54 protein-coding genes and 2 riboswitches (1 of these 56 running past the window's edge) are annotated in these 57191 nt (G+C 64.2%); of the genes, 34 read left to right on the plus strand and 20 right to left on the minus strand.

The genetic code is table 11. The features are described 5' to 3' along the window. Positions 1-291: 291 nt before the first annotated feature. Positions 292-1161 (plus strand): TauD/TfdA dioxygenase family protein, encoded by an 870-nt coding sequence (locus ACYVHH_RS12585; protein ID WP_460565517.1) that lies wholly within the window; start codon positions 292-294, stop codon positions 1159-1161. A 22-nt stretch (positions 1162-1183) separates the two neighbouring features. Then, a complete protein-coding gene (locus ACYVHH_RS12590; RefSeq protein ID WP_460565518.1) occupies positions 1184-2536 on the plus strand; it encodes an LLM class flavin-dependent oxidoreductase in 1353 nt (450 codons plus the stop codon). A gap of 53 nt (positions 2537-2589) precedes the next feature. On the opposite strand, the gene ACYVHH_RS12595 is transcribed toward ACYVHH_RS12590, so the two are convergent. The 8 genes from ACYVHH_RS12595 to trxB all read right to left on the minus strand — a co-directional run bounded on the left by ACYVHH_RS12595 (position 2590) and on the right by trxB (position 7410). Next, positions 2590-3516: a CysB family HTH-type transcriptional regulator gene (locus ACYVHH_RS12595; protein WP_460565519.1), complete on the minus strand. Its 927-nt coding sequence runs from the start codon at positions 3514-3516 to the stop codon at positions 2590-2592. A gap of 63 nt (positions 3517-3579) precedes the next feature. Then, the gene (locus tag ACYVHH_RS12600) at positions 3580-3795 is read right to left on the minus strand and encodes a TOBE domain-containing protein (RefSeq protein WP_460565520.1); all 216 of its coding nucleotides are present in this window, start codon (positions 3793-3795) and stop codon (positions 3580-3582) included. A 32-nt stretch (positions 3796-3827) separates the two neighbouring features. Next, positions 3828-3992, minus strand: coding sequence for a hypothetical protein (locus tag ACYVHH_RS12605; protein ID WP_460565521.1), 165 nt, complete (start codon positions 3990-3992; stop codon positions 3828-3830). A 22-nt stretch (positions 3993-4014) separates the two neighbouring features. Then, entirely contained in the window at positions 4015-4611 is a 597-nt protein-coding gene (gene ssuE / locus ACYVHH_RS12610) for an NADPH-dependent FMN reductase (RefSeq protein ID WP_460565522.1), read from the minus strand. A gap of 26 nt (positions 4612-4637) precedes the next feature. Beyond that, positions 4638-5642 (minus strand): sulfate ABC transporter substrate-binding protein, encoded by a 1005-nt coding sequence (locus tag ACYVHH_RS12615; protein ID WP_460565523.1) that lies wholly within the window; start codon positions 5640-5642, stop codon positions 4638-4640. Positions 5643-5818: 176 nt separating this feature from the next. Next, positions 5819-5989, minus strand: a complete 171-nt coding sequence (gene rpmG, locus ACYVHH_RS12620) for a 50S ribosomal protein L33 (protein ID WP_137894875.1) — start codon at positions 5987-5989, stop codon at positions 5819-5821. Positions 5990-6006: 17 nt separating this feature from the next. Continuing rightward, positions 6007-6240, minus strand: a complete 234-nt coding sequence (gene rpmB, locus ACYVHH_RS12625; RefSeq protein ID WP_101048611.1) for a 50S ribosomal protein L28 — start codon at positions 6238-6240, stop codon at positions 6007-6009. Between the two features lie 222 nt (positions 6241-6462). After that, a complete protein-coding gene (gene trxB, locus ACYVHH_RS12630) occupies positions 6463-7410 on the minus strand; it encodes a thioredoxin-disulfide reductase (protein ID WP_460565524.1) in 948 nt (315 codons plus the stop codon). Between the two features lie 148 nt (positions 7411-7558). Here trxB and ACYVHH_RS12635 point away from each other — a divergent pair, with 148 nt between their 5' ends. Together ACYVHH_RS12635 and lolA are read left to right on the plus strand one after the other, a co-directional pair. Further along, positions 7559-9964 carry a DNA translocase FtsK gene (locus tag ACYVHH_RS12635; protein WP_460565661.1) on the plus strand — a complete coding sequence of 802 codons (2406 nt, stop codon included), beginning with the start codon at positions 7559-7561 and terminating at the stop codon, positions 9962-9964. Between the two features lie 84 nt (positions 9965-10048). Further along, a complete protein-coding gene (gene lolA / locus ACYVHH_RS12640; RefSeq protein ID WP_460565525.1) occupies positions 10049-10699 on the plus strand; it encodes an outer membrane lipoprotein chaperone LolA in 651 nt (216 codons plus the stop codon). A 6-nt stretch (positions 10700-10705) separates the two neighbouring features. Here lolA and ACYVHH_RS12645 read toward each other — a convergent pair whose 3' ends face one another. After that, positions 10706-11008, minus strand: coding sequence for an antibiotic biosynthesis monooxygenase family protein (locus tag ACYVHH_RS12645; RefSeq protein ID WP_460565526.1), 303 nt, complete (start codon positions 11006-11008; stop codon positions 10706-10708). Positions 11009-11115: 107 nt separating this feature from the next. Here ACYVHH_RS12645 and ACYVHH_RS12650 point away from each other — a divergent pair, with 107 nt between their 5' ends. The 6 genes from ACYVHH_RS12650 (at position 11116) to lysS (ending at position 17855) form a co-directional block, all read left to right on the plus strand. Continuing rightward, on the plus strand, positions 11116-12408 hold the full coding sequence (locus ACYVHH_RS12650) for a replication-associated recombination protein A (protein WP_460565527.1): 1293 nt from the start codon (positions 11116-11118) through the stop codon (positions 12406-12408). A 222-nt stretch (positions 12409-12630) separates the two neighbouring features. Further along, positions 12631-13560, plus strand: coding sequence for a branched-chain amino acid ABC transporter permease (locus tag ACYVHH_RS12655; RefSeq protein ID WP_460565528.1), 930 nt, complete (start codon positions 12631-12633; stop codon positions 13558-13560). 19 nt (positions 13561-13579) lie between these two features. Continuing rightward, positions 13580-14677, plus strand: a complete 1098-nt coding sequence (locus ACYVHH_RS12660; protein WP_460565529.1) for a branched-chain amino acid ABC transporter permease — start codon at positions 13580-13582, stop codon at positions 14675-14677. A 13-nt stretch (positions 14678-14690) separates the two neighbouring features. After that, a complete protein-coding gene (locus ACYVHH_RS12665) occupies positions 14691-15461 on the plus strand; it encodes an ABC transporter ATP-binding protein (RefSeq protein ID WP_460565530.1) in 771 nt (256 codons plus the stop codon). Between the two features lies 1 nt (position 15462). Beyond that, entirely contained in the window at positions 15463-16191 is a 729-nt protein-coding gene (locus ACYVHH_RS12670) for an ABC transporter ATP-binding protein (protein ID WP_460565531.1), read from the plus strand. A gap of 107 nt (positions 16192-16298) precedes the next feature. Then, a complete protein-coding gene (lysS, locus tag ACYVHH_RS12675; protein ID WP_460565532.1) occupies positions 16299-17855 on the plus strand; it encodes a lysine--tRNA ligase in 1557 nt (518 codons plus the stop codon). Positions 17856-17924: 69 nt separating this feature from the next. Here lysS and rpoH read toward each other — a convergent pair whose 3' ends face one another. From rpoH to ACYVHH_RS12690, 3 genes are all read right to left on the minus strand, one after another. Continuing rightward, positions 17925-18875, minus strand: coding sequence for an RNA polymerase sigma factor RpoH (gene rpoH / locus ACYVHH_RS12680; protein WP_460565533.1), 951 nt, complete (start codon positions 18873-18875; stop codon positions 17925-17927). A 99-nt stretch (positions 18876-18974) separates the two neighbouring features. Next, positions 18975-20354, minus strand: coding sequence for a heavy metal sensor histidine kinase (locus ACYVHH_RS12685; protein ID WP_460565534.1), 1380 nt, complete (start codon positions 20352-20354; stop codon positions 18975-18977). Then, positions 20351-21034, minus strand: coding sequence for a heavy metal response regulator transcription factor (locus ACYVHH_RS12690; protein WP_460565535.1), 684 nt, complete (start codon positions 21032-21034; stop codon positions 20351-20353). Before ACYVHH_RS12690 ends, ACYVHH_RS12685 begins: the two co-directional genes overlap by 4 nt. Before the next feature lie 166 nt (positions 21035-21200). Here ACYVHH_RS12690 and ACYVHH_RS12695 point away from each other — a divergent pair, with 166 nt between their 5' ends. From ACYVHH_RS12695 to ACYVHH_RS12740, 10 genes are all read left to right on the plus strand, one after another. Further along, positions 21201-22286, plus strand: a complete 1086-nt coding sequence (locus tag ACYVHH_RS12695) for a hypothetical protein (RefSeq protein ID WP_460565536.1) — start codon at positions 21201-21203, stop codon at positions 22284-22286. Between the two features lie 35 nt (positions 22287-22321). Then, complete coding sequence (locus tag ACYVHH_RS12700; RefSeq protein WP_460565537.1) at positions 22322-23710, plus strand: multicopper oxidase family protein; 1389 nt, start codon at positions 22322-22324, stop codon at positions 23708-23710. 54 nt (positions 23711-23764) lie between these two features. Beyond that, positions 23765-24256 carry a cupredoxin domain-containing protein gene (locus tag ACYVHH_RS12705; protein ID WP_460565538.1) on the plus strand — a complete coding sequence of 164 codons (492 nt, stop codon included), beginning with the start codon at positions 23765-23767 and terminating at the stop codon, positions 24254-24256. Between the two features lie 21 nt (positions 24257-24277). Further along, positions 24278-24400: a copper-binding protein gene (locus tag ACYVHH_RS12710; protein WP_460565539.1), complete on the plus strand. Its 123-nt coding sequence runs from the start codon at positions 24278-24280 to the stop codon at positions 24398-24400. A gap of 61 nt (positions 24401-24461) precedes the next feature. After that, complete coding sequence (locus ACYVHH_RS12715; protein WP_460565540.1) at positions 24462-25040, plus strand: SRPBCC family protein; 579 nt, start codon at positions 24462-24464, stop codon at positions 25038-25040. Positions 25041-25337: 297 nt separating this feature from the next. Continuing rightward, positions 25338-25880, plus strand: coding sequence for a hypothetical protein (locus tag ACYVHH_RS12720; RefSeq protein WP_460565541.1), 543 nt, complete (start codon positions 25338-25340; stop codon positions 25878-25880). A gap of 24 nt (positions 25881-25904) precedes the next feature. Next, positions 25905-26141 (plus strand): SHOCT domain-containing protein, encoded by a 237-nt coding sequence (locus ACYVHH_RS12725; protein WP_460565542.1) that lies wholly within the window; start codon positions 25905-25907, stop codon positions 26139-26141. A 24-nt stretch (positions 26142-26165) separates the two neighbouring features. Beyond that, positions 26166-26399, plus strand: coding sequence for a DUF2933 domain-containing protein (locus ACYVHH_RS12730; protein WP_460565543.1), 234 nt, complete (start codon positions 26166-26168; stop codon positions 26397-26399). 3 nt (positions 26400-26402) lie between these two features. Further along, the gene (locus tag ACYVHH_RS12735) at positions 26403-28601 is read left to right on the plus strand and encodes a copper-transporting P-type ATPase (RefSeq protein WP_460565544.1); all 2199 of its coding nucleotides are present in this window, start codon (positions 26403-26405) and stop codon (positions 28599-28601) included. A 358-nt stretch (positions 28602-28959) separates the two neighbouring features. After that, entirely contained in the window at positions 28960-30411 is a 1452-nt protein-coding gene (locus ACYVHH_RS12740; protein WP_460565545.1) for an ATP-binding protein, read from the plus strand. On the opposite strand, the gene ACYVHH_RS12745 is transcribed toward ACYVHH_RS12740, so the two are convergent. Continuing rightward, positions 30405-31145, minus strand: a complete 741-nt coding sequence (locus ACYVHH_RS12745; protein WP_460565546.1) for a response regulator transcription factor — start codon at positions 31143-31145, stop codon at positions 30405-30407. The genes ACYVHH_RS12740 and ACYVHH_RS12745 overlap by 7 nt on opposite strands. A 498-nt stretch (positions 31146-31643) precedes the next feature. Here ACYVHH_RS12745 and ACYVHH_RS12750 point away from each other — a divergent pair, with 498 nt between their 5' ends. From ACYVHH_RS12750 to ACYVHH_RS12765, 4 genes are all read left to right on the plus strand, one after another. Then, complete coding sequence (locus ACYVHH_RS12750) at positions 31644-32141, plus strand: chemotaxis protein CheW (RefSeq protein ID WP_460565547.1); 498 nt, start codon at positions 31644-31646, stop codon at positions 32139-32141. A gap of 30 nt (positions 32142-32171) precedes the next feature. Further along, the gene (locus ACYVHH_RS12755; RefSeq protein WP_460565548.1) at positions 32172-33950 is read left to right on the plus strand and encodes a methyl-accepting chemotaxis protein; all 1779 of its coding nucleotides are present in this window, start codon (positions 32172-32174) and stop codon (positions 33948-33950) included. Positions 33951-34121: 171 nt separating this feature from the next. Beyond that, positions 34122-36680 (plus strand): bifunctional diguanylate cyclase/phosphodiesterase, encoded by a 2559-nt coding sequence (locus ACYVHH_RS12760; RefSeq protein ID WP_460565549.1) that lies wholly within the window; start codon positions 34122-34124, stop codon positions 36678-36680. A gap of 252 nt (positions 36681-36932) precedes the next feature. Continuing rightward, complete coding sequence (locus ACYVHH_RS12765) at positions 36933-37400, plus strand: Lrp/AsnC family transcriptional regulator (RefSeq protein ID WP_460565550.1); 468 nt, start codon at positions 36933-36935, stop codon at positions 37398-37400. 4 nt (positions 37401-37404) lie between these two features. Here the strand turns inward: ACYVHH_RS12765 and hutC are convergent, their stop codons facing one another. After that, positions 37405-38106 carry a histidine utilization repressor gene (hutC, locus tag ACYVHH_RS12770; RefSeq protein ID WP_460565551.1) on the minus strand — a complete coding sequence of 234 codons (702 nt, stop codon included), beginning with the start codon at positions 38104-38106 and terminating at the stop codon, positions 37405-37407. A 129-nt stretch (positions 38107-38235) separates the two neighbouring features. Here hutC and ACYVHH_RS12775 point away from each other — a divergent pair, with 129 nt between their 5' ends. The 9 genes from ACYVHH_RS12775 to ACYVHH_RS12815 all read left to right on the plus strand — a co-directional run bounded on the left by ACYVHH_RS12775 (position 38236) and on the right by ACYVHH_RS12815 (position 49339). Further along, complete coding sequence (locus ACYVHH_RS12775; RefSeq protein ID WP_460565552.1) at positions 38236-39564, plus strand: YjiH family protein; 1329 nt, start codon at positions 38236-38238, stop codon at positions 39562-39564. 25 nt (positions 39565-39589) lie between these two features. After that, positions 39590-41290 carry a urocanate hydratase gene (hutU, locus tag ACYVHH_RS12780; RefSeq protein ID WP_460565553.1) on the plus strand — a complete coding sequence of 567 codons (1701 nt, stop codon included), beginning with the start codon at positions 39590-39592 and terminating at the stop codon, positions 41288-41290. An 8-nt stretch (positions 41291-41298) separates the two neighbouring features. Next, on the plus strand, positions 41299-42840 hold the full coding sequence (hutH, locus tag ACYVHH_RS12785) for a histidine ammonia-lyase (RefSeq protein WP_460565554.1): 1542 nt from the start codon (positions 41299-41301) through the stop codon (positions 42838-42840). Between the two features lie 10 nt (positions 42841-42850). Continuing rightward, positions 42851-43420: a HutD/Ves family protein gene (locus ACYVHH_RS12790; protein ID WP_460565556.1), complete on the plus strand. Its 570-nt coding sequence runs from the start codon at positions 42851-42853 to the stop codon at positions 43418-43420. Next, complete coding sequence (gene hutI / locus ACYVHH_RS12795) at positions 43417-44625, plus strand: imidazolonepropionase (RefSeq protein ID WP_460565557.1); 1209 nt, start codon at positions 43417-43419, stop codon at positions 44623-44625. The genes ACYVHH_RS12790 and hutI overlap by 4 nt, the downstream gene beginning before the upstream one ends. Then, positions 44622-45557 (plus strand): formimidoylglutamase, encoded by a 936-nt coding sequence (gene hutG / locus ACYVHH_RS12800; RefSeq protein WP_460565558.1) that lies wholly within the window; start codon positions 44622-44624, stop codon positions 45555-45557. The genes hutI and hutG overlap by 4 nt, the downstream gene beginning before the upstream one ends. 18 nt (positions 45558-45575) lie before the next feature. Continuing rightward, positions 45576-45755: riboswitch (yybP-ykoY riboswitch) on the plus strand. Further along, entirely contained in the window at positions 45756-46334 is a 579-nt protein-coding gene (locus tag ACYVHH_RS12805; protein WP_460565559.1) for a TMEM165/GDT1 family protein, read from the plus strand. 109 nt (positions 46335-46443) lie between these two features. Beyond that, positions 46444-47211 (plus strand): DUF3750 domain-containing protein, encoded by a 768-nt coding sequence (locus ACYVHH_RS12810; RefSeq protein WP_460565560.1) that lies wholly within the window; start codon positions 46444-46446, stop codon positions 47209-47211. 169 nt (positions 47212-47380) lie between these two features. Continuing rightward, positions 47381-49339, plus strand: coding sequence for a methyl-accepting chemotaxis protein (locus ACYVHH_RS12815; protein ID WP_460565561.1), 1959 nt, complete (start codon positions 47381-47383; stop codon positions 49337-49339). A 29-nt stretch (positions 49340-49368) separates the two neighbouring features. Here ACYVHH_RS12815 and thiC read toward each other — a convergent pair whose 3' ends face one another. Continuing rightward, positions 49369-51297 (minus strand): phosphomethylpyrimidine synthase ThiC, encoded by a 1929-nt coding sequence (gene thiC, locus ACYVHH_RS12820; protein WP_460565562.1) that lies wholly within the window; start codon positions 51295-51297, stop codon positions 49369-49371. Between the two features lie 90 nt (positions 51298-51387). Beyond that, a riboswitch (TPP riboswitch) is annotated at positions 51388-51491 on the minus strand. Between the two features lie 63 nt (positions 51492-51554). On the opposite strand from thiC, the gene ACYVHH_RS12825 reads away from it, so the two are divergent. Then, the gene (locus ACYVHH_RS12825) at positions 51555-52169 is read left to right on the plus strand and encodes a YitT family protein (protein WP_460565563.1); all 615 of its coding nucleotides are present in this window, start codon (positions 51555-51557) and stop codon (positions 52167-52169) included. 15 nt (positions 52170-52184) lie between these two features. Here ACYVHH_RS12825 and nadB read toward each other — a convergent pair whose 3' ends face one another. The 5 genes from nadB to ACYVHH_RS12850 all read right to left on the minus strand — a co-directional run. Next, entirely contained in the window at positions 52185-53807 is a 1623-nt protein-coding gene (gene nadB / locus ACYVHH_RS12830) for an L-aspartate oxidase (protein ID WP_460565564.1), read from the minus strand. Positions 53808-53831: 24 nt separating this feature from the next. Continuing rightward, positions 53832-54716: a segregation and condensation protein A gene (locus ACYVHH_RS12835; protein WP_460565565.1), complete on the minus strand. Its 885-nt coding sequence runs from the start codon at positions 54714-54716 to the stop codon at positions 53832-53834. A gap of 13 nt (positions 54717-54729) precedes the next feature. Continuing rightward, the gene (locus ACYVHH_RS12840; protein WP_460565566.1) at positions 54730-54942 is read right to left on the minus strand and encodes a DUF3460 family protein; all 213 of its coding nucleotides are present in this window, start codon (positions 54940-54942) and stop codon (positions 54730-54732) included. Positions 54943-55016: 74 nt separating this feature from the next. Then, positions 55017-56657 (minus strand): SulP family inorganic anion transporter, encoded by a 1641-nt coding sequence (locus ACYVHH_RS12845; RefSeq protein WP_460565567.1) that lies wholly within the window; start codon positions 56655-56657, stop codon positions 55017-55019. Between the two features lie 103 nt (positions 56658-56760). Next, positions 56761-57191: the 3' portion of a YoaK family protein gene (locus tag ACYVHH_RS12850; protein WP_460565568.1), read on the minus strand. Its footprint extends 313 nt past the window's final position; 431 of the gene's 744 nt are visible here — the last part of the coding sequence; the start codon falls outside the window, past its right edge — the gene reads right to left on this strand; the stop codon is at positions 56761-56763.

Below are 57191 nucleotides of genomic sequence, written 5' to 3' on the forward strand. Positions count from 1 at the left end.
CATGCCCACCGGGCTCAACAACCAGGGGAGCATTGTGAGTGTTGTGTTCCACACGAAATGACGAAGGACCGTGGAGAGTGGGTGACAGCGCTTCACTGTAGAGACGGGGCATCCCTCGGCAAACGAATGAATACCGGTATGCATAGAGCGAAATGTTTTGCGCATGTGCAAATGCGAAACGCTTCTTCCATCCCTTTCTTGCCGACTAAAGACATGCGGATTGCTTCGTTGTAAGCGCGGCACGTGGAACCTAGAGTGAATGGGCATTCATCAACCCACTGGAGTTCACACATGTCCAAACTCAACGACATCGGTTTGCCTTACACACGCTTTGGCGTGGAGCCCTACACGCCCAACATAGGCGCGGTCATTCACGGGCTCGATCTGCGGCAGCCTCTCGACGGTTCCACGCAGGAGGAGCTGCGCCGTGCGCTGGCCGAACACGAGGTCCTCTTCTTTCGCGATCAGCATCTGACACCGCAGCAGCACATCGCCTTCACGCGAACCTTCGGCGGCGTGGCCGAGGTGAAAGCATTCTTTCCACGCGTCGAAGGCCACCCCGAGATCGAGATCGTCGAGAGCACAGCCGAACGGCCCAAGGCATCCAACAACTGGCATGCCGACATCACCTGGCGTGAGCAGCCACCGTTGGGCACCAGCCTGTACGCGCAGGTGATTCCTGCCAGTGGCGGAGACACCTTGTGGGCCAGCCTGACCAAAGCCTACGAGAGCCTGCCGTCGGCCTTGCAGGCCTACCTGGAGACGCTCACCGCCGTGCATACCTGGGAAATCAGCGGCTGGACGGAATACCTGCTCAACAAGGACGCCAGCGGTGAGCAATTGCGCGAGGCGCGCGCCAAATACCCGCCCGTGGAGCACCCCGTGGTTCGTGTGCACCCCGTGACGGGCAAGAAGATCCTTTACGTCAACTCCACCTTCACCAGCCACATCAAGGGCCTGCCTCGTGCGCAGAGCGATGCCGTGCTGACGCAACTGTTCGACCTGGCCAAGGTGCCGGAATTTCAGGCGCGCCTGCGTTGGGCACCGGGCACGCTCGCGGTTTGGGACAACCGTTCAACCCAGCACTACGCCGTGGGCGACTTCTTCCCGCAGCACCGCAAGCTGCACCGCATCACCATCACCACCGACAAGGCCTTTTGATTCAGGCGGGAGCATCAACATCATGACTCAACGCAAACTGCGCCTGGGCGCCTTCATCATGGCCACAGGCCATCACATCGCCGCCTGGCGGCATCCTGGCTCGCAGGCAGACGCCGGGGTCAACATCGACCACTACATTGAACTCGCGCAAACGGCAGAACGCGGCTTGTTCGACCAGGTGTTTGTGGCTGACAGTCCTGGCATCTGGCACCAGGGCACCGAGGAGTCGCTCAGCCGCCAGGGCAGGTTGTCGCACTTCGAGCCGGTCACCCTGTGGGCGGCGCTTTCAGCGGTCACGCGCCATATCGGGTTTGTGGCCACCGCGTCCACCACTTATGAAGACCCGTACCTCTTGGCGCGCAAGTTCGCATCGCTGGACCACATCAGCAAAGGGCGTGCGGCCTGGAACGTCGTCACCACCAGTGCCGAGAACGTTCACGGCAACTTTGGGCTCGACCAGCACCCCGACCCCGCTACCCGTTACCAACGCGCCCACGAGTTTGTGGATGTGGTCAAGGGTTTGTGGGACAGCTTTGACGATGACGCGTTCATCAGGGACCCGGTTTCGGGCCGTTACTTCGATCCGTCCAAGTTGCACGAACTCAATCACATCGGCAAGTTCCTGCGGGTCAAAGGGCCCCTCAACATCGAGCGGCCTCCGCAGGGCTACCCGGTCATCGTGCAAGCAGGCTCTTCCGAGGACGGCAAGGAACTTGCCGCCGCCACCGCTGAAGCGATATTCACCGCTTGGACCAGCCTGCCCGAGGCACAGGCGTTCTACCGTGACGTGAAGGGGCGCCTGGCCAAGTACGGAAGGCGGCCCGACCAGCTTGTGGTCATGCCAGGCATTTCGCCCGTCATCGGCCGCACCGAGGTCGAGGCACAGGCCAAGTGGGCAGAACTGCAGGCGCTGATTCATCCCTCCGTGGGGCTTGCAACGCTGGCGCCCTTCTGGCCGGGTGAGGATCTGACGAAATGGCGGCTCGACGCACCGCCGCCCTACTACCCGGAGCCGCCCAAAGGCGTGAACAGCCGTGCTCACGTCGTGATCGAACTTGCCCGCCGCGAGCGCTACACCGTGCGCCAGCTTTACGAATACCTGGCCGGTGCGCGCGGACACTGGGTGGTCATCGGCACGCCCCAGACGATTGCCGACCGCATGCAGGAGTGGTTCGAAAACGGTGCGGCTGACGGCTTCAACGTCATGCCTCCGGTGTTGCCGCAGTCCTTGAACGAGTTTGTGGATCTGGTGGTGCCGGAGCTGCAGAAGCGAGGGTTGTTCCGCACCGAGTACGAAGGGCGCACCTTGCGCGAAAACCTCGGGCTGGAGCGGCCGCAAAGCCGGCACGCCGCACGGCAGCCCAAGGTGGCTTGATATGAGGGATGGGTGCGGCATGCGCGATGCCGCACCCATTCATTTTCTGGGCATCAGGATTGCAGCAGCGCCTGCTGCACCACATCGTGCGTCAGCGTCGGCACAAAGGTTTCAATGAAACCATAGGCAAACCCGGGCAGCCAATGGCTTTTGGCAATGCCCAGGCGTGTCAGGTTGATGGGGAACAGGTGGCCAGCGTCCAGCATGCCCAGGTGCTGGTCGCGCTCCTCGTCCAGGGCAATGGAAGCGACGATGCCCACGCCCATCTCCAGTTCCACGTAAGTCTTGATGACGTCCGCGTCCATGGCCGTCAGCACCACCTCGGGTTGCAATCCGGCTGTGGCGAAGGCATTGTCAATGTGGGAGCGTCCGGTGTAGCCCACCTCGTAGGTAATGATGGGAAACCGCACCAGGTCGTGCAGCGTCACCTCGCGGCCCAGTTCCAGCAGCGGGTGTGCCTTCGGTACCACGATGCTGTGTGACCAGCGGTAGCAGGGCAGTGTCACCAGCTGTTCGTATTCGGCCAGCGCTTCGGTCGCCACGCCAATGTCTGCTTCGCCAGACAGCAGCATCTCGGCCACCTGCTTGGGCGAGCCTTGGTGCAGGTGCAGGGTCACCTTCGGGTAACGCTTGCGGAAGTCCTTCACCACATGGGGCAGGGCGTACCGTGCCTGCGAGTGTGTGGCGGCAATCGAAAGCCTGCCTTCCTCGCGGCCCTGCAGATCCTGCCCGGCACGGCGCAGGTTTTCGCTCTCCTGCAACACTCGCTCCACGATGGGCAGCAGCGTCTTGCCCGCCGTGGTCAAACCTAGCAGGCGCTTGCCGGAACGCACGAACAGTTCCACACCCAGTTCCTCTTCCAACTCCCGCACCTGACGGCTCACGCCTGGTTGGGATGTGTGAAGGGCCAGGGCTACCTCGGTCAGGTTGAAGCCGCAGCGGACGGCCTCGCGCACGGAGCGCAGTTGCTGAAAGTTCATGAAACGCTCGTGTAAACAGGCATGCGGCCCGCAAGGCCGCATGACCATCAGAAACAGAATTGTTCAGATCTTGGCCAGAGAGACTTCAGTGGATTTCACCAGCGCCACCACGTCTGAGCCGATTTTCAGCTCCAGTGCGTCCACCGAGCGGGTGGTGATGACGGATGTGACGATGCCCCATGGCGTTTCCACGTCGATCTCGGAGACCACATCTCCCCGGATGATTTCCTTGACTTTGCCTTTGAACTGGTTGCGGACATTGATGGCTTGGATGGACATGACAGTTTCCTCGGTTGGGTTGAAAAGAGAATTCAGAACAGGCCTAGCGCCCGCAGCAGCATCAACACCCCGGACACCAGCGCACAGACGCCCACCAGGATGTACACCGCCGTCTCCAGCGGCGCCATCTTTTCCGACTCTGGTGCGTCAAGTCCGTGGCGGCTCAGGTGGTTGGGAATGTCATCGTGCAGGCTCATGGGAGAAGTCCTCGTGACGTGTTCACACGCTGTAGAGGGCGGCGGCAAAAGGCACAGGCTCGAACCCCGTTGCCACTGGCGGACGCAGGCCTTCGGCCAGCAATGCAGTCACGGCATCGTCCAGCCGCTGATCAATGTCGGCGGCTGGCAGGTAGAGACCGTCATCGGTCTTGGGTATCTGCGCGTCGGTGGCGTACACACCAGGCAGGATGTGCCGCGCCCCCAGCGACTGCAGCACCGGCCGAAGTGCATAGTCCAGCGCGAGCATGTGGTGCGGGCTGCCGCCGGTAGCCAGCGGCAGCACCGCCTTGCCTTTGAGCGCGGTCTGGGGCAGCAGGTCGAGAAAGACCTTCAGCACACCACTGTAAGCTGCCTTGTAGACCGGCGTGGCAATGACCAATGCATCGGCGTTTTCAACCTGCGCAATCGCTCGGGTGATGCTTTTGTGGCCCCAGTCTGCCAGCAGCAAGGCCTGCGGCGAGAGGTCGCGTATGTGCAGGCGCCCAACATGCAGACGGCGCGGGTCTGCTTTGCGGCGCAGCCTTTCTGCCACACCATCCAGCAGCGCCGCGGAGCGGGAGTGCTCAGACGGACTGCCTGCGATCAGGAGAATGCTCATGGCTGGCTCCTTGGGGTGACAGATGTTTATTTCTTGGTGTAGATCTGGTCAAACGTGCCGCCATCCACAAAGTGCGCCTTGGCGGCGGCATCCCAGCCGCCGAACGCCTGGTCGATGGTGAACAGGTTGATCTTCGGCAGCTGCTTGGCGTACTTGGCCTGGGCTTTTTCAGAGCGCGGGCGGTAGAAGTTCTTGCCGATGATGTCCTGCGCTTCCTCGCTGTAGAGGAACTTCAGGTATTCCTCGGCCACGGCGCGCGTTCCCTTCTTGTCGACGTTCTTGTCCACCACCGTCACGGCCGGCTCTGCCAGGATGGACAGCGATGGGTAGATGAAATCCACCTTGTTGCCGAACTCCTTTTCCAGCAGGTAGGCCTCGTTCTCCCACGAGATGAACACATCACCTTGTCCACGCTGTGCGAAGGTGATGGACGAGCCGCGTGCCCCGGTGTCCAGCACGGGCACGTTGGCATAGAGCTTGGCCACGAAGTCCTTGGCTTTGGCGTCTCCACCATACTTGCGCTTGGCAAATTCCCAGGCTGCCAGGTAGTTCCAGCGCGCGCCGCCTGAGGTCTTGGGGTTGGGGGTGATCACCTTCACGTCCGCGCGCACCAGGTCGTCCCAGTCCTTGATGTTTTTCGGGTTGCCCTGGCGCACCACCAACACAATGGTGGAGGTGTAGGGCGAGCTGTTCTGCGGCAGGCGCTTCTGCCAATCCTTCGGTATCCAGTTGCCGTTGGCATGCAAGGCGTCGGTGTCACCCGCCAGGGCCAGGGTGGCCACGTCGGCGTCCAGCCCGTCGATGATGGAGCGCGCCTGCTTGCCCGAGCCGCCGTGGGACTGTTTGATGGTCACGTCCTGGCCGGTCTTGGCCTTCCAGTGCTTGGCGAAGGCGGCGTTGTATTCGACGTACAGCTCGCGTGTCGGGTCGTAAGACACGTTCAGCAGGGTCACGCTGTTCTGTGCCCATGCCGATTGGGTGAGGCCGAGCAATGCCACGGCGGAGGACAGGAGAATCTGGCGGCGTTTCATGGTGTTCCTTTCGGTGTGTGGTCAGATGCCACGCATGATGCCGGTCAGTTCTCAGAACGGGAACGAATAAAAATTCAGTTGTAAATTACAAAATCAACGAATTTGAGGGTGTGACATCCCGTTCGGGCACAAAAAAACCGCCGGGTGTGCCGGCGGTTTTCTTTGGAAGGGCTGAATCACTTCAGCTTGATTTCCTTGTACTCGACGTGCTTGCGAGCCTTGGGATCAAACTTCATGATCGCCATTTTCTCGGGCATCGTCTTCTTGTTCTTGGTGGTCGTGTAGAAGTGACCGGTGCCGGCAGTGGATTCCAGCTTGATTTTTTCGCGTCCGCCTTTGGTTGCCATGGTGCAGCTCCTTTAAATCAGGCTTGGCCACGTGCGCGCAGGTCGGCGAGCACAGCGTCGATACCGTTCTTGTCGATCAGGCGCAGGGCGGCGCCGGAGACGCGCAGGCGCACCCAGCGGTTCTCGCTCTCGACCCAGAAACGGCGGGATTGCAGGTTCGGCAGGAACCGGCGCTTGGTTTTGTTGTTGGCGTGGGAAACGTTGTTCCCGACCATGGGCTTCTTGCCCGTGACTTCGCAAACGCGTGCCATGATGGACACTCCAGTAAAAAATTAACGGCTTGCGCCGCACCTCGCCCGTGTCCTGTGTTGTGCCGCCTGCCCCACGGTTTTCGCAAACGGTGTGGACGGCTCCGGCTCGCGGGCGGTGAATTTTCTTGCCCCAAGGCAGGCCCATGAAGAAACCTTGCCCAAAAGCAAAACGCGAATTATAGCTTGCTTATCAAGGGCTTGGCAAGCAAGCCCTTGGGCGCGTCAGCCTGCGTGCTGCTCCAGGAAGCGCTGGGCGTCCAGCGCGGCCATGCAGCCCGTGCCTGCGCTGGTGATGGCCTGGCGGTAGATGTGGTCCTGCACGTCGCCAGCGGCGAACACGCCCGGCACGGTGGTCTGCGTGGCGAAGCCATTCTGGCCGCCCTGGGTGATCAGGTAGCCGTCTTTCATCTCCAGCTGGCCTTTGAAGATTTCGGTATTCGGGCTGTGGCCAATGGCGATGAAGCAGCCCTGCAGCTTGATCTCCTCGGTGGCGCCGGTCTGCACGTTCTTGATGCGGATGCCCGTGACGCCCGTGGCGTCGCCCAGCACCTCGTCCAGCACGTTGAACACCTTCAGTTCGATCTTGCCTTCGGCCACCTTCTCCATCAGCTTGTCGACCAGGATGGCCTCGGCGCGGAAGGTGTCGCGGCGGTGCACCAGGGTTACCTTGCTGGCGATGTTGGACAGGTACAGCGCCTCTTCCACGGCAGTGTTGCCGCCACCGATCACGCAGACCTCCTGGCCCCGGTAGAAAAAGCCGTCGCAGGTGGCGCATGCGCTCACGCCCTTGCCCATGAAGGCTTCCTCGGATGGCAGCCCCAGGTAACGGGCAGACGCGCCGGTGGCGATGATCAGCGAATCACAGGTGTAGGTGCCGCTGTCGCCCGTCAGCGTGAACGGGCGCTTGGACAGGTCCACGGCGTTGATGTGGTCGAAGACGATCTCGGTCTTGAAGCGCTCTGCGTGTTCCAGGAAGCGCTGCATCAGCTCGGGGCCCTGCACGCCATGCACGTCGGCGGGCCAGTTGTCCACCTCGGTGGTGGTCATCAGCTGGCCGCCCTGGGCCATGCCAGTGACGAGCACGGGATTGAGGTTGGCGCGCGCGGCATAGACGGCGGCGGTGTAGCCGGCCGGGCCGGAACCGAGGATCAGGACTTTGGCGTGTTTCATCTTGGCAGGGGGAGGCGTTTCTGGTCAGGCGCTATTGTAGAAAGCCCTTGTCCGCCCCGGTGCAGGCGCGGGTTTGGCGGTTCTGTCAGAGCATGTGCCCGGCATGGCCGTGGCTGGCCGGGGTGGGTTAAGCTTGAGCCTTGCATTTATGACGTATTCGCTCAATACCCTCAACGCCGACACGGCGCGTCCGCCCTCCAGCGGCCTGTCGCGTTTCGCTCAGGAAATCGGCCTGGTCTTCGGTGCGGCACTGCTGCTGTTCTGGCTCGTCGCTCTCCTGAGCCATTCCCCCGCCGACCCGGCATGGTCAACCTCCGGCAGGCCGGCCACCCTGCACAACTGGGGCGGGCAGTTGGGGGCCTGGGTTGCCGACATCAGCTACTACCTGTTCGGTTTTTCCGTCTGGTGGTGCGTGCTGGCTGCCTGGCGCACCTGGCTGGCGGCACTGGCGCGCTGGTTGCGCGGCCCGCTGCCGCAGGAGGCACATGACCCCGATCGCTGGTGGCACCAGCCGAATGCGCAGGGTGTGCTTTATGCGCTGGCGCTGGTGGCGTTGCTGAGCGCCAGCGCCACCCTGGAATGGACCCGGTTGCACCGCTGGGACGCCGTTTTGCCGGGGTCGTCCGGGGGTGTTCTCGGGGCGCTGCTGGGGGAGGTTGCTGTTCGCTGGCTGGGTGCCACGGGCTCGGCGCTGCTGGCCTTGAGCCTGCTGGTGTTCACCGTGGCCCGCGTGTTCCGCTTTTCCTGGGGGCAGGTGGCCGAAGGGCTGGGCGAACGCCTGGACCGCTGGTTCGAATCCCGCAGGGAGCGCCGCGAGGCCGACGAGGACGTGCGCATCGGCCAGCAGGCCGCGCGCGAGCGTGAGCGGGAAGAGGCGGCCGAATTTGCCGAACGGGTGGAGCCCGCTCCGTGGGAGGACGACGTGGCTCCGGCGCCCGAGCGCCCGGTCAAACCGGCCAAGGCGCCCAAGCCGGTGCAGATCATCGAGCCCACCCTGGCCGAAGTGCCACAGAGCACACGCGTGGTCAAGGAGCGCCAGAAGCCCCTGTTCGCAGAAATGCCTGACTCCAAGCTGCCGCAGGTGGATCTGCTCGACGCCCCCGGCAAGCAGCAGGCCAGCGTGGCGCCCGAGACGCTGGAGATGACCAGCCGCCTGATCGAGAAGAAGCTGCGCGACTTTGGCGTGGAGGTGGTGGTGGTGGCGGCACAGCCCGGCCCGGTCATCACCCGTTACGAGATCGAACCCGCCACTGGCGTCAAGGGCTCGCAGATCGTCAACCTCGCCAAGGACCTGGCTCGCTCACTGTCGCTGGTGTCCATCCGCGTGATCGAGACCATTCCCGGCAAGAACCTGATGGCGCTGGAGCTGCCCAATGCCAAGCGCCAGACCATCCGCCTGAGCGAGATTCTGGGTTCGCAGGTGTACAACGACGCCAAGAGCCTGCTCACCATGGGCCTGGGCAAGGACATTGCGGGCGTGCCCGTGGTGGCTGACCTGGCCAAGATGCCGCACTGTCTGGTGGCGGGCACCACCGGTTCGGGCAAGTCGGTGGGTATCAATGCCATGATCCTGAGCCTGCTCTACAAGGCAGACGCCAAGGACGTGCGCCTGCTGCTGATCGACCCCAAGATGCTGGAACTCAGTGTCTACGAGGGCATTCCGCACCTGCTGGCCCCCGTGGTGACTGACATGAAGCAGGCCGCGCACGGCCTCAACTGGTGTGTGGGCGAGATGGAAAAACGCTACCGCCTGATGAGCAAGGTAGGGGTGCGCAACCTGGCGGGCTTCAACGCCAAGATCGACGAGGCCAAGGCGCGAGGTGAATCCGTGCCCAACCCTTTCAGCCTTACACCCGAGCAGCCCGAGCCGCTGGAGCGTCTGCCTTACATCGTGGTGGTCATCGACGAACTGGCCGACCTGATGATGGTGGTGGGCAAGAAGATCGAGGAACTCATTGCTCGCCTGGCGCAGAAGGCCCGGGCGGCAGGTATTCACCTGATTCTGGCCACCCAGCGCCCCAGTGTGGATGTGATCACTGGCCTCATCAAGGCCAACATCCCCACGCGCATCAGCTTCCAGGTGTCCAGCAAGATCGACAGCCGCACCATCCTCGACCAGATGGGCGCCGAGGCCCTGCTGGGCATGGGCGACATGCTCTACATGCCCAGCGGCACGGGCTTTCCCACCCGTGTGCACGGCGCTTTCGTGAGTGACGACGAGGTGCACCGTGTGGTCGCCTACCTGAAGGAACAGGGTGGGGAGCCGGACTACATTGACGGCGTGCTGGAAGGCGGCGCTGGTGACGGCGAGGGCGGCGGCGCCGACCTGTTCGGCGAAGGCGGCGGTGACGGCGAGAAGGACCCGCTTTACGACCAGGCCGTGGCCATCGTGCTGCAGGACCGCAAGGCCAGCATCAGCTACGTGCAGCGCAAGCTCAAGATCGGCTACAACCGCGCAGCGCGGCTGCTGGAGGACATGGAGAACGCGGGCCTGGTCAGCGCGCTCACGTCCAGCGGGCAGCGCGACATCCTGGTAGCGCCGCGCGGTGACTGACGCATGGCCCTGGCGTTTACAGGGCCTTACACCTTGACCCTGGCCGGACGGAACCCGCGCCGCCAGCCTCTGCTCTGACGATCCATGCGCAACCTCAAGACATTTCTGGTTCTGGCCACCGCCGCTTTGTTGGCCTTGTCCGGCCCCGCCCGGGCCGACGGCCTGAGCGACCTGGAGGCCTTCCTGAAGCAGACCCAGCAGGGGCGAACGACGTTCACCCAGGTGGTGACACCACCGAAGAAGGACGGTCAGGCGCAGCCGCGCAGCAAGACCAGTAGCGGCACCTTCGAGTTCCAGCGCCCGGACCGCTTCCGCTTTGAATACACCAAACCTTTTGAGCAGACCATCGTGGCCGATGGGCAGACCCTGTGGCTGTACGACGTGGATCTGAACCAGGCCAGCTCACGCAAGCAGCAGGAGGTGCTGGGCAACACCCCGGCGGCGCTGCTGGCCGCTGCGGCCGACCTGAAGGCACTAAGCAGGGTGTTTGAACTCAGCAGCGTGGCCAGCCAGGACGGCACGAATTGGGTGCAGGCGGTGCCGCGCCAGCGCGACGGCCAGCTGCAGCAGGTGCGCATCGGCTTCAAGGATGGTCAGCTCGCGGCACTGGACATTCTGGACAGCTTCGGCCAGCGCTCACTCATGACGTTTGGCACCATCGATACCCAGACCCCATTCAAGCCCGGGCACTTCCGCTTTACGCCGCCAGCTGGCGCCGAGGTCTTGAAGCAGTAAAGCGATTCAGGCCGACTTGCAGACCAGTTCCAGGTGCTCCACCACGGGCGGCTGCAGGAAGTAGGGGCCGACGATGGCGCGCCACTCGGTGAACGCCTCGGATTGGCGGAATCCGACGGTGTGGTCTTCCAGCGTGGTCCAGTAGATCATCAGCACGTAGCGGCCAGGGGTTTCCTGGCTGCGGTTGACCTTGTAGCCGCAAAAGCCCTTGGCCTTTGCAATCACGGTGGACGCGCCCCGTTCGATGGCGGCTTCGAAGTCGGCGGCGCGGCTGGGGTCGATGCGGATGTCTGCGTGTTCAAGGATCATGGTTTGCGCGGGTTGTGACGAAAACAGCCCTGCATTGTCCGTCAAGCTGGCGGCGCCGGGCTGGGACACAATCGGGGCAAAGCACCTGCATACGATCCCACCATCCCGTGACAGTGAACGTCCCACACATTCCCCTGGCTGAACGCCTGCGTCCCCGCAACCTGTCCGAGGTCATCGGCCAGCAGCATCTGCTGGGTGAGGGCATGCCTCTGCGCATGGCGTTCGAGTCCGGCCGGCCTCACAGCTGCATTCTGTGGGGGCCGCCGGGTGTGGGCAAGACCACGATCGCCCGCCTGATGGCGCAGGCGTTCGATGCCCAGTTCATTGCCATCAGCGCGGTGCTCGGCGGGGTCAAGGACATCCGCGATGCAGTGGAAAAGGCCGAGCACGCGCGCACGGGTTTGCACGCGCAGCCCACCATCGTGTTCGTGGATGAGGTGCACCGCTTCAACAAGAGCCAGCAGGACGCCTTTTTGCCACACGTGGAAAGCGGCCTGTTCACCTTCGTGGGTGCCACGACCGAAAACCCATCGTTCGAGGTGAATTCCGCACTGCTGTCGCGTGCGGCGGTTTACGTGCTGCAGCCCTTGTCTGAAGCCGATCTTGACCAGCTGATCCAGCGCGCGCAGGCCCTGGGGGCGGTGCCCGAACTGGAAGATGCCGCCCGCCACCGCCTGCTGGCGTATGCCGATGGTGATGCACGCCGTTTGCTGAACACCCTTGAGACCCTGGCCGTGACGGCGCAGGCCCAGGGCATCGGCGAAATCAGTGATGCATGGCTTGTGAAGGTGCTGGGCGAGCGCATGCGCCGCTACGACAAAGGGGGCGAGCAGTTCTACGACACCATCAGCGCCTTGCACAAAAGCGTGCGTGGCTCGGACCCCGACGCGTCACTTTACTGGTTCGTGCGCATGCTCGACGGTGGGACCGACCCGCGCTACATGGCGCGCCGCTTCATCCGCATGGCGGCGGAAGACATCGGTCTGGCCGATCCGCGTGCCCTGCGGCTGGCGCTGGACGCCGCCGAGGTGTACGAGCGCCTGGGCAGCCCGGAAGGCGAGCTGGCGTTGGCCGAGTGCGTGGTGTACCTGGCCGTGGCCCCCAAGAGCAATGCGGTCTACAAGGCGTTCAACCAGGCTAAGGCCTTCGTCAAGCAGGATGGCACCCGCCCGGTGCCCATGCACCTGCGCAATGCACCCACCAAGCTGATGAAGGAGCTGGACTACGGCAAGGGCTACCGCTACGCTCACGACGAGCCCGGCGCCTTTGCCGCCGGGGAGCGGTATTTCCCCGACCAGATGGCGCCTCAACGCTTCTACGAACCGGTGCCGCGCGGTCTGGAAATCCGCATTGGCGATAAGCTGAGGGAGCTTCGTGAGCGTAATGATAAGTTAACCTAATGATTTGGTCTTCTTGCTGATGGAGTGAGACTCGGCCCGGAAATTGCAGGGTAAACCCGAACGGGGCTGGGGCAAATACTCAGGCCGTCACTTCGGGGCATGGCTAAAATCCGCGCACCGACCCGCCACCAGCCTGCACGATTAGGCTCAAGAGGCGGGTTTTTTGTAGACCCGTGGGTAAGACGCACGGGTGGACAAGTCCCACACAACGGAGAACTTTGAATGGACATCTTGCTACAGCAGATCATCAACGGTCTGGTGCTGGGCAGCATGTATGCCTTGGTGGCCCTGGGCTACACCATGGTGTACGGCATCATTGGACTCATCAACTTCGCCCACGGCGATGTGTTGATGGTCGGTGCGCTGACCAGCTGGACCATCATCGTGCAGGCGCGCGACGCCATGCCCGGCATGCCTGGGTGGTTGCTGCTCGTCATCTCGGCCGTCATCGCGATGGTCGTTTGCGCGGTGTTGAACTTCAGCATCGAGAAGCTGGCCTACCGGCCGCTGCGCAACTCACCAAGGCTGGCGCCGCTCATCACGGCCATCGGCATGAGCATCTTGCTGCAGACGCTGGCGATGATCATCTGGAAGCCCAACCCCAAGTCCTACCCCACGCTCCTGTCGCAGGACCCCATCCACTTCGGCGGCGCGGTGATCTCCCCCACGCAGCTGACCATCCTGGCCACGACGGCCATCGTGCTGTCGCTGCTGATGTACATCGTGAACAAGACGAACCTGGGCCGCGCCATGCGTGCCACGGCCGAGAACCCGCGTGTCGCGGGTCTGATGGGCATCAAGCCTGACGTCGTCATCTCCGCCACCTTCATCATCGGCGCCATGCTGGCCGCCATCGCCGGCATCATGTGGGCGTCTAACTACGGCACGGTGCAGCACGCCATGGGCTTCATGCCCGGCCTCAAGGCCTTCGTGGCAGCGGTCATGGGCGGCATTGGCAACCTCGCGGGCGCCGTGCTCGGCGGTGTGGCTCTGGGCCTGATCGAGTCTCTGGGTGCAGGCTACCTTGGCCCCCTGACGGGCGGCTTCCTGGGCAGCCAGTACGCCGACATCTTTGCCTTCATCGTGCTGGCACTGGTGCTGACGCTGCGTCCGTCCGGCCTGCTGGGTGAGCGCGTGGCCGACCGTGCCTGAGCGCCAAGGAGAAGACACCATGACGACTTCCAAAACCGCCAAACTGGTCGCTTTCCTGATCGCGGCCGTCGCGCTGGCCGCTCTGCCCATCCTGCTGCAGTCCACCGGCAGCAACTCCTGGGTGCGCATCGTTGACGTGGCCCTGCTGTACGTTCTGCTGGCCTTGGGCCTGAACATCGTGGTGGGCCACGCCGGCCTGCTTGACCTGGGCTTCATCGCCTTCTTCGCCGTGGGTTCGTACATGTACAGCCTGCTGGCGTCGCCGCACCTGACCGAGACCTTCGAGTTCATCCGTGCCTCGTTCCCCAACGGCTTGCACATGAACTTCTGGCTGGTGATGGTGCTGGCCGGTGTGCTGGCGGGCATCACCGGGCTGACGCTGGGTTTCCCGGTGCTCAAGCTGCGTGGCGACTATCTGGCCATCGTGACGCTGGGCTTCGGCGAGATCGTGCGCATCTTCATGCTCAACCTGGACCGCCCTATCAACCTGACCAACGGTCCCAAGGGCATCAGCAACGTCGATGCCGTCAAGGTCTTCGGCCACGACATGAGCCAGCGCCTGACGATCAACCTCGGTGACTGGAGCTACACCTTCCAGTCCGTCACGCTGTACTACTACCTGATCCTCTTCTTCGTGGTGGCGGCCATCGTCATCAGCTACCGCCTGCAGGACTCGCGCATCGGGCGTGCCTGGATGGCCATCCGTGAGGACGAGATCGCCGCCAAGGCCATGGGCCTGAACACCCGCAACCTGAAGCTGGCCGCCTTCGGCATGAGCGCCACCTTCGGCGGTGTCTCTGGCGTGCTGTTCGCGTCCTTCATGCGCGGCGTCTACCCCGAGTCCTTCATCCTGATGGAGTCGGTCATGATCGTCGCCATGGTGGTGCTGGGCGGCCTGGGCCACATCCCCGGTGTGGTGCTGGGTGCTCTGGTGCTGGCCGGCCTGCCCGAACTGCTGCGTCACGTGGCGCACCCGCTGACCGCGATGACCGACGGCCGCCTGGGCCCCGAGATCCTGCGCCAGCTGCTGATCGCCCTGGCCATGATCATCATCATGCTGCTTCGTCCGCGCGGCCTGTGGCCCGCACCGGAGCATGGCAAGTCCCTGAGCAAGTGAGGCGGAGGCACACATGAGCGAAACCATCCTGAAAGTGGCCAACGTCTCCAAACGCTTCGGCGGCCTGCAGGCCCTGAGCGACGTCGGCATCGAAATCAAGCGTGGCCAGGTCTATGGCCTGATCGGCCCCAACGGTGCTGGCAAGACGACGTTCTTCAACGTGCTGACGGGCCTTTACACGCCCGACACCGGCTCCTTTGAGCTGGCTGGTCAGCCTTACACCCCCACGGCCGTGCACGAAGTGGCGCGGGCGGGCATTGCGCGCACCTTCCAGAACATCCGGCTGTTCGCCGAGATGACCGTGCTGGAAAACGTGATGGTGGGGCGCCACGTGCGCACCAAATCGGGGCTGCTGGGCGCCGTGCTGCGCACGCCGGGCTTCAAGGCCGAAGAGAAGGCCATCGCCGAGCGCGCCATGGAGCTGCTGGAGTACGTGGGCATTGCCAAGTACGCCGACTACAAGTCGCGCACGCTGAGCTACGGCGACCAGCGCCGCCTGGAAATTGCGCGTGCACTGGCGACCGACCCCAAGCTGATTGCACTGGACGAACCCGCCGCTGGCATGAACGCCACCGAGAAGGTGCAGCTGCGCGAGCTGATCGACCGCATCCGCAACGACAACCGGACCATCCTGCTCATCGAGCACGACGTGAAGCTGGTGATGGGCCTGTGTGACCGGGTGACGGTGCTCGACTACGGCAAGCAGCTTGCCGAGGGCTCGCCTGCGGAAGTGCAGAAGAACGAAAAAGTGATCGAGGCCTATTTGGGCACCGGAGGACACTGACATGGCACAAACTCTGTTGAAAGTATCTGGCCTGAAGGTGTCGTACGGCGGCATCAAGGCCGTCAAGGGCATCGACCTGGAGGTTCGCGAAGGCGAGCTGGTCACGCTGATCGGCTCGAATGGCGCGGGCAAGACCACCACGATGAAGGCCATCACCGGCATGCTGGCCTACGAGGGCGGTGACATCGAGTACCTGGGCAAGAGCATCAAGGGCAAGGGCTCCTGGGACCTGGTCAAGGAAGGCCTGGCCATGGTGCCGGAAGGCCGGGGTGTGTTCACCCGCATGACCATCACCGAGAACCTGCTGATGGGGGCCTATATCCGGTCCGACAAGGCAGGCATCGAGCGTGACATCGAGCGCATGTTCACCATCTTCCCGCGTCTGAAGGAGCGAAAGGACCAGCTGGCGGGCACCATGTCGGGTGGTGAGCAGCAGATGCTGGCGATGGCGCGCGCGCTGATGAGCCAGCCCAAGGTGCTGCTGCTGGACGAGCCCTCCATGGGACTGTCGCCCATCATGGTGGACAAGATCTTCGAGGTGGTGCGTGACGTGTACGCGCAGGGCGTGACCGTGGTGCTGGTGGAGCAGAACGCCCGCCGCGCGCTGCAGATCGCCGACCGCGGTTACGTGATGGATTCCGGCGAGATCACCATGACCGGTGAGGCCAGCTCCATGCTCGACGACCCGAAGGTGCGCGCCGCGTACCTGGGCGAGGCAGCCGAGGTCTGAAAGGACTGATGACCGGCCGGTGACGCGGTGTTTGTGCCGTGGTGCTGGCGCGAAACTAGAATAGAGGGCTTTGCGGCTTGGCCGCAGCCCTCTTTTTTTGTTGCACCATGACGCAAGAACAGCCCAACAGCCCGCACGCGGACGTGCATGCTGAAGAGAACCACATCATTGCCGAGCGCCGCGAGAAGCTCAAGGCGCTGCGGGACGCGCAACGCGCGGGGCAGGGGCCGGCCTTCCCGAACGATGTCAAGCCACAGCACAAGGCCGAGGCGCTGTTTGCCGAGTACGACGGCATGAGCAAGGAGATGCTGGAGCCGCTGAAGGCGCGTGCCAGCGTGGCCGGCCGCATGATGCTCAAGCGCGTGATGGGCAAGGCCAGCTTTGCCACGCTGCAAGACGCATCCTTTGGCCCCAGCGGCGGCCGCATCCAGATTTACCTGAACCTGGAGAGCGTGGGCGCCGAGGTGCTGGAGGCGTTCAAGCACTGGGACCTGGGCGACATCGTGGCGGCAGAAGGTGTGCTGTTCAAAACCAAGATGGGCGAGCTCACCATCCACGCTGACAAGATCCGCCTGGTGACCAAGAGCCTGCGCCCGCTGCCCGACAAGTTCCACGGTATCCACGACCAGGAAATCAAGTACCGCCAGCGCTACGTGGATCTGATGACCGACGAGCAGGCACGCAAGCGCTTCATGGCGCGCAGCCTGGCGGTGACCAGCATCCGCGAGTTCATGGTGGGCAACGATTTCCTGGAAGTCGAAACCCCCATGCTGCACCCCATTCCCGGCGGTGCCAATGCGCGGCCTTTCGTGACCCACCACAACGCGCTGGAGCAGGACATGTACCTGCGCATTGCGCCGGAGCTGTTCCTCAAGCGGCTGCTGGTGGGCGGCTTCGAGCGGGTGTTCGAGATCAACCGCAACTTCCGCAACGAAGGCATCAGCGTGCGCCACAACCCCGAGTTCACCATGATGGAGTTCTACGCGGGGTACTGGAACTACCTGGACCTGATGGTCTTCACCGAAGAGCTGATCCGCCATGTGGCGCAGCGCGTCTGCGGCACGGCCAAGCTCACCTACCAGGGCCGCGACGTGGACCTGGAGGCCCCGTTCGAGCGTCTGACCATCCGCGAAGCCATCCTGAAGCACACCGACGCCGGTGACAACGTGGACAACCGCGACTGGCTGGTGCAGCAGCTCAAGAAGCTGGGCATGGACCCGGTGAAGGAGCGCATGGACAGCCGCAGCCTGGCGGGCCTGCAGGTGATGTACTTTGAAGAGACGGTGGAAGACAAGCTCTGGAACCCGACCTTCATCTGCAACCACCCGACCGAGATTTCGCCGCTGGCGCGTGCCAACGACAGCGACCCGACGATCACCGAGCGTTTCGAGCTTTACATCACGGGCCGCGAGGTGGGCAACGGCTTCAGCGAGCTGAACGACGCCGAGGACCAGGCGGCACGCTTCCACGCCCAGGTGGCCAGCAAGGACGCGGGCGACGACGAGGCCATGTTCTACGACGCCGACTACGTGCGCGCGCTGGAATATGGCATGCCCCCGGCGGGCGGCTGCGGCATCGGCATCGACCGCCTGATCATGCTGCTGACCGACAGCCCCAGCATCCGTGACGTGATCCTGTTCCCGGCACTGCGCCGCGAAGGCTGAACCCAGCGCCGCCAGTAAAAAGGCCCGGGGTTTCCGGGCCTTTTTGCTTCCAAGGGGGCGGTTTACCGCTCAGGCGTAGGCTTCCAGCGCCTTGCGCATCTTCTTCATGGCTGCCACCTCGATCTGGCGGATGCGCTCGGCGCTCACACCGTACTCGGCGGCGAGTTCGTGCAGCGTCATGCCACCGGAGCCATCGTCGTTGACCTTGAGCCAGCGCTCGGCCACGATGCGGCGTGAGCGGTCGTCGAGTTCCTCCATGGCACGGGCGATGCCTTCGGTGGCCATGACGTCGCGCTCGGTGGCCTCCAGCACGGCGGTGGGCTCGTGGCGGGCGTCGGCCAGGTAGGCGATGGGGCCGTAGCTTTCCTCGCCATCGTCGCCGGGTGTGGGGTCTAGCAACACGTCACCGCCCGACAGACGGGTTTCCATTTCCAGCACTTCTTCGCGCTTGACGTTGAGTTCACGCGCCACCACGTCGATCTCGTGCTCGCTCAGGCGTTCGCGGTGGGTGTCGGCGTCCACTGCGTCGGCCTTGAAGGCCTGCTTCATGCTGCGCAGGTTGAAGAAGAGCTTGCGCTGGGCCTTGGTGGTGGCCACCTTGACCATGCGCCAGTTCTTGAGGATGTATTCGTGGATCTCGGCCTTGATCCAGTGCATGGCATAGCTCACCAGGCGCACGCCCTGTTCGGGGTCGAAACGCTTGACGGCTTTCATCAGGCCGACGTTGCCTTCCTGGATGAGGTCGGCGTGAGGCAGGCCATAGCCCAGGTACTGGCGCGAGACGGACACCACCAGCCGCAGGTGAGACATCACCAGCTTGCCCGCGGCTTCCAGGTCGTTGTCTTTCTGCAGGCGCTCGGCGTAGCTGCGCTCTTCCTCGGCGGTGAGCATGGGCAGGCGGTTGACGGCGGAGATGTAGGCGTCCAGGTTGCCCAGCGGTGGCAGCACCAGCGCGGCGTTACCCCAGCCTTTGGCGGTGGGGGCAAGGGCGTAGGGGGTGGCAGTGGCAACGGTGTTCATGACGTCCTCTCTCTGTACGGAACCCTTGTGGGGCACATCTTTATGTTAGCACTCTATGGAGTGGAGTGCTAAATACAAGTTCCCCAAGGTGCCATCCGTTCAGAATTCCAGGGTGAAACGGGTTTCTCCCGCAGCCGAATCGACCCGGATGCGCCCCCCGTGGGAGCGGACGATGGCCTTGGTGATGGCCAGCCCAAGCCCTGCGCCTTCCGATGCCGGGTGCGCGCGTGACCTGTCGGCGCGGTAGAAGCGGTCGAAGAGCCTGGGGATGTCGTCCGGGGCGATGGTTTTGCCCTGGTTGGTCACCTGAAGCTGGGTGGTGGTACCGCTGGACGAAACCTGGACAGTCAGGACCGAGCCCGCGTCGGCATGCCTGAGCGCGTTGGACAGCAGGTTGCTGATGGCCCTGCGGATCATCAGCCGGTCGCCATCCATCTCGGCCTGGCCATGCAGCACCAATCGGACGTGCCTTTCCTCGGCCACGGCCTCGTAGAAGTCGAACAGGGCCAGCACCTCGTGGTGCAGCTGGATGCGTTCGCGGTGCGGCAGGTCGATGCCGTTTTCCGTCTTGGCCAGGAAGAGCATGTCCGAGACCATCCTGGCCAGACGCTCGAACTCTTCCGCGTTCGAGGCGAGGATGTCCCGGTACTCGTCGGCGTTGCGCCGTTGCGCCAGCGCCACCTGGGTCTGCGTCAGCAGGTTGCTCAGGGGAGTGCGCAGTTCATGCGCCAGGTCGCTGGAGAAGTCCATCAGCCGCTGGAAGTCCTGCTGGAGCCGGTCGAACATGCCGTTGAGGCTGGCGGCCAGTTCTGCGAACTCCACTGGCACCGGCGCCACGGGCATGCGCTCCTGCAGGTTGTGCGCGGTGACAGCGGTCGCCCGGTCGCGCATGGCCTTCAGGGGCGCCAGCCCCCGCCGGGCGGCCCACCAGCCCAGCACACCGCTGACAACCGTGGCCACCAGCAGATAGATGGCAAGAGCCTTGCGCAGAGATGCCAGGAAATGGGCATGGTGCGCGGTGTCTGCGGCGATAACGATGCGCCCCATCCCCTGTTGGCCAGGAAGCACCATGGCGGAGGAGGGGGGCAGCCGCAGGTTCTCGACAATGCCGCGCAGCGCCTGGCCTGCATGTGGCCATTCCGCGATGCCGCCACTCACCAGCGCGGTGGCAGGGGCGTTTTCGATCAGGTCGTTGGGGCCGTAGATGAGGCTGCTGTCCAGCCAGACCTGGATGAAGAGGCCGTTGTGGCTGTCCAGCATGTCGTCTAGGGCAGCTGCCAGTGCGGCGGGGCTGGCCGCGTCGGACACGAGCTTTTGCACCAGGTGGGCCTTGTCTCCCAGGTAGGTGCGGTCAAGCTCCACAAAATGGCGGGCGGTCGACCAGGCCACCAGGAAGCCCAGGCCCAGCAGCACCGTGGCGGCCACCAAGGTGAACAGAACCGTCAGTCTCGCGGTCAGGGTCAGGCGCACGGGCTTCATCTGGCGTCGGGCACCTCAAGGACGTAGCCCATTCCGCGCACCGTCTGGATCAACTTCACCTCGAAGCCGTCGTCCACCTTGGCGCGCAGGCGCCGCACCGCCACCTCGATCACGTTGGTGTCGCTGTCGAAGTTCATGTCCCACACCTGCGACGCGATCAGCGAGCGCGGCAGCACCTCACCCTGGCGGCGCATCAGCAGTTCCAGCAGGCCGAACTCCTTGGCGGTGAGGTCGATGCGACGGCCCGCCCGGCTTACCCGCCGGCGCAGCAGGTCCAGCTCCAGGTCGGCAACCTGCAGGGTGGTGCTTTCTGTGCCATTGCGGCCACGCCGCAGGATGGTGCGTACCCTCGCCAGCAGTTCGGCAAACGAGAAGGGCTTGACCAGATAGTCGTCTGCCCCCAGCTCCAGGCCCTTGACCCGGTCCTCCACCTGGTCGCGCGCCGTCAGGAACAGCACCGGCATCTGCCGCCCCTGCAAGCGCAGGCTTTGCAGCACCTGCCAGCCGTCCAGGCCCGGCAGCATCACGTCGAGGATCACCAGGTCGTGGTCCCCGTCCAGCGCGTGGTGCAGGCCGTCCACGCCGTTGGCCACCAGGTCCACGGCAAAACCCGCCTCGCGCAAGCCCTGGCGCAGGTAGTCACCCGTCTTGGGTTCGTCTTCAACGATCAGAATTTTCACGGCAGTGCCTTCCAAGCCTCCAGTGTGCCTGCAAGCGCAAAGTGCGGCGCGAAGATGACGTATTTGTAATTTTCCGGACAGCTTCTTGTCGGGACCCGGTGGCCAGAATCCGCGCAGTCGATCTGCATCAAAAGGAGTGATTTGGATGAAACACCGATGGGCAAGCATGACACTTCGGCCAATGCTGGCACTGGGCCTGGCGGTCATCCCCTGGGTGGTCCAGGCCCAAGGGGAGGCAGCTGCTGTGCAGGACTGGCGCCAAGCCAATGAGACCGTTGGGCAGTACCCCAGAGGGCATGCCGATGTGCTGCGTTGGGAAAACGCGCAGGCACCGGCGGCCAGCGCCGGGCATGGCCCAGCCCCCGCCTTCGCACTGGCCTCGGCGCCGGACGCCGTGCGCGCCGCATGGGCCGTTCATCGGGACCTGAATCCGGTTCTGGCCCGGCTGGATTCGCAAACCGTGGGCCATATCGCCGCTGGGCATTGGGGCATGATCGATCCCAGCCTGCAGCGCCGCCTGCATGGTTTTGACGAACTCCTAGACGTGGCCGCCACCACGCGCAAGGCCTGGTTTTCGGCGGTGGCTGCCCGCCAGACGGTGCAGCATCTGGAAGATGCCCTCACCGCTGCCGAGGCTGCCGCTGAACTGGGGCGCCGCATGGTGAGCGTGGGCAACTGGAGCCGCTACCAGCAAGCCCCGTTTGAACTGAGCGAGACGTCGGCCAAGCTGGCGCTCAAGCGTGCCAGGCTGGCCACCCGGCAAGCCGAGTGGGCGCTGCTCAAGGCCATGGGGCTGGACACGGTGCACGAACAGGTGGCCTTGCCCGACCGTTTGCCCGACGCGCCTCACACAGCGATGGACGAAGCTGCGTTGCAGCAGCGGCTGGCAGCGCTTCAGGGGCATCTGCCTACGGCGCAAAGCCGCAAGGCACGCGTCAACGCCATGCAGGCCTATGCCGCCTACGCCGCCAGTGTGGAGACCTACCACAGCTACCGGGTAAACGTGCTCAAGCAGCAGGAACTCATCAGCGAAGAAACCCTGCTGCGCTACAACGGCATGCTCGAAAGCGTCTGGGGTCTGCTGGCCAGCGTGGGCTCACGTTCCCAGGCCGTGGTGGCCGCCATCGGTGCCCAACGCGACGCGCTGGTGGCCGAGACCGACCTGCAATGGGTATTGCAAGGCGGGCAACCCGCTGCCTTTGTGTCGTTGAGCGGCGGCGAGCCTGCCGCGTCCGCCGCCGCCGGTCATTGACCTCACATTGCATTCTCAAAAAAGGCATTACACCCATGACACAGAACATTCCTTCGCGCCGGCAGTTCTTTGCTGGCGCCGCTGCTTCGGTGGCTGGCTTGGCCGTGGCCCGTTCCGCGCTGGCCGCTTTGCCCGAGCCAGTCACGCAGACTTCAGCCGCCACCGCGGCACCGCTGATGCCCGGAACCGGCCGCCCCTACAACCCGGTGGTCACACTCAACGGCTGGACGCTGCCCTGGCGTATGAACAACGGCGTCAAGGAGTTTCATCTGGTGGCTGAACCCGTGGTGCGCGAGGTTGCCCCTGGTTTCGTGGTGAACATGTGGGGGTACAACGGGCAAAGCCCAGGGCCGACGATTGAAGTGGTGGAGGGCGACCGTGTGCGCCTGTTCGTGACCAACAAGCTGCCCGAACCGACCAGCGTGCACTGGCACGGGCAACGCCTGCCCGCAGGCATGGACGGCGTCACGGGGCTGAATCAGCCCTCCATTCCCGCAGGCAAGACGTTTGTCTACGAGTTTGAAGCCCGCCGCCCTGGCACTTTCATGTACCACCCGCACGCTGACGAGATGACGCAGATGGCCATGGGCATGCACGGCTTCTGGGTCACCCACCCCAAGACAAAGCACACGCTGATCAGCGAGGTGGACCGCGACTTCTGCTTCCTGCTCAATGCCTTTGATGTGGAGCCCGGTACCCGCACGCCGAAGATCAACACCATGACGGACTTCAACATCTGGTGCTGGAACAGCCGGATCTTCCCGGGGATTGACACGCTCAACGTGCGCCATGGCGACAGGGTGCGTATTCGCATCGGCAACCTGACCATGACCAACCACCCGATTCACCTGCATGGCCACGAGTTTGAGATCACCGGCACCGACGGTGGACCCACGCCTTTGGCCGGCCGCTGGCCCGAGGTCACGGCCGACATTGCGGTCGGGCAGATGCGCCAGCTCGAATTCATTGCCGACGAAGAGGGCGACTGGGCCATCCATTGCCACAAGAGCCACCACACCATGAACGCCATGGGTCACGACGTGCCCACCATGATTGGCGTGGATCACCGGGGCCTGGTCAGCAAGATCCAGAAGGTCGTGCCCGACTACATGCTGATGGGTGAGCGTGGCATGTACGACATGAAGGAAATGGAAATGCCCATTCCCGAGAACACAGCGCCCATGATGACGGGCCACGGCCAGTTTGGTCCCATTGGCATGGGCGGCATGCTCAGCGTGCTCAAAGTGCGCAAGAACCAGAAGCCAGGCGACTACAGTGACCCAGGCAACTACACGTTCCCGCCCGGCACCGTGGCCCATGAGTGGACAGGTGCGGCGCCTTCTGCAACCCGCCAGAAAGGCGCGCCTGAAGCGGCGGTGAATGCTTCGGCCATCAAACGCCATGGGCACGGCACGACCCATTGACGCAACCTGCCATCTGACCCTTCTCCACTTGCCTTTACCTCCAGGAACATACTGATGAATCTTTTGAGAACCCTGCTCACCAGCGGCCTCGTCGCCGCTTCCGCCGCCGCATATGCCCATGGCGACCAAATGCATGCCAAAAAGGCGGGCCCCGTCAAGATGGAGCAAAAGCCATGGGGTGTAGCCGGAGAGGCTCGCAAGGTGGCGCGGACCGTCGAGGTGAAGATGACCGACGACATGCGGTTCACCCCGGGTGTCATTCGTGTGAAGCAGGGCGAGACCATCCGGCTGGTGCACCTGAACAACGGTCAGGTGATGCATGAGTTCGTGCTGGGCACCAGGCAGGAGCTCGACGAACACGCGGCGCTGATGAAGAAGTTCCCGGACATGGAACACGACGAGCCGTACATGGCCCATGTGGGGCCCGGCAAGAAGGGGGAAATCATCTGGACCTTCAACCGCGTGGGCGAGTTTGACTTCGCCTGCCTGTTGCCCGGCCACTACGAGGCAGGCATGGTCGGCAAGATTCAGGTCGTTGCCAAGTGATACACGGTCAAGCCGCTCACCATGGTATTCCGCGCAGCGGAGCCTGGGGTGCTAGGTACCCTCATGGTGGGTGACAAGATCCGCTTCATGTTTGAGCAGCGGCAAGGCCAGATGACCGTGACCCGTGTCGTGCCTGTTCTCTGACCGGGGCTTTGGCATTTGATGGGGCGACGCCATGAACAGGCATGCTTGTCAAGGGTTGTGCATGAAGCTGATGCATGTGCTCGGTGTCACGATGTTGCTGTGGTTGCCGGCGTTTCCGTTGTTGGCGCAGGCGGAGCCTCGCGTGTCCGTGACGCGATGGGGCGAAGGTTATGAAGTCAGTGTTCGCATGGAGGTGGCGGGGCACCGCAGTCTTGCCTGGAGGGTGCTGACCGACTATGAAAACCTGCCGAGGTTCGTGCCGGGCATGCATTCGAGCCGCATTGTGAGCGGCCTGGGCGAACCCTTGTTGCTTGAGCAAAGGGGGGAGTCGGGTGTTTTGTTCTTCAAGGTCATCACGACGACTGTTTCGCGGATTGTCGAGACGCCTGAAAGCGAAATCCACTTCGAACTGGTGCGTGGAAACCTCCGGCGTCTGCGGGGTGCGTGGTCCTTGGCACCTCACGATCACGCGACCATCGTTAGCTATCGCGCAGAGCTGATTCCCGAGTTCACGTTGCCTCCCTTCATTGGCCCGGCGGTGATGAGGCAGAGCGTCAAGACCATGGTCGAAGGCGTGGTGCGGGAAATAGAGCACCGCCATCTGTTGACTGACAAGGAGCTGCCCGATGTACGGCGCTGAGCATGGGTTTCTGTTGCACGCCGCGATGGTGATGGGGAGTTGGCTGGTCTTCCTCTTGATCTGTGTGGCACCTATTGCTCTGGTAGTTCTGGTCTGCTGGCTGGGCCTGCAACGAGGCAGGCGGTTTGAGCACGAGGAACGCAGCCGCAGATGACAATTTTGTAATCCGGCGGTCATGTTCAGGTTGCCGACCCAGGCTTAGAGTGCAGACATGAGGCGTGCATCACGCGTCATGGAGACGCGGTGATGCGCCACACAGGTTTTTGCCACCGGAACTTGTCTTGAAAGGACTGCACCATGAATGCCTCGAAACCCCTGGCCTTGGCCGCGCTCATCGGCGTGGCAGCGTTTTCCGCAACGGCTCAAACGGCTGCCGAGCATGCGCAACACCACCCCGACGCAGCAGCATCCGCACCCGCTCAGGCGGCGCCAGCCACGCCCGAGCAGCAGATGTCCGCCATGGACAAGCAGTTGCAGCTGATGCGTGACATGAGTCGCAAGCTGGCCGCCGCCAAGACCCCGCAGGAACGGCAGGCCGTGATGGCCGAACACCAGAAGACCATGCATGACAGCATGAAGCTGATGGGCCAGATGACTGGCATGCCCATGGGGGGAATGGGCATGATGGGCGGCCAGATGATGATGGGCGGTGCAGGCATGTCCGGCGGCCCCTCCGCACCGCCGCCGCCAGCCGCCGCCGGTGGTGCCCCGGCCCCCGCTGCCAGCATGGGTCCGCAGATGATGGGACAGATGATGCAGCGTCACGCCATGATGGAAAAGCGCATGGAGATGATGCAGGCCATGATGCAGATGCTGATGGACCGCATGCCCGCCCCGTGACACAGCGATGAAAGAGGTGACAACATGTACTTCGATCATGGGTATTACATGGGCGGCATGCACGCCTTCTGGTGGGTCTTCTGGCTGATTCTGGTGGTCGTGCTGGTGGTTGCGGTGTGGTCGCCGCAGCAAAGCGCGCGGCGAACAGACCGTGAGTCACCGCACCAGCTGCTGCAGCGGCGGCTGGCCAAGGGGGAAATCACCCCTGAGGCCTACGAACAGGCCAAAACCCTGCTGGACCGGGACGCCAGCAAGCATTGAGCGCCACAGGCGCAGGAGGGCACCGTGAATTCACCAAGAGAGACCGGCGAAAGGCCCACCCCCATCTGGCGCAGGCCGCTTGCCCTGGCCTGGGCGGCGGCGGTGGTGATTGCGGTGTTTTACCTGCTGCGAGAGCACTGGGGGCATGTGCTGGGCTGGTGGCCGTACCTGGTGCTGCTGCTGTGTCCCTTGATGCACCTGTTTCACGGACACGGTAAACACCGCTCGCACCACGGCCGCGAGAAGGACGGCTCCTGAACCATGGAACACGCCCACCATCACCACCACACCGGCCATCACGCGCCAGCGGCGGGTGCCGCCCAGGCCGCGTCAGTCCCTCCCGCTCCGGCGGCGGGCACCATATACACCTGCCCCATGCACCCGGAGGTCCGTCAGGACCATCCGGGCAGCTGCCCCAAGTGCGGCATGACGCTGGAGCCAGTGATGCCGTCGCTGGACGACGAGGAGGATCCGGAACTGCGCGACTTCCAGCGGCGCTTCTGGTGGACCTTGCCGCTGACCGTGGTGGTCACCTTCCTGGCCATGGCAGGGCACCGGGTGCCGGGCCTGGCCATCGGTGTGCGGACCTGGCTGGAGCTGGCGCTGTCCCTGCCCATCGTGCTGTGGGCGGGCCAGCCGTTTTTCATACGGGGCTGGCAGTCGGTGGTGAACCGCAGCCCCAACATGTGGACGCTCATCGGCCTGGGCACTGGCGCGGCTTTTGCCTACAGCGTGGTGGCCACGGTGGCGCCCGGGGTGTTCCCCGCGTCGTTCATGTCGATGGGGCGCGTGGGCGTGTATTTCGAGGCGGCGGCCGTCATCATTTCGCTGACGCTGCTGGGGCAGGTGCTGGAGCTGAAGGCGCGGTCGCAGACGTCGGCGGCGATCCGCTCGTTGCTGGGGCTGGCGCCCAAGACGGCGCGGCGCATTCGGCCGGATGGCGAGGAGGAGGACGTTCCGCTGGGGCACGTCCACATCGGTGATTTGCTGCGCGTGCGCCCTGGCGAGAAAGTCCCGGTGGACGGGGCAGTGGAGGAAGGTGCCAGCGCCGTGAACGAATCGATGCTGACGGGCGAGCCCTTGCCGGTGCGCAAGCAGCCGGGCGACAAGTTGATTGGCGCAACGCTCAACACCAGCGGCGCGCTCGTCATGCGTGCAGAAAAGGTGGGCTCCGCCACCGTGCTGTCGCAGATCGTGCAGATGGTGGCCCAGGCGCAACGTTCCAAGGCACCCATGCAGCGCATGGCCGACCAGGTGGCTGGGCGGTTCGTGCTGGCGGTGGTGGCCGTCGCGGTGAGTACCTTCCTGGTCTGGGGGTTCTTCGGCCCCGAGCCGAGCTGGGTGTTCGGCCTCATCAACGCCGTGGCGGTGCTCATCATCGCCTGCCCTTGCGCCCTGGGCTTGGCCACACCCATGTCCATCATGGTGGCCACGGGGCGGGGTGCCACGCAGGGCGTGCTGTTCCGGGATGCGGCCGCCATCGAGAACATGCGCAAGGTGGACACGCTGATTGTTGACAAGACCGGCACGCTGACCGAAGGCAAGCCCGCCTTCGAGCAGGCTGTGGCGGCACCAGGCCGCACCGAGGATGAGGTGTTGCAACTGGCCGCCAGCCTGGACCAGGGCAGCGAGCACCCGCTGGCCGAGGCCATCGTGCGCACAGCCAGGGAAAGGGGGCTGCCGCTCGACGCGGCTGCGCAGTTCGAATCGGCCTCGGGCATTGGGGTGACTGGTGAGATTCAGGGCCAGCGGCTTGCCCTGGGCAACACGGCCTTGATGGAGCGTGAAGGGGTGGACGTGTCGGGCCTGTGCGAGCGAGCCGAGGCGCTGCGGCAGCAGGGCGCCAGTGTCATGCACCTGGCTGTGGATGGGCGCCTGGCCGGCCTGCTCGCGGTGTCCGACCCGGTCAAGGCCAGCACGCCTGAGGCGCTGGCGGCACTGCACCATGCGGGCATGCGGGTCATCATGGCCACGGGCGACGGCTGGACCACCGCACGTGCTGTGGGCGCGCGCCTGGGTGTTGACGAGGTGCACGCTGAGGTGAAGCCCGCCGACAAGCTGGACCTGGTGAGCCGGTTGCAGGCGCAGGGGCACGTGGTGGCCATGGCGGGCGACGGTATCAACGACGCGCCAGCCCTGGCCAAGGCCGACGTGGGCCTTGCCATGGGCACAGGCACCGACGTGGCGATGAACAGCGCGCAGGTGACGCTCGTCAAAGGCGACCTGCGCGGCATTGCCGTGGCGCGCGGGCTGTCGGTGTCCACCGTGCGCAACATGAAGCAGAACCTGCTGTTCGCCTTCCTCTACAACGCGCTGGGCATTCCGGTGGCGGCGGGTGTGCTGTACCCCGTCACTGGCTGGCTGCTTTCGCCCTTGATCGCGGCACTGGCCATGAGCCTGAGTTCGGCTTCGGTCATTGGCAATGCCTTGCGGTTGCGGCGTACCGCCAACGGCCGCTGAAGTTTAGTGGTGGTGAGCATCAGCTAAAGGGCGTGATGGGATGCCTGACGGGGTGGTCAGACTCTCTCGTTCTGGGGCCAGTTTGTTGGCATGAGCGACGCCGGGCTGGGTAGGTCTCCGTGCGCTGTCGGCGTGTGATGAGAGCACCGTCTTGGGCAAGGCGACCTTAACTCCACGAGGCCAGAATGGGTTTCTGGGTGAGTGTTCCCGTTGGAAACTTGATTTATCATTTATCATCATAAAATGAGTGATAAATGAATTATTAAATGATTTTGTTGATTCCAAATACTTTCCATTTGTGGAAAAAACTTTTTGCAGATAAAATTTTTGAAAATATGATCATTTTGAGGGTTGTGGAATGGACCAGCTGGTTCTGACGCCTCTGACGGCATACGTCCCCTTGGGAGGGTTGTATGCGTTGGTCGCCATCACCCTGTGGACAGTGCTGGCGCATCAAGCCGATCGGGTTTCGGCAGCTTATTGGTGCGGTGGCGCCATGATGAGTGGTCTGGGGTGGGGCGTACTCGGCTGGGTCGGGTGGACGGGACTGTCTGCTGGAATCACGTTCGGGGCCGCCTTGAGTGTGCTGGGTTACGTGCTGCGGGTGGCGGCTATTCGGCGCGACATGTCCCTGCACATGCCTTGGCTGTGGGTTGGTCTTTGTGCTGGCGTTTGGCTGGTGGCGGTTTACGGCGTCTCAGGGTTGGAAGGCGGGCGCCTGCTGATGGATGCCGCGCTGTTTCATTTCGGGCAGATGGCTGGTGCGGCCTGGCTGGCGTGGCAAGCTGTTGTTCTTCACCGCAAGGAAAGGCTTGCGAATGCCGCGCTGCTTGCCATTGCCTACGGTTTTTATGTGTTCACATTGATATTGCGTCTTGCGCTTTGGGGCTTGCACGACCATACACAGTTGGCTGACGAGGCGTGGAACGATATCGATTGGCTGTTGAACATGGTGGCGCTGGTTCTGGCAAGTCTGTATGGCAGTTATGGCTATCTGGGGCTTTCTCTGGAGCGTTCGCACCGAGTACTGATGCAGACCAGTCGCGAATTGGAGGCCAAGACGGCGATGGATGCGCAGAGCGTCCAATTGGCCCAGCGGCTGTCTGAAAAAGCCCGTTTGCTCACGATGCTCACGAAAGAGGTTCGATCACCGGTCAGTCAGGCGTTGAACAGGGTGCGTGGCGCCTTGCTTGAGAGCAGCGCGGCAGTGCATGGCCCGTCTCCGTCCCTGGGGCATGTTCCCCGTGCCTATCTGAAGTCAGCCCAAGAACTTTTGCGAGATGTCATTCAGTCGGTAGACGACACGTCGACGGCTATTGCCTTGTCCCAACAAAAGTTCCGGCCCCGCAAGACGGAAATGGAGTTGGGAACGCTCATTGAACTTGTCACCGCCGATCTGGACCTGCCCGACGCGGTGCAGCGGTTGCGCATCAACAATCTTGCCGAGTCACGAATCGTGGAACTGGACGTCAACCTCATGAGACACGCTCTGAAAAACGTGTTGGCGAGGGCGCTTGTCTTGTGTAACTCTGACGAAGTGGTTACATGGGATATCTGGGACGATGACGAGACCCTGTCCCTGCACATGTGCATCGCTGGGGCCACCCAGGAGGGCAAGAATACGTTGCCTTCGCAGTACGGGCAGATGTCCGAGGAGGACGTTTACAGCGGGGGCAAGAGACTGGGTTTGTACGTTGCCAGGAAAATCGTGGAGAACCATGGCGGCGTGTTGCAGTTCAATCGGGGCCATGCCACCGACTCCCGCACCTGGGTGGCCAACTTGGCGCTGCCGCAGGGAATTGCCTACTGAGCACCGGCGCTGCTCAGCTTGCCTTTGAAGACATAGCCTGCCCCGGGAACTGTGTGCAAGGGCACAGCAGAGGACGATGCCCTTTCAATGCGTTTGCGAAGCCGGTAAATGATGGCGTGCAGCCCATTGTCCAGCTCGTCCGTGGGAACACGGCCGATGCTGGCGTTCAGGTCCGCCTTGCTCACCGGGTGTCCGCCGGCCGCGACGAAGCAATTCATCACTGCAAAGTCGGTCGCGCTCAGGTCAATTGCGATTTGTTGGGGGGTCAGAAGACGGCGGTTTTCTGCGTCAAGCAGCCAGTGTTCGTCATTGTCCCGTGGGGGGGTAGATCTCCGGTGTATCGCCCTCACCGCTGCCAGCACCTGCACCGGATTGACCGGTTTGAGCAGCAGCATGTCCGCGCCAGCGTCCATTGCTCCAACAAACATGGTGTCTTCCGGGTCGGTCGTGAGCATGAGCGCACCGGCTTGCGTGCGCCGTCGCAGCATCTGCAGAAGCTGGCGCCCGTCAATCCCAGGCAGTTCGCATTCGATGATGTACTGCTCGAAGGCAAATGGGGCGTGGTCGACCAGCAGGTCTTCGGCGCAGGCGTAGGTCGTCACCTGCACGCGTTTTGCCTCAAGCGCGCTGGCCAGCAACGCGCTTGAAGCAGCATCGGCGTCAACCAGAGCAATATTGCGCGGCAAAGCAAGCTCGGTTACAGCCAGTTGTGATCGAGGGGCAGACGGGTCCATTCGAGTAAGTTGGTCTGTGTATACCGGTTTTACACCATCTGTTGAGTTGACTGATTCCTGAAAATGATTTTCTTTCTTGTTGTCATAAAGTGATGAATAATTTTTCTTGTGAAATGATAACTTTATCTTAACCGTTGTTCTGCACTGCTTGTCGATTTTTGTAGCTTACTAGAACCGCCTGCATAAAGGCTGAGGATGGTGCTGGCGAGCGATGGTGGTGCCCCAAATGGACCCCTCGCAGGTTGTTGGGCATCGGGGGGGGCCTTCGTATGTGTGTGTGGCGCCGCAGGTGGATGTCATGTGAGGCCTTGTTGGTTGTGGCCGCAAGCGACGTCCCCTCTACAGCGCGTTGCTTGGTCTGTCACTCGGATAAAAATGACATTTATGAAATCCAAATATACAACACTAATTTTATTTTCCTTGACGCTTTTTTTTATTGAATACACAATCGATGTCATAAAGTTTTGTAAGTTGGTCATGTTGTGACGAGGAGGTGTTGTGGGGAACGAAACCAAAATAGCCGACCGGTCCCGGGACGGCGAATACCTGACCTTCCGCCTGGGTGGCGAGGACTACGGCATCCCGATACTCGTGGTGCAAGAGATACGGGGATACACCGAGCCCACGCGCATCGCGAATGCACCGAGGTTCATCAAGGGAGTGCTGAACCTGCGTGGTGTCATCGTTCCCATCGTGGATCTGCGCATCAAATTGCGCGAGCGTGACGTCGTCTACAACGACCTCACGGTGACCATCGTGCTCAATATCGGGCAGCAGGTGGTGGGCATCGTGGTCGACTCGGTGTCAGACGTGATTGCGCTGACCGGGCCACAGATCAAACCCCCGCCAGACATCCAGACGGACCAGGACGCGGGCTACATCACCGGCATCGCCACCGTGGAGCAGGGTGACGAACACCGCATGCTGATTCTCCTGGACATCAGCCGCTTGCTGTCGGCTGACGACATCCAGCTTGCACAGCAAGCCCTGGCTTGAAGTTCTCCCATCAAACTCATAGAGGCAGACATGAATCTCATCAAGAATCTGAAGGTGGGCAGCCGCCTGTTCGCCGCTTTCGGGCTGTTGCTCGCACTGCTGGGTGTGGTGGGGGTGATCGGCATCATGAACATGAGCAAGATCAACGACATGGCCGATGCGATGTACCTCAACGAGGTGCAGGGCATGTCCCACATCAAGGACGCCAACATCAACCTCGTCTACATTGGCAGGGCGCGGGGCAACTACCTGCTGGCGACCAGTGAGGAGGAGCGCAGGCAGACCAAGGAAGGCATTGAACGGTTCATGAAGGACTTTGACACCTATCTTGAAAAAGCCAAGCCGTTGTTCTTTTCAGACGAAGCCAAGCGTTTGTTCAATGTGATTGCCCAGGAAGGAAAGAGCTATGAAAATGCGATGCAGAAGGTTCTGTCGCTGGCCGCGAACGAGCCGCTCGCCCAGCGCAGCGAGGAACTGAACCAGGCGCTGGCGGTGGTAGCCAGGCACGCCAAGGTGATCGACGATGCCATGACCGAGTTGGGTGATCAAAAGGAGCGCCGGGCGGCGCAGGCTTCCGAGGACACGACGGTCCTGTATGAGCGAAGCGTGGTGCTGATGCTGGTGGTCATTGGGGTTTCGGTGTTCATCGGTGTTCTGATGGGAACCATCATCAGCCGCTCCATCACACGGCCCCTGACGCAGGCCGTCAAGCTGGCCGAGACGGTGGCTGCGGGGGATTTGACGTCCAGGGTTGAGGTGGAAGGCAAGGATGAGACCGCGCAACTGCTCAAGGCGCTGGCTGGGATGAACGAAAGCCTGGTGAAGATCGTGACAGAGGTGCGCCAGGCGAGCGATTCGATTGCCACGGGCTCCACCGAGATTGCCACGGGCAACGCAGACCTGTCGCAGCGGACCGAGGAGCAGGCATCGAACCTTGAGGAGACGGCGGCGTCGATGGAAGAGTTGACCGCCACGGTCAACCAGAACGCCGAGACGGCCCGCCAGGCCAGCCAGCTGGCCCAGGGGGCCAGCAGCGCGGCGGCGCATGGCGGCGAGGTGGTGGGCCAGGTCGTGACCACCATGGACGAGATCACCACCAGCTCCAAGAAGATTGCCGACATCATCAGCGTCATTGACGGCATTGCTTTCCAGACCAACATCCTGGCGCTCAATGCCGCGGTGGAAGCGGCACGCGCTGGCGAGCAGGGCCGGGGCTTTGCTGTGGTGGCGGGCGAGGTGCGCAGCCTGGCGCAAAAGAGTGCCAGCGCGGCCAAGGAGATCAAGGACCTGATCACCGCGAGCGTGGAGAAGGTCGAAGCCGGATCGGCGCTGGTGGGGCAGGCAGGCGAAAGCGTGAGCAACATCGTCACGCAGGTCAAGCGGGTGAATGACCTGATCAGCGAGATCACTGCAGCGAGCAACGAGCAGGCGACGGGTATCTCGCAGGTGGGCGAGGCGGTGCAGCAGCTGGACCAGGTGACGCAGCAGAACGCGGCGTTGGTGGAGGAGTCTGCGGCGGCGGCGGACAGCCTGCAGCAGCAGGCTGCGCGGCTCACCCAGGTGGTGGGTGTGTTCAAGCTGGCGCAGGACGGTGGCCAGCACGTCCCGGTGGGCGTGCCCCAGACCATCAAGAAGCCTGCACCAAGCCGGGCGAAAGCCGTGCTGCACACCGCAGCCGCCGCTGCCAAACGGCTGGAGCCGAAAGGTAAACTGCCTGCAACCGTTCAACTGGCCCATGCCGCCGCCGGGGGCGTGCCTTCGGTGGTTTCCGGGGCCAAAGCGCGGGACGGCGACTGGGACAGTTTCTGAAAAAGGGCGGCTGCAACCCCCGGTGGTGAATGACATGTCACAGGGGGTGCCCGTTGGAAAATGGTGCTAACCTCTTGCGCACCAGACCGCCCAAGGCGGCACAGCAGAGAGGCATGATGCATGCAAGACACCAGACCCGTGGAAAACGTTGACCCATCGCCAGGTTTACGGATGTTGACGACGCTCAAGGTGGCTGTCGTGACAACCGTGGTGGCGTGTCTGGCGATTTTTTCCGCGGGGCTGTATGTGGCCGCGTCGTCGCAGGACAAGCTGGTTGCGGAGGATTCGCGCCGGCAGTTCCGTGGGCTGGCGGAGCTCTATGGGATGCAGCTTGCCTCTCATGTAAGGGACTATTCCAACTGGACGGAAGCGGTTCAGAAGCTCGCCATTGAACCCGACCCCGTGTGGTGGAAAGACAATGCCGGTGATTTCGCCGTCAACGGCTTCAAGCTGGACCACAGTCTCTTCGTGACGGGGCAGAACCAGTTGCTGTTTCACAGCGCCGCTGACAAGGGCGGGCCGAAAATCGAGCTGACCCCGTCGCTTCAGGCGCTCATCGAGAGCGCCAGGGCCAAGCCCCGTACGGCTGACGCGGAAGAAGCCGTTGCCGTGGGCTACATCGAGCTGGACGGTGCCATCATGATGGCCGCCGCCGCAACCCTGGCCAGCACCGAAGACAACCTCACGATTCCCGATGAAAACGCCACGCTGGTGTTTGCGAGGCGGCTGGAGGGCAAGGTGCTCGACAACATCGGGCGGCTGATGGCGGTTGAAAAGATCGCGGTCGGCAAACTTCAGGACATGTCGCATCCGGTGGAGTTGCCGGTGGCTTTGCTGGATGGCGCTCCCTGGGGAGTTGTCAGCTGGGAGCCTCCCACGCCGGGCGTGTCAATCCTGAAAAAGCTCCTGCCGCTGGCTGTGATCTTCATGCTGGCCATCGGGGGTGGCATGGCCTATGCCCAGGTCAGGTCACGCAAGCTCAAGGAAAGGATGTTGGCCGAAGAGGACCAGCTGGCCACGGCCAAGAGCCGTGCAACCGAAATCCTTTCGACGGCGGCACACGGCATATTCGGTGTGGACCGCGAAGGGGTGATCCAGTATGTCAATGCCGGGGCGGTGAACATATCGGGTTATGCCGCGAACGAGCTGATCGGGCGCTCTGTCTACCGCATGGTCGCGGAAACGATGGCTGGCAGCCGGCCTGTGGCGGATGGCGCGTCTCCCGTGGAGGAGGCGATGACAAAGAACGTCACCGTTCAAGGTGGCGTGACGAAGTTCCGCCGGAAGGACGGGGCCATCTACTACATCAAGTTCACCGTTGCCCCCACGCTGCAGGATGACCAGGTGGTGGGTGCCGTGGTTTCCTTCGTGGACGTGTCGAGCCAGGTGGAAGCCAACAAGAAGCTGCGGGAGCAGCAGACCTATGACCCATTGACGCGGCTCTACAGCCGGAAGTTTTTTGTCGAAGCGTTGGCGAGAAAGATCAACGACACCCGTGGCCCGGCTGTCCTGACCGTCATTCTGCTGGACTTGGACAACTTCAAGCAGATCAACGACAGCTTCGGCTACGCCGCCGGGGACCTGCTCCTGAAGAAGGTTTCCGACCGCATTCAAGCCAGCGCAACGAAGACGGCGTGGATTGCCAGGATCGGGGCAGACGACTTCCTGATCGCGTTGCCGGAGGAGCGCGAGCGCAGTGGTGTGCGGGGCGAAGTGCAAAGAATCATCGAGCACGTGAGCGGGCGGTACGTGCTGGACGGCGCGGAAGCGTGGGTTTCGGTGAGCGCCGGGGTGTCGGTCTTCCCGGAGGATGGACAGGAGCCCACCGAGCTGTTGCACAACGCGGAATTGGCCATGCGAAGCGCGCGGCAGCTGGGCCCGAACAGCCTGGAGTTCTTCAGCCGTGACCTGGTGGAGCGCCGCAAGCGTGCCTACGCGCTGGAGAGCGAGTTGCGGAGCGCCATCGCAGAAGACCAGCTGCGCGTGGAATACCAGCCGATCGTTCTGACGTCGACCGGCGAGGTCTCGCATCTGGAGGCGCTGCTGCGTTGGAACTCCCCCAGCCTGGGGCCGATCAGCCCGGCAGAGTTCATCCCCATCGCCGAAGACTCGGGATTGATCGCAGATATCGGGAACTGGGTATTCGAGGAGTGTTGCCGGCAGGTGCGTGCCTGGCGTGACGACGGCCTGCAGCTCAGCGTGGCGATCAACGTGTCGAGCCAGCAGGTGCCCGACAAGTTGCCCGCCAGCAAGATCCGCCAGCTGCTTGATGACCACGGCGTCAGCGGTGACCAGATCCTGATCGAGATCACGGAGTCGGTCCTGATATCGAGCCCGGTGGATTTCAAGAAATGGCTGCTGGAAGTGAAGGCGTTGGGGATCCGGGTGGTGCTGGACGACTTTGGCACGGGGTACTCTTCCCTGGCCTACCTGAGCCAGTACAAGATCGACGGCCTGAAAATCGACAAGACGTTTGTGTCCCGGATCGACACGCACGAGGACGACCGGCTCCTGATCGGGTCCATCCTTTCCATGGCGCACAGCCTGGGGCTGGCCGTGACGGCCGAGGGGGTGGAAACGGCGTCGCAAATGGACTGGCTGGCCGAAAACCGTTGCGATTACCTTCAGGGCTACCTGTTTGCCAGACCGCTTTCCCGTGGCGGGGTGACGACCTATCTTCAAGGGGCAAGTCTGCAATTTCTTCCCAGGACCGTCGGCAGCCTGGAATGAAGAGCTGAATTCACCCGGGGCCCGGCTCGCGGCAGCCCTGGGTGCTGGCCGCACGCTCGTCTTCCCCGGTAAGGGAAGACGAGGTGGCTGGTCACCGGATGCCTTGTGAGCACGAGATAATCTTATGGCTTTGCACCCGGAATGTGCTTCTTTTGTGCTGCTGAAATGGGGTATACTCTGGAAGGATATTCCTTGATTATTTGATTTTTAGGGATAATCTTCCTGTTGAAGTCTGCTTCGGGAGGAGCCCTCATGAAAGATGGTCAGCTGGACGAAACCGATCGTCAGATACTCCGGGTGTTGAGCAAGGACGGCCGCGTCAGCAACCAGAAGTTGGCGGATGCGGTGCACCTGTCCCCCACGCCATGCTGGAACCGTGTGAAGGCGCTGGAAGAGACCGGGTTCATCAGCGGTTACGCCGCCATCCTGGACCAGCACGCGCTGGGCCTGCCCGATGTGGTGATCATCGAGGTGACGTTGGACCGGCACGACGACGACATCTTCCGGCGCTTCGGCGAGGCCCTGGCGGAACTGCCCGAGGTGATGGAGGCTTACCTCATCACCGGGGAGTACGACTACCTGGTGAAGGTGGCGGTGTCGGGCACCGAAGGTTACGAGCGCTTCCTGCGCCAGAAGCTCTACAAGCTGCCGGGTATCCGCCACAGCCGCTCCACCTTTGCGCTGCGCTGCCTCAAGCGCGTGCATTCGGTGGTGCCATAACCCCTCAGAAGCTGCCCGCGAAGCGGTAGCGCGAGGCTGGGTGCCACATGACGGCGACCGAGGCAACCTGGCCCTGTGAATGTGTTTGCCGGTGCAGCACCAGGCAGGGCTCGCCCGGGGGCATGTGTAGCAGTTCGCCCACATGCCGGGGCGGGGCGCTGGCCTCGATCTCGAAGCTCACGCCCTGCAGCGGCGCCACGCGCATGAGGTAGGCGTTGGGCGTCTGGCTGTTGAAGTCTTGAGCCAGGTAATCCGGTGCCACGCGGGGGTTCACGTGGCGGTCTTCCACCTGGATGGGCTGGCCGTTCTCGAAGTGCACCACCACCGAGTGGAAGAGCGCGTCCCCAGGCTTGATGCCAAAGCGGCGGGCCAGGGCCTCGCTGGCCCGGGTGCGTTCCAGCAGCTGCAACTCGCTGCGGTGCCGGTGACCGCGCGCGGCAATCTCGTCGGCAATGTTGCGTATCTCCACCAGCGTGGCCTGGTACTTCTGCTGCGCCACGAAGGTGCCTGAACCCTGCACGCGCTCCACGATCTGCTCGTCGCTGAGTTCGCGAATGGCACGGTTGACGGTCATTCGTGACACGCCGAATTCGCGAGCCAACGCCTCTTCGCTGGGAATGGCGTCGCCTTCCTTCCAGGTGCCGTCGTGGATGCGCGCCAGCACGTGGCGCTTGATTTGCTCGTAGGCGGGCAGCTTGTCGGACATAGGGTTTTCCCCGATCCTTTCAGGTGCGCTGTTGTATTGACAGAAGGGATTATGTTCCATAAAGTTGTATATATGACTTTCAAGTCATCGAACGTATTTGTCTATCCAAGTCCACCCGAGGAGATGTTTATGAACACCAGCGTCGTCACCGCCAACGCGTCGGGCCGGCCTGCCGCCTTACTGCGGCTGATCGCCTACAGCGCGATCGGCTTGGTGATGTTCTTTCTGCCCGTCGACATCGGCGGCAAGTCCACCATCCTGTTCGACCACGCGGCCAGCTGGCTTGCAACGACGCAGCGGCCGCTGGCGATTGCTTTCGTGCTGGCGCTGATGGCCTGGGGTGCGGCCGCGCCTTTCGTGCAACGCACCTGGCGGCGCAACACCACCACGGCGGTGTTCAGCGCGCTCAAGGTGCTGGGGCTGGTGCTGGCCTTGATGTACCTACTGAAGGTGGGGCCCGCGCCGCTGTTCGAAAAGGACATGCTGCCCTTCCTGTTTGACAAGCTGGCACTGACGGTGGGGCTGATCGTGCCGCTGGGTGCCATTGCGCTGGCTTTTCTGGTGGGGTTTGGCTTGCTGGAGATGGTGGGTGTGCTGCTTCAGCCCGTGATGCGGCCGGTCTGGCGCACGCCGGGGCACTCGGCCATCGACGCGGTGGCGTCTTTCGTGGGCAGTTATTCGGTGGGGTTGCTCATCACCAACCGCGTGTACCTGGAAGGCAAGTACACCGCCCGTGAGGCCGCCATCATCGCCACGGGGTTCTCCACGGTGTCTGCAGCGTTCATGGTCATCGTGGCCAAGACGCTGGGACTGATGGGGGCCTGGAATTTCTACTTCTGGTCCACCTTCGTGATCGCGTTCGCCGTGACTGCCATCACCACCCGCATGCCCCCCATTTCCCGCATGGACAACAGCGGCGGCGTGAGCGGCAGCCTGCCCGCAGGCCGCACCCGCTGGCAGGCCGCGTGGGACGCTGGCCTGAGCCAGGCGCAGGCAGCACCGGCCCTGTGGCGCGTGCTGCGCGACAACCTGCGCGACGGCATTGCCATGGCCAGCGCGGTGGTGCCCACCATCCTGGCGGTGGGCCTGATCGGGCTGCTGCTGGCCCGTTACACGCCCGTGTTCGACGTGCTGGGCCTGCTGCTGGTGCCCTTCGTGTGGCTGGCCGGTCTGGCCGAACCCATGCTGACGGCCAAGGCCCTGGCGTCTGGCCTGGCCGAGATGTTCCTGCCCGCCATTCAGCTGAAGGGTGCCGACCCCGTGGTGCGCTACGTGGCCGCCGTGGTGTCGGTCAGCTCGGTGCTGTTCTTCTCGGGTTCCATTCCGTGCGTGCTCGCCACGCGCATTCCGCTGTCGCTGCGCCAGATGGTTGCCATCTGGTTCGTGCGAACCGTCCTCAGCCTGTTGTTGGCCGCAGCTGTCGGTCACCTGGCCTTTGCCCAGGGCTGGATCGCCTGACCCTGCCCCTCACCGGAGATTTGACATGATCACCCCAACCGACCCCCGCCTGGACACCAGCCGCGTCATCCGCGCACCGCGCGGCAACCAGCTGAACTGCAAGAACTGGATCGCCGAAGCGGCGTACCGCATGATCCAGAACAACCTGGACCCTGAAGTGGCCGAGAACCCGCAGCACCTGGTGGTGTACGGCGGCATTGGCCGTGCCGCGCGTGACTGGGCCTGCTTCGACAAGATCCTGGAAACGCTGCGCGAGCTGAACGACGACGAGTCGCTGCTGATCCAGTCGGGCAAGCCGGTGGGCGTGTTCAAGACGCACAGCAACGCCCCGCGCGTTCTGCTGGCCAACTCCAACCTGGTGCCCAAGTGGGCCAACTGGGAGCACTTCAACGAACTGGACCGCAAGGGACTGTTCATGTACGGCCAGATGACGGCAGGCAGCTGGATCTACATCGGCAGCCAGGGCATTGTGCAGGGCACGTTCGAGACCTTTGTGGAGGCAGGCCGCCAGCACTACAACAACGACCTGTCTGGCAGGTGGATACTCACAGCTGGTCTGGGCGGCATGGGCGGTGCGCAGCCGCTGGCGGCCACGCTGGCGGGGGCGTGCTCGTTGAACATCGAGTGCCAGCAGAGCAGCATCGACTTCCGCCTGCGCACGCGTTATGTGGACAAGCAGGCGCGCGACATCGACCACGCGCTCGAACTCATCAAAGAGCACACCGCAAAGAAAGAGGCCGTGTCCATCGCCCTGCTGGGCAACGCGGCAGAGGTGCTGCCCGAACTGGTGAAACGTGCCAAGGCCGGTGGCATCAAGCCCGACCTGGTGACCGACCAGACCTCGGCACACGACCTGATCAACGGCTACCTGCCACTGGGCTGGTCTGTGGCCGACTGGAAGGCCGCGCAAAAAGACCCGGCCCAGCACAAGCGCCTGACCGAAGAAGCTGCACGCAGCTGCGCCGTGCACGTGCAGGCCATGCTGGACTTCCAGTCCATGGGCATTCCCACGGTGGACTACGGCAACAACATCCGCCAGGTGGCGTTTGACCAGGGCGTGAAGAACGCGTTCGACTTTCCCGGCTTTGTGCCTGCGTACATCCGCCCGCTGTTCTGCGAGGGCAAGGGCCCGTTCCGCTGGGTGGCGCTTTCGGGCGACCCGGAGGACATCTACAAGACCGATGCCAAGATCAAGGAGCTGTTCCCCAACAACAAGCACACCCACCGCTGGCTGGACATGGCGCGCGAGCGCATCAGCTTCCAGGGGCTGCCCGCACGCATCTGCTGGCTGGGCCTGGGCGAACGTCACCTGGCTGGCCTGGCGTTCAACGAGATGGTGCGCAAGGGCGAGCTGAAGGCGCCCATCGTGATTGGCCGCGACCACCTGGACACCGGTTCGGTGGCCAGCCCCAACCGCGAGACCGAAGGCATGAAGGACGGCACCGACGCTGTGAGCGACTGGCCGCTGCTGAATGCGCTGCTCAACACGGCGGGTGGCGCCAGCTGGGTCAGCCTGCACCACGGTGGTGGCGTGGGTATGGGCTACTCGCAGCACTCGGGCATGGTGATCGTGGCTGACGGCACCGATGCCGCTGCCGAGCGCCTGGCACGTGTGCTGGTGAACGACTGCGGTTCGGGCGTGATGCGCCACGCTGACGCAGGCTACGAACTGGCGATCGAGACTGCGAAGAAACAGGGCTTGCATCTGCCCATGTTGCGCGGATGATGTTGGTCATGACACAAACCATCAACCTCAAACCCGGCCAGATGACCCTGGCCGATCTGCGCACCATCTGGCGCGGGCCCGTGAAGGCCAGCCTGCCCGAATCTGCCTATGCAGCCATGCAGGCTTCGGCGCAGGCCATCCACGGCATCGTCACCCAGGGCGACGCGGCCTACGGCATCAACACCGGTTTTGGCAAGCTGGCCAAGACGCGCATCCCCGACGAGCAGCTGGAGCAGTTGCAGCGCAACCTGATCCTGTCGCACGCGGTGGGTACGGGCGAACCCATGAGCGACGCCACGGCGCGGTTGGTCGTGGCCATGAAGGCGGCCAGCCTGGCGCGCGGCTATTCGGGCGTGCGCCCGGTGGTGGTGGATACCCTGCTGGCCGTGTTGAACGCGGGCATCGTGCCCCGCATTCCCGTCAAGGGTTCGGTGGGCGCCTCGGGCGACCTGGCGCCGCTGTCGCACATGACGCTGGCGCTGATGGGCGAGGGCGATGTGCGCGTGAACGGCGAATGGGTGCGCGCTGACGCGGCGTTGAAGCAGGCGGGTATTGCCCCGCTCACGCTGGCGGCCAAGGAAGGGCTGGCGCTGATCAACGGCACCCAGGTCTCCACGGCGCTGGCGCTGCACGGCCTGTTCATGGCCGAGCGGTTGCTGGAAGCGGGTACCGTGACCGGCGCGCTGAGCGTGGATGCCGCCAAGGGCAGCGACGCGCCGTTCGACCCGCGCATCCACGCGGTGCGCGGGCAGCCGGGTCAGATCGCCTCTGCCGCAGCCACGCGCGCATTGCTGGAAGGCAGCGCCATCCGCCGTTCGCACCTGGCCAACGACGAGCGCGTGCAGGACCCCTACAGCCTGCGCTGCCAGCCCCAGGTGATGGGCGCCTGCCGCGACCTGATCGTGCAGGCCGCGCGCACGCTGCTGACCGAGGCCAACGCCGTGACCGACAACCCGCTGGTGTTCATCGACACGGGCGAGGTCATCTCGGGCGGCAACTTCCACGCCGAGCCGGTGGCCTTCGCGGCCGACACGCTGGCGCTGGCCATTGCCGAGATCGGTGCGCTGGCTGAGCGGCGCATCGCGCTGCTTATCGACAGCTCGCTGTCGGGCCTGCCGCCCTTCCTGGTGGACAACCCGGGCCTGAACAGCGGCTTCATGATCGCCCATGTGACGGCGGCTGCCCTGGCTTCCGAGAACAAGTCGCAAGCCCACCCGGCGAGCGTGGACAGCCTGCCCACCAGCGCCAACCAGGAGGACCACGTGAGCATGGCCACCTACGCCGGGCGGCGCCTGGCCGAAATGGCCGACAACACCGCGACCATCCTGGGCATTGAATGGCTGGCTGCCGCGCAGGGGGTGGACTTCCACCGTCCACTGGCCACGTCGGCGCGTTTGGGCAAGGTGATGGACAAGCTGCGCGCGCAGGTGCCGTTCTCCGACCGCGACCGGCTGTTCGCCCCCGATATTGAAGCTGCGCGCCGGCTGGTGCTGGAAGGCCACGCGGGCGATGGCAACGAGGACGCCTTGGCGCCCCTGTGGGCGCAGTGAGGGGATTGGCGTGAAGGTCATCAGCGCTGCTGACGTGCCCGCCGTGCCCTGGCGCAACGGCGGCGGGCTGACGCGCGAACTGCTGGCCTGGCCCGACCCTGCCGACTGGCGGCTGCGTGTGAGCGTGGCCGACATTGCCAGCGACGGGCCTTTTTCTGCCTTCCCCGGCGTCACCCGCGTGTTTGCCGTGCTTGAAGGGCCGGGGGTGGCGTTGACCTGGCCCGGGCGCCGTGTGGAGCAGCGCACCACGGACATGCCGCTCACCTTTGACGGGGCTGACCCGCCGCAGGGGCAGTTGCTGGACGGCCCGGTGCGCGACCTGAACGTGATGTGCCGTGGCGGAAGCGTGTCTGTGCTGCCTGCGGCCAACCCTTGGCGCCCTGCCTACGGGGCACGCGCCGGTCTGTTTGCCCGCGTGCCGGGGCGGTGGCAGTGCGGGCCGCAGTCTGTGCCGGTGCCCGCACGCACGCTGTTGTGGGACGACGCTGCCAGCGGCAGCGAATGGCGGTTTGTTGCCGATACCGACGACACCACCAACCCGGCAGGCTGGTGGATTCTTCACGAGGACACACACGCATGAACACGAAGCGCCTGTGGCGCAACGCCCGCCTGGCCACCCTCACGGGCGAGGGCTGGGGCCTGATCGACCAAGGGGCCTTGTTGATGCAAGGCGAACACATCACCTGGGTGGGTGCGCAAAGCGCCTTGCCCGCAGGATTGTTGGTGGACGAGGAGCGCGACCTGGGTGGTGCCCTGGTTACCCCGGGGCTGGTGGACTGCCACACGCACCTGGTCTATGGCGGGCGCCGTGCCGACGAGGCCGAAATGCGGCTCAACGGCGCCACGTACGAGCAGATTGCACGCGCGGGCGGTGGCATACGTTCCACCGTGGCCGCGACGCGGGCCGCCAGCGAAGAAGAACTGCTGCGCCTGGCTGCCAAGCGGGTGCAGGTGATGGCAGCGCAAGGCGTGACCACGCTGGAGGTGAAGTCGGGTTACGGCCTGTCGCTGGAGGTGGAGGCACGCTGCCTGCGCGTGGCGCGCCGGTTGGCGCAAGCCGGTTTGGTGGACGTGCGCACCACCTACCTGGGCGCGCACGCGCTGCCGCCAGAGTTCGACGGGCGGCAGGACGCCTACGTGGACGCCGTGTGCGCCTGGATGGGCCAGCTGCACGCTGACGGGTTGGTCGACGCCGTGGACGCCTTCTGCGAGAACGTGGGTTTCACCCCCGCGCAGACGCGCCGCGTGTTCGAGACCGCGCAGGCCCTGGGCCTGCCCGTGAAGCTGCACGCCGAACAACTGTCCGACCAGGGCGGCGCAGAGCTGGCCGCCGCCTTCGGGGCCTTGTCTTGCGATCACCTGGAGTACCTGAGCGACGCGGGCATTGCCGCCATGCGCGCTGCGGGAACCGTGGCGGTGCTGCTGCCCGGGGCCTTCTACATGCTTCGTGAAACGAAGCTGCCGCCCATTGCCGCGTTGCGCGAGGCGGGCGTGCCCATGGCCGTTTCCACCGACCACAACCCAGGCACATCGCCCGGGCTGTCCCTGCCCTTGTCGGCACACATGGCGTGCACCTTCTTCCGGCTGACGCCGCTGGAGGCGGTGCGCGGCATCACCGTGAACGCTGCCCGTGCCCTGGGTCTGGCAGACCGCGGCACCCTGGCGGCGGGCCAGCGCGCCGACCTGGCTGTGTGGGACCTGGAACACCCGAACGAACTCACCTATTGGTTTGGCCACAACCCGTGCAAGGGCACGGTGCTGGCCGGTCAGGACATCACCCAATGACGATTCCATTCATCTGGCAAGGCCGTGTGGACAGCGAGGAAACCGGCGTCAGCACGCGCTGGCACCAGCACGTGCGGCCCTTTGATGGTCAAAGCCAAGGCGGCGTGGCCCTGATGGGCTTTGCCGTGGACGAGGGCGTGCGCCGCAATGCTGGGCGTGCGGGCGCCGCCGAAGGGCCGCGCGCCCTGCGTGGTGCGTTGGCCAGCCTGCCCGTGCTGGGCGAGCCCGCCCTGTGGGACGCTGGCGACGTGCATTGCGAAGGCGGCGCACTGGAAGCCGCGCAGGCCGCACTGGGCAACCGTGTGGCGCAAGCCATGAAGCAGGGCTGTCTGCCGCTGGTGCTGGGCGGTGGGCACGAGGTGGCCTGGGGCACCTTCCAGGGCATTGCCCAGGCCCGCCCTCACGACAAGCGCGTGCTCATCGTCAACTTCGACGCGCACTTCGACCTGCGCCAGGCCGCGCAGGCCAATTCGGGCACGCCTTTTCGCCAGATACACGATTGGTGCGTAAGCCAGGGACGGCCGTTCGACTACCGCGTGCTGGGCATCAGCCGCTTTGCCAACACACAGGCCCTGTTCGAGCGGGCCGATGCCTGGGGCGTGCGCTACTGGCTCGACGACGCCTTGCAGACGGACGACGGCGTGGAACAGGCAAGGCAGGCATTGGCACAGGACCTGGCCCAGTGCGACGCCGTGTACCTGACCGTGTGCCTGGACGTGCTGCCCGGCGGGCAGGCGCCTGGCGTTTCAGCCCCCGCTGCCCTGGGTGTGCCGCTGGCCCGCGTGCTGGCGCTGATGGACGAGGTGCTGTCTGCAGGCAAGCTGGTGGCCGCCGACATTGCCGAACTCAACCCAGGGCTGGACCGCGATGGCCTGACCGCGCGCGTGGCGGCTCGGGTGGCGGCGCACATCGCGCGCCATGGGCCGCGCTGACGAGTTCCTGCTATGATGCGGCCCGTCATTGGGGAGTAGCCGCTCTTCATCCCCGAAGAGGCTTGCGTCAACACACTTGTCCCGCAGGACATGGCGCAAGCGGTTCACCGACTTGGCAAGACCTTTGACCACCGCGCGTCCTTCCTGGCCGGAGACGCGCCGTGGTCAATAGTCCAGAAGTCCGGCCTAGGAGCATCCATGGAATCCCTGCTCGTTTCGACCGGTGTGGTCGCTCTGGCCGAAATCGGCGACAAGACCCAACTCCTGGCCTTCTTGCTGGCCGCCCGTTTCAAGAAGCCCTTGCCCATCATCGCGGGCATCCTGCTGGCTACCATCGTCAACCACGGGCTGGCCGGTGCGCTGGGTGCGTGGATCACCGCGTCCGTGAGCGCCGACGTGCTGCGCTGGGTGCTGGGCCTGTCGTTCATTGCCATGGCGGTGTGGACGCTGATCCCCGACGAGATCGAGGAAGACGAGACAAAGATCGCCAAGCGGCTGGGGGTGTTTGGCGCCACGCTGGTCACCTTCTTTCTTGCGGAAATGGGTGACAAGACGCAGGTGGCGACCGTGGCCATGGCCGTGCATTACGCCGCGCCCGTGCTGGTGGTGATCGGCACGACGCTGGGCATGCTGATTGCCGACGTGCCGGCCGTGTTCGTGGGTGACAAGCTGGCCGGAAAGATTCCCATGAGGCTGGTGCACGGTGTTGCCGCCGCGGTGTTTGCCGTGCTGGGAGTGATGACACTGCTAGGCGCGGGCTCGAACCTGGGGTTGTGAGGTTTTCGGGGGTTAAACATGCCTGCTGGCAGCCATTGGCCGCAGGAACTGTTGCGCCCGGCGTGTGTCGCACAGCAGTGTGCCGCTGGTGGTGCAGGAGGCTTTGCCCGTGCAACGTGTGCTTCGCTGGCTGTCCGTGTTGTGGGTGGGCTTGTTCGGGCTGGGTTTCGGGCTCAGTCTGGCCGACTCTGCGGTGGTGCACGACGACCAGCCTCGCAACTGGCGCACGGCGCCCAGGCATTCGTCTGGTCAGGCCCCAGACCCCCTGAAGCACGCGGATGAGGCCATCGTCCAAGTCTATGCGGCCCCCACCGTGGGTTGGCGCGGCGTATTTGCCGTGCACCCCTGGATCATTTTCAAGCGGGCGGGCGAAACCACCTACACCCGTCACGAGGTCGTCGGCTGGCGTACGCCAGACGTTGTGCAGCGTGACTACGCCGTTCCTGACGGCCTTTGGTATGGGGCCAGCCCCCGGCTGCTGGTGGAGCACCGGGGGCCGACGGCGCAGGCGCTCATCAATCCTATTGAGGCGGCCATTGCCAGCTACCCGTATGCCGACCGTTACCGCAGCTTTCCCGGCCCCAACAGCAACACCTTTCTGGCGCACATTGGGCGCGAGGTGCCAGGGCTGGCCCTGGATTTGCCAGCCAATGCCATCGGCAAGGACTACCGGGGTTTGACGGACCCGCTGGGGATATCGCCATCTGGCAGCGGAGTGCAGCTGTCTCTGGCGGGTTTGCTGGGCGTCAGCGTGGGTTGGCAGGAAGGGGTGGAACTCAACGTGCTTGGGTTGAGTTTTGGCGTGGACTGGAACAGCCCGGCATTGCGCTTGCCGTTCGTGGGGCGGTTGGGTTGGAATGACGTTCCAAACCTCTAGGTAAAACCCATATTACGTTCGATTATCGATCTATATAGGTTGATAATCGAACGGATTGGGTTTGGGTTCATTTTTGCGTGATTCTTTTTCCGGTAGAAAGCAGGCCTTTCGCCGGCACAGCCTTGAGGGTGTGTCGTTGCAGGCAGAGGGCTTAACCGGGAGGTGTTTCATGCGTGCCAAGAGTTCGACCAGAAGGCTCAGCCTGCGGGTCCAGTTGACGCTGTGGGTCGTGTCCATCGTGCTGATGGGCTTTGCCGTGACCATCGTGGTGCTGGCGAACCGGGCGGCAGGCATGCAGCGTGAGGCAGCGCACGCCTATGCAGAACAGCTGGCCGCGCGCAACGGCGCCGAGGTGGGAGCAAACATCAAGACGGCCATGGACACGGCGGCCACGTTGGCCAACGCGCTGGGCAGCATGCAGGCGTCTGGCGTGGCGCAGCGCGACACGGCCAACGCCATGCTCAAGGGCGTGCTGGAGGGCAACCCGGCCTTGCTGGGGGTGTGGACGGGTTGGGAACCCGACGCCTTCGACGGCAAGGACGGCGAGTACGTGGGCCAGTCGGGGCACGACGCCACGGGCCGTTTCGTGCCGTACTGGAACAAGGGCCTGGGCATGGCCGTGATGGAGGCGCTGGTCGATTACGACAAGCCCGGTGCCGGGGACTATTACCTGGTGACCCGCCAGACCGGCAAGCCTTTGCTGCGCGACCCTTACCGGTATTCCGTGGCGGGCAAGGAGACGCTCATCACCTCGGTGGCGGTGCCCGTGCTGGTGAACGGTTCTGCCGTGGGTGTGGTGGGGGTGGACATGGCGCTGGCCAGCCTGCAAGGGGTGGTGGGGCAGATCCGCATCTTCGATTCCGGCTACGCAACGCTGCTGTCCCACGGCGGTTTGGTGGTGGGCGACCGCGACGCGCAAAGCGTGGGCCAGGACATGGCCCAGCTGGGTTTCTCGCAAGAAGCGCGGGCTGCGGTGAAAGCCGGGCAGTCCTTGACGGTGAGTGAGCGCGACGAACGGCTGGGGGGCGCCAGCGTGACGCGCCTGTACGTGCCAGTGCGCGTGGGCAGCGTGCCCACGCCGTGGATGTTCGTGGCCACCGTGCCGGAGGCAGAGATACTGGCAGGCGTGAACCGGCTCATGTTGCTGGCAGCGGTGCTGGGGCTGGCAAGCGTGGTGTTGGTGTCGGTGGGGCTGAGCGTGTCGCTGGAACGGCTGGTGCTGCGCCCCCTGGGAGGTGAACCCGCCGAGGCAGCCGCGATTGCCAACCGTGTGGCCCAGGGCGACCTGAGCCAGCCCATTGCCGTTCGGCAGGGAGACGGCGGTAGCCTGATGGCACAGCTCAGCCGCATGCAGGCGTCGCTGGTGCAGGTGGTGTCCAACGTGCGCCACGGCGCACAGAACGTGGCCACGGCCAGTACCGAGATATCGCACGGCAACCAGGATCTGTCATCGCGCACCGAGAACCAGGCCAGCGCGCTGGAGCAGACGGCTGCCTCCATGGAGGAGCTGGGCTCCACCGTGCGCCAGAACGCCGACAGCGCCCGCCAGGCCAACCAGCTCGCGCTCGACGCGTCCGAGGTGGCGGTGCGGGGCGGCGACGTGGTCAACCGCGTGGTCGACACGATGAAGGACATCAACGACAGCTCGCGCAAGATCGCCGACATCATCAGCGTCATCGACGGCATCGCCTTCCAGACCAACATCCTGGCACTCAATGCCGCCGTGGAAGCCGCGCGTGCCGGCGAGCAGGGCCGCGGCTTTGCCGTGGTCGCAGGCGAGGTGCGCAGTCTGGCCCAGCGCAGCGCAGAGGCGGCCAAGGAGATCAAGGCGCTGATCGACGCCAGCGTGGGGCGCGTGGCGGTTGGCTCCGACCTGGTCGATCAGGCCGGCGCCACCATGCAGGAGGTGGTGGTGGCGATCCAGCGTGTCACTGGCATCGTGGGTGAGATCAGTGCGGCCAGCGCCGAGCAAAGCTCGGGCGTGGCGCAGATTGGCGAAGCCGTGCAGAGCATGGACAACGTGACGCAGCAGAACGCCGCGCTGGTGGAGGAAATGGCGGCGGCCGCCACGGCACTGAAAGGCCAGGCCGAGGAGCTGGTGCAGGCGGTGGCGGTGTTCCGGGTCTGACCGACACCGCGCACCAGCGGGAAAACCGCTCAGGCCTTGTGGATGGGGATGTAGATGTCCCCGCCCGACTGGCGGAAGGCTTCAGACTGCATCTGCATGCCCTTCTCGATGGCAGTGTCCTCACTCACGCCCTGCTGGGCTGCGAAGTCGCGCACGTCCTGCGTGATCTTCATGCTGCAGAAGTGCGGGCCGCACATCGAGCAGAAGTGCGCCACCTTGGCCGAGTCCTTGGGCAACGTCTCGTCGTGGAACTCGCGCGCCTTGTCGGGGTCCAGGCCCAGGTTGAACTGGTCTTCCCAGCGGAACTCGAAGCGCGCCTTGCTCAGCGCGTTGTCGCGGATCTGCGCGCCTGGGTGGCCCTTGGCCAGATCGGCGGCGTGGGCGGCCAGCTTGTAGGTGATGATGCCTTCCTTCACGTCCTGCTTGTTGGGCAGGCCCAGGTGCTCCTTGGGCGTCACGTAGCACAGCATGGCGGTGCCGTACCAGCCGATGGTGGCCGCGCCAATGCCGCTGGTGATGTGGTCGTAACCCGGGGCGATGTCGGTGGTCAACGGGCCCAGGGTGTAGAAGGGCGCCTCGTGGCACTGCTCCAGCTGCAGGTCCATGTTCTCCTTGATCATGTGCATGGGCACATGGCCGGGGCCTTCGATCATCACCTGCACATCGTGCTTCCAGGCGATCTGCGTGAGTTCGCCCAGGGTCTTGAGTTCGCCCAGCTGGGCTTCGTCGTTGGCGTCGTAGATGGAGCCGGGGCGCAGGCCGTCGCCCAGGCTGAAGGCCACGTCGTAGGCCTTCATGATTTCGCAGATGTCCTCGAAGTGGGTGTAGAGGAAGCTTTCCTTGTGGTGCGCCAGGCACCACTTGGCCATGATGGAGCCGCCCCGGCTGACGATGCCGGTCATGCGGTTGGCCGTGAGGGGGATGTAGCGCAGCAGCACGCCCGCGTGGATGGTGAAGTAGTCCACGCCCTGTTCGGCCTGTTCGATCAGCGTGTCGCGGAAGATTTCCCAGGTCAGGTCCTCGGCCTTGCCGTTGACCTTTTCCAGCGCCTGGTAGATGGGCACGGTGCCAATGGGCACGGGCGAGTTGCGCACGATCCACTCGCGTGTTTCGTGGATGTTCTTGCCGGTGGACAGGTCCATCACCGTGTCGCCACCCCAGCGGATGGCCCAGGTCATCTTGTCCACTTCCTCGTTGATGGACGAGCCCAGCGCCGAGTTGCCGATGTTGGCGTTGATCTTCACCAGGAAGTTGCGGCCGATGATCATCGGCTCGGTTTCGGGGTGGTTGATGTTGGCGGGGATGATGGCGCGGCCGCGGGCCACTTCGTCACGCACGAACTCGGGGGTGATTTCGGCGGGAATGCTGGCGCCGAAGCTCTGGCCGGGGTGCTGGCGGCCGATCATGGCGGCCATCTTCTGCCCGGTGGGGCCGGCGGCCTGGAGCGATGCCAGGTACTCGCGGCGGCGCAGGTTCTCGCGGATGGCGATGTATTCCATCTCGGGCGTGATGATGCCTTGGCGGGCGTAGTGCATCTGCGTCACGTTCTTGCCGGGCAGGGCGCGGCGCGGCTGGCGGTGCAGGCCTGGGAAGCGCAGCTCGTCGAGCTTGGGGTCGGCGGCGCGGGCGCGGCCGTATTCGCTGCTCAGGCCGGGCAGCACTTCGGTGTCGTTGCGCTCGGCAATCCATTGCTGGCGCAGGGCGGGCAGGCCCTGGCGGATGTCGATGCGAGCGGCCGGGTCGGTGTAGGGGCCGGAGCAGTCGTAAACAAAGACGGGCGGGTTGGGCTCGGCGCCGAAGGCGGCGGGGGTGTCGCTCTGGCTGATCTCGCGCATGGGCACGCGGATGTCGGGGCGGGAGCCCTCCACGTAAACCTTGCGGGAATTGGGCAGGGGCTGGATGGCGGCCTGGTCCACCTGGGCGGTGGTGGCGAGGAACTTGTCGGCAGGGGCGTTCACGGGGCGGTCTCCTTCGGTGGTGTCAATTGCTCCGAAGGTTGCCCCCGGTGCCTGGGTGTGACGGGTGGGCAGACCACTCGCCGCAGGGGGCAGGGGAGAAACAGCTCTTCTTCCGCCGGTATGAACCGGTTCAAGTTCGCGGGTTCGGCTTTGCCATCTCAGCCCACACCATGTGGACACCCCGGAGCAGTTGGGCATTGTACGGGTGTACGGCGATTGCTGCATCTGCTGGCATGATTCGTGCCTCCGGAGCCGCCATGAACACCACCGACACCCCCGTGCAGAAACACACCGTCTTCGAGGATGCGCAGGCCATCTTCACGGGCACCCTGTTCGTGTCGCTGGCGCTCATTCTGTTCGCACAGTCGGGCCTGCTCACGGGCGGTACGGCGGGTGCGGCCTTCGTGCTGCACTACGCCACGGGCCTGGGGTTGGGGCACCTGTTCTTCCTCATCAACGTGCCCTTCTACTGGTTTGCGTGGCGGCGCATGGGGCGCGAGTTCACGCTCAAGACCTTCATCGCCATCAGCCTGCTGTCGGCCATGACGCAGTGGTCGCCGCGCCTGTTCGCCATCGAGCGGCTGCACCCGGCCTACGCCGCCGTGCTGGGGGGCTTGCTGCTGGGGTCAGGGTGCCTGTTCCTGGCGCGGCACCGGGCCAGCCTGGGTGGCGCCACCATCATCAGCCTGTACCTGCAACAGGAGCGCGGCTGGCGTGCAGGCAAGGTGCAGATGGGCATCGACTGCACCATCGTGCTGCTGGCGCTGACGGTGGTGGAGCCCGAGCGGGTGGCCTGGTCGGTGCTGGCGGCGGTGGTGATGAACCTGTTCATTGCCATCAACCACAAGCCGGGACGTTACGCGGTGATTTGAGGCACCGGCCGAGGTTCAATGTCCCGGCGTGAGCACCGTGGGCAGGGCTTCGGGCAGCAGGCCGGGGTAGTCGCGGCTGAAGTGCAGGCCCCGGCTTTCTTTGCGGGCCTGGGCCGACCGCACGATGAGGTCGGCCACCTGCACCAGGTTGCGCAGCTCCAGCAGGTCGCGCGTGACGTGGAAGCGCGCGTAGAACTCCTGGATCTCGGCCTTGAGCAGTTCGATGCGGTGGGCCGCGCGCTCCAGGCGCTTGTCGGTGCGCACGATGCCCACATAGTCCCACATGAAGCGGCGCAGCTCGTGCCAGTTGTGGGCGATGACGACCTGTTCATCGGCGTCGATGACGCGGCTGTCGTCCCACGGGCGCACGCCGGGCACGGCAACGGCGGGCTGTGCGGTGATGTCGGCCACGGCGGCGCGGGCAAACACCATGCATTCCAGCAGGGAGTTGCTGGCCAGGCGGTTGGCGCCGTGCAGGCCGGTGCAGCTGGCTTCGCCCACGCAGTACAGGCCGTCCAGGTCGGTGCGGGCGCGCAGGTCGGTGACCACGCCGCCGCAGGTGTAGTGCGCAGCGGGCACCACGGGAATGGGCTCGCGCGTGATGTCTATGCCCAGCTCGGCGCAGCGCGCCAGGATGTTGGGGAAGTGCTCGCGCAGGAACTCGGGGCTCTGGTGCGAGATGTCAAGGAACACGCAGTCCAGGCCGTGTTTCTTCATCTCGAAGTCGATGGCGCGCGCCACCACGTCGCGCGGGGCCAGTTCGCCGCGCTCGTCGTGCGCGGGCATGAAGCGCGTGCCATCGGGCAGTTTCAGCAGGCCACCTTCGCCACGCACCGCCTCGCTGATGAGGAAGCTCTTGGCCTTGGGGTGGTACAGGCAGGTGGGGTGGAACTGGATGAATTCCATGTTGGCCACGCGGCAGCCCGCGCGCCACGCGGCGGCAATGCCGTCGCCGGTGGCGGTGTCGGGGTTGGAGGTGTACAGGTACACCTTGCCCGCGCCGCCGGTGCACAGCACGGTGTGGGGGGCCACGAAGGCCTCCACCTCGTCGGTTTCCTCGTTCAGCACGTAGGCGCCCAGGCAGCGGCGCGGCCCCGGCTGCGGCTGAACAGCGTGCTTGTCGCTCAGGATCAGGTCCACCAGGTTATGGGTTTCGAACACGTCCACGTGGGGCAGTTCGCGCACGCGCTCGATCAGTGTTTTCTGCACGGCGGCGCCCGTGGCGTCGGCCGCGTGCACGATGCGCCGGTGGCTGTGGCCGCCTTCACGCGTGAGGTGCAGTTCGCCGTCGTCCAGCGAGAAGGGGGTGCCCAGTTCCTGCAGCCAGGCAATGGCCTCGGGGGCGTTTTCCACGGTGAAGCGGGTGGCTGCCTCGTCGTTCAGGTGAGCGCCCGCCACAAAGGTGTCCTGCACGTGCTCCTCGAAGCTGTCGTCCGGGGCCAGCACGGCGGCAATGCCGCCCTGGGCCCAGGCACTGGCGCCGTCCGCTATGGCGCGCTTGGTCAGCACTGCCACGCGCAGGTGCGCGGGCAGCAGCAGCGCCGTGCTCAGCCCGGCCAGGCCGCTGCCGATGATGATGACGTCGTAATGCCGGGTGGGCGCCGTGGCGGCGGAAGCGGATGCCGAGGAAGAGGCCATGGTCTTTGGCAGAGGAAAAGGGTGTCAGGCGGGCGTGTAGGCAAGCCGCACGTAGATGGGGGCGAAGGCCTCGGCCTGCGTGAGTTCGATCAGCGTTTCCTTGGCCAGCTCCAGCGTGGCAATGAAGGTCACCACCAGCACGGGCACGCCCAGGCTCACGTCGAACAGGTCGGCAAATTCAACGAACTTGCGCCCTTGCAGGCGGCGCAGCACCAGGCTCATGTGCTCGCGCACCGAGAGTTCCTCGCGGCTGATCTTGTGGTGCTGCACCAGCTTGGCCCGTTTGAGGATGTCGCGCCAGGCTTCCTGCAGGTCGGCGGGGTTCACATCCGGGAAGCGCGGCGCAAGCGATTGTTCGATGTGCACCTGGGCACGGAGGAAGTCGCGGCCCAGCTGGGGGGCGTCGTTCAGGCGTTGCGCGGCCAGCTTGATCTGCTCGTATTCCAGCAGGCGGCGCACCAGCTCGGCACGGGGGTCTTCCACCTCTTCGCCCTCGGCCACCTTCTTGGGCGGCAGAAGCATGCGCGACTTGATCTCGATGAGCATGGCCGCCATCAGCAGGTACTCGCCGGCCAGTTCCAGGTTGCTGGCGCGGATCTGCTCCACGTAGCTCAGGTACTGGCGCGTCACCTCGGCCATGGGGATGTCGAGGATGTTGAAGTTCTGCTTGCGGATGAGGTAGAGCAGCAGGTCCAGCGGACCTTCAAAGGCCTCCAGGAAGACCTCCAGCGCGTCGGGGGGAATGTAGAGATCTTGCGGCAGCTGGAACAGCGGTTCGCCGTACAGGCGCGCACGGGCCACCTGGTCCACCACCTCGGGCATGCTCGCCGGTAACTCGGCGGGCGCGCTGGCCAGCGCCACGTCCAGCGCCTGGGGCAGCTCGGGTTCCAGCGGCGGGGCAGAGGTCATGCCTGCGGGGCGGTCAGCGCAGCAGCGGCTCGGTCTGGTACACGTAGGGTTTCTGCGGAACGCTGGCCTGGCTGGCGTCGGCGGCAAACTGGCGGTCGATCTGCTTGTCCCACAGCAGGGCACGGCCCTGGCGTTGTTCGGCTTCCAGCTCGGGCCGCTGCGATTTCAGCGAATCGATGAACTGGGTGGCGTCGGAAGCGTAGTGGGGGCGTTGAAAGATGTTCATGACGGGATCGTGCACCACAGGGAAAAAAGCGATTTTACCCAGTGGGACGCTGAGCGGTGCCGCGCCTGGGCCGATCAGGCGCAGGTGTGGAGCTTGTCGGCGAAGCCGGACCGGCGCAGCAGCGACAGCGGTTGCTCGTGCAAGCCCACCATGCTCAGGTGAGCGCCGCGCTTTTCCAGGGCCTTGTGCAGCTGCTCCAGGGCATCCAGGCCGGTGGTGTCTAGCGATATCAGGTGCGTGGCGTCCAGCATCACGTTCAGGGGTGCGGGGGATCCCTCCACCTCGGCCACGATGGGGTCGATCTTGCTGACCGCGCCGAAGAACAGCGACCCGTAAAGGCGGAAGGTGAGCTGGTGTTCTGTCTTGGCGACGGGATCTGCACGGAACAGGCTGCTCTGGCGGCGCACGAACAGCACCACCGCCAGCACCAGGCCCAGCTCCACCGCGACCGTCAGGTCAAAGACGATGGTGACGAAGAAAGTGGACAGCAGCATCAGCCGGTAGTGGCTGGTGAAGTGCTTGAGCCGGGCAAACTCGCGCCACTCCCCCATGTTCCAGGCCACAAACAGCAGCACCCCCGCCAGCACCGCCAGGGGAATGTGCTTGGCCAATGGCGCCGCCAGCAGCACCACCAGGGCCAGCGTGAGCGAATGGACGACACCGGCAACGGGCGAGGTGGCACCCGAGCGGATGTTGGTGACAGTGCGTGCGATGGTGCCCGTGGCGGGCATGCCGCCGAAGAAGGGCACCACGGCGTTGGCCACGCCCTGGGCCATCAGTTCCTGGTTGGGGTCGTGCTTGGGGCCGTCGCGCAGCTGGTCGGCCACGCGCGCGCACAGCAGGGATTCGATGGCGCCCAGGATGGCGATGGTGAGCGTTGGGCTGACCAGAAGCTTCACGGTTTCCCAGGAGAACGCGGGCAGCTCGAACGCGGGGGCGCTCTGCGGAATGCCCCCGAAGCGCGAGCCGATGGTTTCCACGGGCATCTGCAGCACCCAGGCGGCCAGCGACAGCGTCACCAGGGCCACCACGGGGCCGGGCACGCGCGACGTCGCCTTCAGTGCGCTGATGGTGTCTATCTCGTCGAGCTTCTTGCGAAAGGCGGACTCGCTCGACCACAGCCGCGGCCAGATGAACAGCCCGACCACGCAGGCGGCACCCAGCCCAAAGGCCCAAGGGTTGAAGGAGTCCAGGTGGTGCGCCAGGGTGGTGATCTGGCTGAAGAAGTCGCCAGGCATCTTTTCGATGTGCAGGCCGAGCAGGTCGCGCAACTGCGACAGGGCAATGAGCACCGCAATGCCGTTGGTGAAGCCGATGACCACACTCACCGGCACGTAACGCACGAGGGTACCCAGCTTGAACAGACCCAGCAGGAACAGCAGCACGCCCGCGCTGGCGGTAGAAATCAGCAGGTTGGCCACGCCGTAGCGTTCGACGATGCCGTAGACGATGACGATGAACGCGCCTGCAGGGCCGCCGATCTGCACCGACGAGCCCCCCAGCACCGAAATGATGAACCCCGCGATGATGGCGGTCCACAGCCCGGCTTCGGGTTTGAGCCCGGAGGCGATGGCGAATGCCATGGCCAGCGGCAGGGCGACGATGCCAACAGTGGCGCCAGCCCCCATGTCCTTGACCAGCCGTTCGCCGTTGTAGCCACGCAGGTCCTGCAGCAGGCGTGGGCGGAACGTGGCCAAGGGTGGCAGATTGATCATGCCCCATGTTACAACTCTGTCACTGTGCCGAAGCTTACAAAGTTGTCAGCTATATCTCGGGGTTTCTACCAGTTTGAACGCTATTCGCAGCGTTTTTGTGGGCTTAGACGACAGATCGGCGCGTACGCAGGTCCGCGGCCACGGGGCGCCAGACGAGCAGCAGCAACATCACCGCCAGGGGCAGCGTGCTGACGTAGCCCACGTGTTTGAAGCCCCAGGCGCCCAGCAGTGCCCCGATGAAGAAGCTGCCGATCATGCGCGCCTGCAGGCGCAGCTTGTCGCGGTTGGCCTGCACCGGGGTGTGCCGCGGATGGCGGTTGACGTAGAAGAGCTTGCCCAGCTCGATGCCCAGGTCGGTCACCAGGCCGGTGAGGTGCGTGGTGCGGATCTCGGCCTTGGATATCTTGGTGATGACGGCGTTCTGCAGGCCCATGATGAAGCACAGCAGCACCACCGTGAGCGGCAGGAAGAGAGTGGCCAGCAGGCTGATGGCCGCGCCGAACAGGCCGAACAGCAGCAGTGCCACCGCTTCAA

The organism is Hydrogenophaga aquatica (genome assembly GCF_054780915.1).

Coding starts and splice junctions, on each gene's coding strand:
- ACYVHH_RS12605 (WP_460565521.1), bottom strand. CDS start 3,992: ATGAGCCTGCACGATGACATTCCCAACCACCTGAGCCGCCACGGACTT.
- hutH (WP_460565554.1), top strand. CDS start 41,299: ATGACACAAACCATCAACCTCAAACCCGGCCAGATGACCCTGGCCGAT.
- ACYVHH_RS12645 (WP_460565526.1), bottom strand. CDS start 11,008: ATGATCCTTGAACACGCAGACATCCGCATCGACCCCAGCCGCGCCGCC.
- ACYVHH_RS12825 (WP_460565563.1), top strand. CDS start 51,555: ATGAACACCACCGACACCCCCGTGCAGAAACACACCGTCTTCGAGGAT.
- ACYVHH_RS12710 (WP_460565539.1), top strand. CDS start 24,278: ATGGTATTCCGCGCAGCGGAGCCTGGGGTGCTAGGTACCCTCATGGTG.
- ACYVHH_RS12615 (WP_460565523.1), bottom strand. CDS start 5,642: ATGAAACGCCGCCAGATTCTCCTGTCCTCCGCCGTGGCATTGCTCGGC.
- ACYVHH_RS12595 (WP_460565519.1), bottom strand. CDS start 3,516: ATGAACTTTCAGCAACTGCGCTCCGTGCGCGAGGCCGTCCGCTGCGGC.
- ACYVHH_RS12665 (WP_460565530.1), top strand. CDS start 14,691: ATGAGCGAAACCATCCTGAAAGTGGCCAACGTCTCCAAACGCTTCGGC.
- ACYVHH_RS12700 (WP_460565537.1), top strand. CDS start 22,322: ATGACACAGAACATTCCTTCGCGCCGGCAGTTCTTTGCTGGCGCCGCT.
- ACYVHH_RS12705 (WP_460565538.1), top strand. CDS start 23,765: ATGAATCTTTTGAGAACCCTGCTCACCAGCGGCCTCGTCGCCGCTTCC.
- hutI (WP_460565557.1), top strand. CDS start 43,417: ATGAACACGAAGCGCCTGTGGCGCAACGCCCGCCTGGCCACCCTCACG.
- rpmG (WP_137894875.1), bottom strand. CDS start 5,989: ATGGCAACCAAAGGCGGACGCGAAAAAATCAAGCTGGAATCCACTGCC.
- trxB (WP_460565524.1), bottom strand. CDS start 7,410: ATGAAACACGCCAAAGTCCTGATCCTCGGTTCCGGCCCGGCCGGCTAC.
- hutC (WP_460565551.1), bottom strand. CDS start 38,106: ATGTCCGACAAGCTGCCCGCCTACGAGCAAATCAAGCGCCACGTGCTG.
- ACYVHH_RS12585 (WP_460565517.1), top strand. CDS start 292: ATGTCCAAACTCAACGACATCGGTTTGCCTTACACACGCTTTGGCGTG.
- ACYVHH_RS12805 (WP_460565559.1), top strand. CDS start 45,756: ATGGAATCCCTGCTCGTTTCGACCGGTGTGGTCGCTCTGGCCGAAATC.
- ACYVHH_RS12755 (WP_460565548.1), top strand. CDS start 32,172: ATGAATCTCATCAAGAATCTGAAGGTGGGCAGCCGCCTGTTCGCCGCT.
- rpmB (WP_101048611.1), bottom strand. CDS start 6,240: ATGGCACGCGTTTGCGAAGTCACGGGCAAGAAGCCCATGGTCGGGAAC.
- ACYVHH_RS12765 (WP_460565550.1), top strand. CDS start 36,933: ATGAAAGATGGTCAGCTGGACGAAACCGATCGTCAGATACTCCGGGTG.
- ACYVHH_RS12655 (WP_460565528.1), top strand. CDS start 12,631: ATGGACATCTTGCTACAGCAGATCATCAACGGTCTGGTGCTGGGCAGC.
- ACYVHH_RS12840 (WP_460565566.1), bottom strand. CDS start 54,942: ATGAACATCTTTCAACGCCCCCACTACGCTTCCGACGCCACCCAGTTC.
- lysS (WP_460565532.1), top strand. CDS start 16,299: ATGACGCAAGAACAGCCCAACAGCCCGCACGCGGACGTGCATGCTGAA.
- hutG (WP_460565558.1), top strand. CDS start 44,622: ATGACGATTCCATTCATCTGGCAAGGCCGTGTGGACAGCGAGGAAACC.
- ACYVHH_RS12635 (WP_460565661.1), top strand. CDS start 7,559: ATGACGTATTCGCTCAATACCCTCAACGCCGACACGGCGCGTCCGCCC.
- ACYVHH_RS12760 (WP_460565549.1), top strand. CDS start 34,122: ATGTTGACGACGCTCAAGGTGGCTGTCGTGACAACCGTGGTGGCGTGT.
- ACYVHH_RS12660 (WP_460565529.1), top strand. CDS start 13,580: ATGACGACTTCCAAAACCGCCAAACTGGTCGCTTTCCTGATCGCGGCC.
- ACYVHH_RS12740 (WP_460565545.1), top strand. CDS start 28,960: ATGGACCAGCTGGTTCTGACGCCTCTGACGGCATACGTCCCCTTGGGA.
- ACYVHH_RS12715 (WP_460565540.1), top strand. CDS start 24,462: ATGAAGCTGATGCATGTGCTCGGTGTCACGATGTTGCTGTGGTTGCCG.
- ACYVHH_RS12670 (WP_460565531.1), top strand. CDS start 15,463: ATGGCACAAACTCTGTTGAAAGTATCTGGCCTGAAGGTGTCGTACGGC.
- rpoH (WP_460565533.1), bottom strand. CDS start 18,875: ATGAACACCGTTGCCACTGCCACCCCCTACGCCCTTGCCCCCACCGCC.
- nadB (WP_460565564.1), bottom strand. CDS start 53,807: ATGGCCTCTTCCTCGGCATCCGCTTCCGCCGCCACGGCGCCCACCCGG.
- ACYVHH_RS12695 (WP_460565536.1), top strand. CDS start 21,201: ATGACACTTCGGCCAATGCTGGCACTGGGCCTGGCGGTCATCCCCTGG.
- ACYVHH_RS12600 (WP_460565520.1), bottom strand. CDS start 3,795: ATGTCCATCCAAGCCATCAATGTCCGCAACCAGTTCAAAGGCAAAGTC.
- ACYVHH_RS12685 (WP_460565534.1), bottom strand. CDS start 20,354: ATGAAGCCCGTGCGCCTGACCCTGACCGCGAGACTGACGGTTCTGTTC.
- ssuE (WP_460565522.1), bottom strand. CDS start 4,611: ATGAGCATTCTCCTGATCGCAGGCAGTCCGTCTGAGCACTCCCGCTCC.
- ACYVHH_RS12745 (WP_460565546.1), bottom strand. CDS start 31,145: ATGGACCCGTCTGCCCCTCGATCACAACTGGCTGTAACCGAGCTTGCT.
- lolA (WP_460565525.1), top strand. CDS start 10,049: ATGCGCAACCTCAAGACATTTCTGGTTCTGGCCACCGCCGCTTTGTTG.
- ACYVHH_RS12720 (WP_460565541.1), top strand. CDS start 25,338: ATGAATGCCTCGAAACCCCTGGCCTTGGCCGCGCTCATCGGCGTGGCA.
- ACYVHH_RS12735 (WP_460565544.1), top strand. CDS start 26,403: ATGGAACACGCCCACCATCACCACCACACCGGCCATCACGCGCCAGCG.
- ACYVHH_RS12835 (WP_460565565.1), bottom strand. CDS start 54,716: ATGACCTCTGCCCCGCCGCTGGAACCCGAGCTGCCCCAGGCGCTGGAC.
- ACYVHH_RS12845 (WP_460565567.1), bottom strand. CDS start 56,657: ATGATCAATCTGCCACCCTTGGCCACGTTCCGCCCACGCCTGCTGCAG.
- ACYVHH_RS12775 (WP_460565552.1), top strand. CDS start 38,236: ATGAACACCAGCGTCGTCACCGCCAACGCGTCGGGCCGGCCTGCCGCC.
- hutU (WP_460565553.1), top strand. CDS start 39,590: ATGATCACCCCAACCGACCCCCGCCTGGACACCAGCCGCGTCATCCGC.
- ACYVHH_RS12725 (WP_460565542.1), top strand. CDS start 25,905: ATGTACTTCGATCATGGGTATTACATGGGCGGCATGCACGCCTTCTGG.
- ACYVHH_RS12590 (WP_460565518.1), top strand. CDS start 1,184: ATGACTCAACGCAAACTGCGCCTGGGCGCCTTCATCATGGCCACAGGC.
- ACYVHH_RS12815 (WP_460565561.1), top strand. CDS start 47,381: ATGCGTGCCAAGAGTTCGACCAGAAGGCTCAGCCTGCGGGTCCAGTTG.